Raw genomic sequence first — 57,066 nt, 5'->3', positions numbered from 1 at the left:
TAGGACCAGCGGCAGGGCTGGGCACATTCGCCCCGGTTGGCATCCCGGCCGGTCATGTAGTTGGACAAGAGGCACCGGCCGGAGAAAGACATGCACATCGCCCCATGGACAAAGGCTTCAATCTCCAGCTCCGGCGGGGTGTGGTCCCGGATGTATTTCACGTCCTCGATGGAGAGCTCCCGGGCCAGCACCACCCGCTTTGCCCCCAGGCGGTACAGCTCGGTGGCGGTGAGGTAGTTGACCACCCCTGCCTGGGTGGAAATGTGGATGTCCACCTCCGGCACCGTGCGTTTGGCCTCCATCAGCACCCCCACATCGGCGACGATGAGGGCATCCACCCCCACATCCCTGGCATAGCGCAGGAAGTCTGGAAGCTCCGGGATCTCCCGGTTAAGGGGCAGGGTGTTGCAGGTCAGATAAACTTTTACCCCATGCTTGTGGGCCAGTGCAACCCCATCCCGCAGTTCATCCTGATCAAAATTGGCGGGGTTTGCCCGCATTCCGAATTGCTTGCCCCCCAGGTACACCGCGTCCGCCCCATAGCGGATGGCGGCCGCCAGCCGTTCCGAATCCCCTACAGGGGCAAGAACCTCCGGTTTTTTTATTGGCTCTGTCATCCTAAACTGTCCCCTTTCTAATTCTGGGTGTCGGTTCCATGGACCTCACCGGCCTGGGCGGCAACCCGTTCGTTCTGATAGTGCTGGTCTGCGGTTTTTGCATAATAGAACTTTCCAGTGGCGTCGGTCAGGAAGAAGTAGTAGTCGGTATCCTCCGGGTAAAGAGCTGCCTTAATGGCGTCAATTCCCGGATTGCATACCGGCCCCACCGGCAGTCCGGTGCATTTGTAGGTGTTGTAGGCGTCGTACATCTCCTGGTTATTTACCTGCAAAAAGGGCTTGATATCCCGGTTGACATAGAAGATGGTTACATCCGACTGAAGGCGGGGGTAGGTGACGGAATTATCCAGCCGGTTGTGGAATACCGAGGACACCCTGCCCATCTCCTCATGACCGGAGGATTCCTCCTGAACCATGGAAGCCAGGGTGATGGCCTCATCCAAGGTCAGGTTCTGGTTCTTCATCTGGGCATACATCTCATTGGTGATTTTGGATTCAAAGTTGTCCAGGAACCGGGCGGTGACACGCTCCGGGCTCTCCCCCAAGAAAAAGTCATAGGTATCGGGGAAGAAATACCCCTCAAACCGGCGGAAGCGGTTCCCCCCTTTGGGGATCTTCTCCACAAACTCGTACTTCTCCTCCAAATTGGCGGTCTCCAGATAGCTGTATAAATCCTGTGCCTTGCAAACCCCCTTTTCCTCCAGGAGGTTGGCAATTTCCCGCAGGGTCATCCCCTCGGGGAAGGTGATGCGGATGGTATTCTGCTTCTCGTTGCCTGTTTGCAGGGCCACAATAATTTCATCATAGCTCATGTTGGAGTTAAGCAGGTAAACCCCCGGTTTGAATTTTGAGGTGGAGTTGCGAAGGCCTGCGTACAGCTGGAAGGTCAGCTTCTGAGAGATGACCCCTTCGTCCTTGAGCAGGTTGATAATCTGCCTGGAGGACATGCCGCTCTCCACGGTGATTTCAATCTGCTGGTCCTTTTGGTTGAGCCCAAACAGGTCAGAAAAACTCTGCAAGGCAAAGACCGCCAAAAAGATGGACACCCCCACCACGGCGGCGATGGTAAGTAAGCGGCGGCTCACCTTGCTGGGCTTACGGCTGGGCCGGCGGCGCCTATCCTGGGGATTTTGGTTGTTTCTATCCATAACATTCCTCCTGCGGTACCATTTCCCGGCTATTCGACCGGATTCGATTTTATGTTGGTATCATACCGCATTTTTTCATGAGAATCAATTGCCGGATTGCGTAGGCAGTAGTATGTAGCCCGTACCTGCCTCTCACTCCCGAGGGGAACCTCTGCGCAGGGCGGGGCTTTTCAAAAAGTTGACATACCGTTCGGTGACCAAGGCGCTGACCGGCACGTCATACCGCCCGTGGAGAATCCGCCTGCGGATGCACTTCACATAGGTCACCCCCACTTTATACCCCGGGTAATGGGCTAAAAAGCGGTCGTAGTAGCCGCCGCCATACCCGATGCGGTAACCGGACAGATCGTAGAGGAGGGCGGGCACCACGCAGATGCTCTTGGAAAAATCGGTGATGAGGGTGCAGCGTTCCGGCACCGGCTCCAGCACCCCGAAGGTGCGTTTTTCCAGGTCGTCCAGCGAGCCGATCTCGTAAAACTCCATCAGCCGGGTGCCGTCGATGCACCGGGGGACCCCCACCCGCTTGCCGTCTGCCAGTGCCTGGCGGATCAGCTCCCGGGTGTCCACCTCAATGGCAGTGGACACATAGGTCAGCACCAAAGAAGCCTGCTGATACTGCCGCAGCGCCAGCAGCCGGCGCAGGATGGCGCTGTCTTTTTTGGCCTTGGCCTCGGCGGGAAGGGATTGCCGGTACGCCTTGGATTCCCGGCGCAAGGCCCCTTTGTATTCCCGTAAGTCTATGTTTTTCATCCTGTTTTACCTCTCTGTCGGGGCCGCTTAATCCAAGGTCAGTCCCAGATAGGAGGCGCGGCCCTCTACGTCTTCCAGCTTCTTCTGTCGTTTTTCTTTGATCCAGTGGGCCATGGCATAGGGGGCCAGCTCCCCGGCGGGGATGTCCTCCCATAGCCGGTACTGGTACTCCTTGGCCCCATAGCGCCGGTGGACGGCTTTGGCCACTTCATAAAAATCCATATCCTTGGGCAGCACCAGCTCTTTGACCAGCACCTTGTCCCCATCGGGGAGGCAGTAGGCGTATCCCCCGGGGAAGGAGAGGACTTCTCCCCCTGTGTACCCGGCCTCAATATCCTGGTAGGAAAGAGCCCTGGTATCCCACCGGCCGAACATGTGGCACCGATTGAAATACCGGTTGCGCAGGGCCGCCTCCCCTGCAAAGGAACTTTCAGCGAGAGGTACCCCTTCCCCTGGGGGGATCTCGCCGGCAGGAAGGGCCATGCGGCGGCAGTTAAACTCGATGGCGTAACCCCGGTGCTCATAGAACTGGAACAGCTCTTTGGTGGCCGGCACCAGGATGGAGAGGATGACATCCTCCTTTTCCATCTCCCGGTGGGCCCGGTGGAGCAGCCGGGTGCTGATCCCCCGGCCCCGGAAATCCGGATGGGTGGCCACCCCGTAGATGTACCGGGCATCCATCTCGCCCAGGGGGGTGATGACTGTGATGGGCAATAGGAACAGCATTCCCGCTACCCTCTCCCCTTCTACATCCACCAGGCATTCCTTATCCCGGAAGCGGTGTTCAAAAAACAGATCGATGTAACCCTCGGGGTCGCCGAAGGAGAGTTTCCACAGCTCCTTGAGGGCGGGTACCATCGACCGGTCGGCAAATGCGATCATGGCGTCGTCTCCTTTCGGGCGCGTTTATCCCCGCCAGACGGCGTGGAATTTGCGCAGCAGGATGTCAGGGTAATAGGATTGTTTGGCCTTGCGAAGGCCCTCATCTCCGGTGTCGTCCTCCCGGTTGACGTAGGTAAACCCCTCGCAGGCATACCGGACGAACTGCTGATTGATCATGGGGTAAGCGCCGGGCACATCCCAGAACGCCTTCTCAATGTGGACGATGAAGGTGTCCTCGGTCAAGGGGCTTCCCATGGTGTAGGCCACCGGGCGGCCATCAGCGATGAGCAGGCCCCCCTTGAGCCCCAGGTCGGTGAAGTGGTCAAAGGCGCTCTTCACCGCCTCCCCCTCTTGATCCAGGCTCTGGTTGTCCTCCCCTTCCTGTGCGATGATCTGTTTCCACTGCTGGTTCATCTCAAAGGCGTAGGGCAGATTGTCCAGGGTGAGGGGTTCAAACCGCCAGTCGTAGGTCTCCAAAAACCGGTTGATATGGTTGCGCTTGCCGTGGAGCTTCTTGCCCGAGAGGCTGGAGAGCTTGTCCACCGAATAAATGTAGTCAAACTGGTCCCTGCGCTCGCTAAATTCAAACGCGTCGGGGAAGTTCTCCTCCAGACAGTCCCGCATCTCATCGGTGACCCCGTTGAGGCGGAAGGGCAGGCCGTCTTTGTCCGCATCCGCTTTCATGGCGAGGATAGCCTCTTTTAAATCGCCGTCGCCGGCTGGATACAGGTAATTTCGGCCATGCCCCCCATCGGAGCGGATCAGCGCCCGGTTCCCCAGGCGGGTGCATTCAATTTGATAGGCCTTGCGCCAGTTGTAGCTGTTAGAAAAACAATATTCGCTCCCCCGGTATTGGGAGAGGCGGAACAGCTCCCCGATCCATGTGCGGTCGGAAAGCTGGATTGGATGGAACTCTACCATAATATCACCTTATTTTAAAATTTCTACCGACATTCTGCGAACAGATTCCGCAATTTTCTCAATAGGCAGGGGGGATATGCCGTCGCAGCAGCGGACCGTCCTCCACCCCAGGCGCTGGGCAGCGTACAACGCAGCTTCCCGGCAGCGCAGCAGGTACTGAAAATTGGCCTCATGGATGTCTTTTTTGGATTCATCCCCCTGGTACCGGCCCTCGATCAGCCTTCGGGAGGTCTCCGGCTCCATATCCAGATAGATGACCCCGTCCGGCCAAGGGATGCCCAGGAGGTTATACTCATACTCTTCCAGCCAGGAGAGGAACCCGTCCCATTGTTCCTTGGGGAGTTTCACCATCTGGTGGGCGGCGTTGCTGGTGGTGTAGCGGTCTGCGATGATCAGCTTCCCTCCCAAGTAATCGTCTTTCCACTGGGTTTGGTAGCTGACATACCGGTCCACTGCGTAAAAACTGGAGGCCGCATAGGCATTGACCTCCTCTAAGCTGCCGATCTCCCCCGAGAGGTACATTTTCACCAAGGTGGAGGAGGGCTGCCCATAATCGGGGAAGGAGATTTTGCGGACCGGATCGCCCACTTCCAGAAGCGATTGATACAACAGCTCGCTTTGGGTCGCTTTGCCGCTGCCATCCAGCCCTTCAATTACAATCAGTTTTCCCTTGTGCGTGTTCAATATGCCACTTCCCTTGTTTCTTTGGCAAGTTTTGGCCCAAATAGAAAAGCCTAGCCAATTCATACAGAAATATTATACTATATAAGTCCAAAAAAAACCACCAGGGAACAAAAAACTCTCTTTTTCGTTTTGTGCGTTTCTCCCCCTTGCTTTCCCCTGAAAAAAATAGAAGCCCGCACAAGGCCATGGCCGGCGCGGACCTAAAAAGGGGAGCCTGCCCTTTCCTGGGTAAATCCATCCCCCTTCCACCGTTTCACTCCCCTTGGCCCCGCAAAACAGCCGCGGCATGGCATCTCTCTGGCCTGCCGCGGCTGTTTCACCCTTTGGGGGATGGGGAAAGGACAGTTAAAATCCCGATTTATAGCGCGAGTACAAAAGCAAAGCGCACCCACAAAAGCGAGTGCGCCAATTGCCCGCGGCGGCTCGCCGCTATTTTTCCTGTGGGGGACTACTCCTCGCAGGTGAGGTCGCTGAGCTTGGGCGGGAAAAATTCATCGGTGGGGAATTTGATCCGTTTGAAAAGCTCGCAGGGGTCGTCGGTAGTGCAGACGCTCTCCTTATCCGGCACGCAGTAGTCGTAGGCGGGGATCATCATCTGGACACAGCGCTCGATCTGCACGATGGTGAACAGGCCCAGGCTGATATACACCACCCGGCTGGGGGTGACGCCCTGGAACACCCCGTCAAACTGGGCTGTGATGCAATCGGGCAGGACGCCTAAGGGCTCGCAGTTATACTGGGGGCATTCGCAGATGCGGCAGGAGAGGCAGATGGGGTCAACCACCTGTGTTTTTGCCCCTCCATCGCCGCCGTCACAGCTGTTTGAGGTGTACTGTCACCCTGTTTTGATCTGCGTCGATCCGCTCCACCAGCCGGTGGAGCTCCGGCCGGGTGAGATGGGAAAACCGCTCCCCGGCAGAGAAAACCGGGCGGTTAATCCCCTCCCATTTTTGCAGCTCTTCCCCCATCTTCTCCAGCTGGGCGAGTCGCTCTTTGAGTTCCTCCAGGGAGATGATCCCCGCCTGGAACAGGGTCTTCACCCGTTCTTCCCGTTGGTGCAGTGCCGCGGAGGCGGACTCTCCCCGGTTGGGACGGGGCGTCTCCCCCGGAAGGCGGGCCGCAAAATACATTCCCAAGGCCCGGTTCAGCTCCTCCTCCCCCACCGAAGGGTGGCCGGGGCAGCCGGGAGTAGGGCAGAGCCACCGGGCCCCCGCCTTGCGCTTGCGGCGGACAAGAGGCTCCCCGCAGGAGGCACAGCAGAGGAGTCCGCTGAGAGGGTACCTCCCCTTGGGGGATCCCGCCTTGGGGACAGCCCGGCTTTCCAGTATCCTCTGGGCGGCGTCAAACTCCTTCCGGGTCACCAGGGCCAGTTCCGGTCTTGGGTGGCGGAGCCACTCCCCTTGGGGGCGGGTCCCCGTCTTCCCCGAGAGGAAGTCCACCGTCTCAAACCGGTTGTTGACCAGTTCCCCTGCGTAAACCGGGTTGCCCAAAATCCGCCGCACCCCTTTGGCATTCCAATCGCCGCCCCGTTTTGCGGGGATGCCCAGGGCAGTGAGCCGCAGGGCGATGGCCCGGCAGCCGATGCCCTCCCCGGTGTACCAATGGAAGATCCGCTTCACCGTCTCCCCCTCCGCCGGGTTGATCCGCAGGGTGAAGGCGTCCACCCGGTCATAGCCGTAGAGTTCCGGCGGGACCCTGCCCCGCTTTGCCCCTTCCTGCTTGCCGAACTTCACCCGGCGGGAAAGGTTGGCGCTCTCCTCCTGGGCCAGCGCCCCAAAAATGGTGAGGACAAACTCAGAGTCCCCCAAAAGCCCCTGGCTCCCCGAGAGGAACCACACGGCAACCCCCAGGGATTTGAGCCGCCGGAAAGCGTTTAAAAAGTCCACGGTGTTGCGGGAAAACCGGCTGATATCCTTGACGGTCACCAGGTCAAAGGCCCCTTCCTGTGCATCCCGCAGCATCTGCAAAAACTGCTCCCGGCCCTTCATCTGCCGGCCGGATATCCCCTCATCCGCATAGATTTTCACCAGTTGGTGGCCTTGTTTTTCTGCAAAATCCTCAAAGAACCGCTTTTGGTTTTCCAAGGATTCCAGCTGGGCTTCCCGGTCGGTGGAGACCCGGCAATAGGCGGCCATCCTCATAGCTCCTCCCCCCGCAGAAGTTTGCGCAGCAGCTGTTCCAGCCTGCCGGGCGGGTTGGGGTCCTCAAAGCGGATTTCCAACGTCTTTTCTTTCTTTGTTTCCACAAGGATTCCCCCTTTCAAGCGATATAAAAGGAAAAAGCGCATACCTCCCCACAGGGGGTATACGCTTTACTTGTATGGAAAAAAGGGAGAAAAGATTCTGGCTTCCCTACAGCAGCATGGCCGCAACCGGGGCGAGGAACACCGTCACCACGCCAGCCACCACAATAGCCAGGCTGCTCATGGCGCCTTCCACCTCGCCCATCTGCATAGCGCGGCTGGTGCCGATGGCGTGGGAACATGTGCCGATGGCAAGGCCGATGGCCACCTTGTTCTTCAGATGGAGGAGCTTGACCATTCCGGAGGCGATGGCCGCCCCAAGAAGGCCGGTGAGCACCACCAGCGCCACCGTCAGCGCCGAGATGCCGCCAATCTCCTCCGACACGCTGACCGCGATGGAAGAGGTGATGGATTTGGGGATCAGGGAGTAGTAGATCACCGGAGAGAGGCCCAGCAGCTTGCAGCAGGCAAAGACGCTGGCCACCGAGGCCAAGCACCCGGAGACGATGCCGGTCATGATGACGGCGAAGTTCTTTTTAAGCACATCCAGCTGTTTGTACAGCGGCACAGCGAAGGCCACTGTCACCGGCCCCAACAGGAAGGAGAACTGGGAAGCGCCTAGGTTATAATCCTCATAGGGGATGTCAAAGGCCAATAACACCCCAATTACTATGGCAATGGCGATTAAAAGGGGGTTTAAAAAAGTGATCTTCAGCTTTTTGCAGAGGAAGTCCGCCAGGAAGAACGCCCCAAAGGTGAGGGCAAGTCCAAAATAAGGGTTGGTGGTTAGATAGGCAAACAGGTTATTCATGGGCGGTTTCCCCCTTGGATTTCTCTTTGGCACGGCTCAAAAACTCCACCACCAGGCCGGTGACGGTAAAGGTGGCCACCGTGGTGACCACCAAGGTCAGCACAATGCCCAGCAGGTCGTTTTGAATGTGGTGGAAGTTGGTGAGGATACCCGCCCCCAATGGGATGAACATCACCGACATAATGCTCATCAGATACTCGGCGGTGTCCTCCACTGCATCCAGCTTCACCAAGCCGGTGAGCAGCAGGAAAAAGAGCATCAGCATCCCGATGATGTTGCCGGGGATGGGCAGGCCGGTGGCCTCTTTGACCAGATCCCCGCACAGGGCGATGGCGCAGATGAGTCCAAACTGTTTCAGATATTTCAACTTCAAATCCCTCCAAATTGCGGGGAAAATCCTCTCCCCAAACTGATATTTCCAAGGGAAAACGGCGGTTTGTGGGCACACACCTGTACACTTGCCTTAGGCATGTTGTTGACGCGGCAGTCGTCGCTGCGGGTCAGATCTGAGGTGTATACCTTCACATTGCCCTCGCTGCCGTACAGGATAACCTTCTTGGAGAAGGTAGCCAAACCTTCTACTGGTACCGACGGGGAGAGGGGTGAGGTGTAGCAGGATAAGCTGACCCCAAAAAAGAAGGTCATATCCACCGAATAGAACCCTTTGTTAAAGGGGACCGGCTCCACTGCTAAGTATACGTTGAGAACCTCCACCTTCCGCGCTTTTACCGAGATGGCCTGGTCGACAATGGGCTGCTGGGCCGTTGTAAAAAAGACCTGCAAATCCTCCAAACAGTCCTTGTCGCTGCAAGAGTCATAGATCCGCTTGGTATCGATGCAGACCGCTTCTTTAAAGCAACCGGAGCCCGCGCTCTGTGCCTGGTATTCATTTGAAACAGCCATAGAAATCCTCCTACTCATAGATTTGAGTTTTGCTCAATATCATTGTATGAATGTAGGGGGATTTTGTGACAGCTTCTGGAAAAAAGCCCGCTGGAAGGGCCCAGGCAGCCAGCGTTCGGCCGGAAATAGGGGATTTTCCCCACACAGGTCAGGACAGCTTGGTCAGCTTGGCAAAGTTGCTCATGATCTTTTTGGTGCCCACCTTTTCAAAGGCAATCTCCACCAGATGGTCGTTGCCCATGGGGGTGACCGAGAGGATCATCCCCTCCCCGAAGACCTTGTGCTTTACCCGGTCCCCCGGGGAAAGAGCGATAGTGGTCCCGGTGTGCTGGGCGGCCACGCCGATGTTGTTTTGGGCGTGCTGGGGCCGCTTGGGGGCCACCTTGTTGCTGCCGGTCAACTTGCGGGCCAGAAGGGTCTGGTCGTGGACGTCGCACAGCTCTTGGGGCACCTCTTTTAAGAAGCGGCTTGGCCGGTTGCGGGCGGTCTGCCCAAAGATCAGCCGCTGGGAGGAGTTGCACAGGTAGAGCCGCTTTTTGGCCCGGGTGATGCCCACATAGGCAAGGCGCCGCTCCTCCTCCACTTCGGCGGGGTGGTGCATGGCCTGGATACCGGGGAAGATCCCCTCCTCCATCCCCACAATAAAGACGTTGGGAAACTCCAGCCCTTTTGCAGAGTGGAGGGTCATCATCACCACCGCGTCAGTGTCGGCGTTATAGCTGTCCAAATCGGTGTAAAGGGCGATCTCCTCCAGGAAGCCGGAGAGGGTGGCGTCCTCGTTCTCCTCCATGTATTTGACCATGTTGGATTTTAATTCTTCGATGTTTTCGATCCGGCCCTGACCCTCAAACCCCTGCTGCCGCAGCATGGTGAGGTAGCCGGTCTTCTCCAGCAGGCCGTCCAGGGTCTCCACCAGGGAAACCTCATCCACCTGGGCCATCAGGTCCTGCATCATCCGGGCAAATTCCAACAGCGGCCGGGATTTCTTGGAGAGGGGGGCGTACTGGTCGCTTTCCGCCATCACTTCAAAGAGGCCCATGTCCAGCTGGGCGGCAATCTCCTCACAGGTGGCCAAGGTGGCGTCGCCGATGCCCCGCTTGGGCTCGTTGACGATCCGTTTCAGCCGCAGGGTATCCCGGGGGTTGTTGATGACGCTCAAATAGGCGATGACGTCTTTGATCTCCTTGCGCTCATAGAACTTCACCCCGCCGATGATCCGGTAGGGGATGGCGGATTTGACAAAGGCCCGCTCAATGGCATTGGACTGGGCGTTCATCCGGTAAAGGATGGCGTTGTCGGAGAATTTGCCGCCCTCGTTCACCCCAGCCATGATGGTCTCCGCCACGAACTTGGATTCCTCCAGCTCGTCATTGGCCCGGTAGACGGTGACCTTCTCCCCGGCCCCATTGTCGGTCCACAGGGTTTTGCCCTTGCGCTCGGTGTTGTTTTCAATCACCGCGTTGGCCGCGTCCAGGATGGTCTGGGTACAGCGGTAATTCTGCTCCAGGCGGATGACCTTGGCCCCGGGGAACTGCTTCTCAAAGCTCATGATATTCTCAATGGTCGCCCCGCGGAACTTGTATATGCTTTGGTCGTCATCCCCCACCACGCAAATATTGTGGTGGCGCTGGGCCAATAGACTAACCAGCATATACTGGGCGTGGTTGGTGTCCTGGTACTCGTCCACCATGATGTAACGGTACCGGTTCTGATAGTGTTCCAGCACCTCTGGGTTCTCCAAAAACAGGCGGACCGTCAAGGTGATGATATCGTCAAAATCCAGGGCATTGGCGGCTTTCAGCTGCTTTTGGTACCCGTCGTAAACCTTGGCCATGACTTCGTTGCGATAGTCCCCGCCGGCGGCACTTAGCATCTCCTCCGGGGTAGTCATCCGGTCCTTGGCCTGGCCGATAAAGGAGAGGATCGACCGGGGGCTGAAGGATTTTTCATCCACCCGCAGCGCTTTGAGCTGCTCTTTGATCACCCGGATGGAGTCATCGGTATCATAGATGGTAAAGCTCCGTCCATACCCCAGGTGCTCAATCTCCCGGCGCAGGATCCGCACGCAGGCAGAGTGGAAGGTGGACGCCTGGATGTCCGCCGCATCCTCCCCCAGCATGGCAAAAAGCCGCTCTTTCAGCTCCCCGGCGGCCTTGTTGGTGAAGGTGATGGCCAAAATCTGCCAAGGCTTAGCTGGGCGGCAGGCGATCAGCTCCCGCAGGCGGCCGTCGTCCTCCTCAGAGCCGTCTGCCACACGCTCCAGGAAGTCCATGTCCTCTTCGGTGATATAGGGGGGGACGTCCTCCTCCCAATAGGCGTTGCCGAACTCCACCAGATTGGCGATCCGGTTGACCAAAACAGTGGTTTTGCCGCTGCCCGCACCCGCTAGGATGAGCAGCGGCCCCTCCACCTGGAACACCGCCTGACACTGCATATCGTTCATCCGGGCAAAGCGCTGGGTCAGGATTTTCTGCTTATACAATTGAAAACGATTGGAACATTCTGTGATCATAGATGGAACTCCCTTGCTGCGGCTGCATGGGCAGCCAAGTCCTATGGCTTCCTGGCTCAAAAAAAGAGATGCAGCGGAACTTCTCCCCGCATCCCGGTTCAGGGGCCCTCCCTCTTTTCTGCATTGGGCTGCGCCTGCCCCCAAAGGGCAGAGCGGGAGGTCCGGCAAATGGTCCCCATGCCTCCTTCGCCTCGATTGTGGGGTAAAAGGCAGGCCGGCGAACCTAGAAAAGGCATACGAATTGCCATTGCCGTTATTATAACACAAAACAGGGCAAATTGAAAGAGCGCAGCCCTCATTCCAGCAGGAGTTTTGCCAATCCACACTCTTTTTTGCCGGACCGCCGCCCGGATTTTTTCCCGGTGGGCCGTTGCTTTTTGCAAAGAAAATCGTTATACTAAAAATCGGCAAGAACTTCTAATATTTTACAATGAGGTGAAATTATGTCTTCCTTCGCATGGAATGTAACGGGGGCCACTTTAGGGGCCATGCTTCTCCCCTTCCTTTTCAGCCTTTTAAAGGCCGTTGTGGTATTCGCCATTGGCTGGGCGCTGATCAAATCGGCCATCTCTTTTGTGCAGAACCTGCTGCGCCGCTCCAAGATCGACGTCACACTGCATGCCTTCATCTTGTCGATTGTCCGCATCTCACTGATTGTACTGTTGGCTTTGACCTGTTTGCAGATTCTAGGGTTTGAGATCACCACCCTGCTCACCGCTTTGGGCGCAGTCGGCTTAGCCATCTCCCTGGCGGTCAAGGACAGCCTTTCCAATCTGGCGGGCGGCATCCAAGTATTGCTGACCAAGCCCTTTGCCGTGGGGGATTACATCGCCGCCGACGGGTTTGACGGCACCGTCAAGGAGATCGGCATCACCCACACCATCTTGACCACAGTGGACAACAAACGGGTCTACCTGCCCAATGGGGATGTGGCCAAGGCGAAGATCACCAACTTTTCCAGCGAACCCACCCGCCGGCTGGATCTGACCTTTTCCATCGGGTATGGGGATGACTTCAAGCAGGCGGAAGCGATTATTGCCCAGCAGGTGGAGAAGAGCGGCCTGGCTCTCACCGACCCCGCTCCTTTTATCCGGGTTTCCAAACACGGGGAAAACAGCATCGATCTCACCTGCCGTGTGTGGGTCAACAGCGCGGATTACTGGACCCTCCACTTCTTCCTGCTGGAGGAGGTCAAACTGGCCTTTGACGCTGCTGGGATCAATATCCCCTACCCGCAAATGGATGTGCACATCAAAAATAATGAAACGAAATAAAGGCAAAATAAAAGGGATGGGCGTCTGCCCATCCCTTTTATTTTGCCTTTATTCCCTAAAACTAGAGGGTCATCCCCTGGAATTTCTGTTTTGCCTGGTTGACCTTGTTTTGGTCAGCGGGTTCGGTGGCGTACCAGCCCCGTTTCTGCATCTCGGCAAACACGTCGTGCTGGATTTGATGCTCCTCATCCAGGAGGTTCATAAACTCGGCAAGCAAAGCGGGGGTGGCGCACTCGTTGGCAAAGGCGTTGTACCCATCGGTAATAAACTTCTGGGAAGAAAGGGCGTCATCCATCATTTCACGGTCGGAAAAATTGCAGTTGTTCGGCATTTGGTTTCCCTCCTAGTTCAAGTGGCTCAGCAGGCGAGAGAAGTGGCTCTGGTGTTTGGAGGCGATCTCCTCACACTTGGTGCGGATCTGGGGATCGGTGCACTGCTGTGCATACAACTTGTATTTCTTAACCAGGTTTTGCTCCACCGACAGCTGATCTTCAAGGGCGGAGAGTTCTTTGGAAGTCAGGTTGGCCATATCGGTCCCTCCCAATTTTTTGGAATTGCGCCGCCTTGCCGCCGAAAACACTCAGTTGCGGGAACGGTCTTCCCTGGCAGTCGATTCGGCCGCACAGCGCCGCTTTGTTAGATTTCCCCTTGAAAGCGCAGCTAGCCGAGACAAAAAATTCCCCTTCCTCCGCCCTTTGGAGGATTTGCCAGATCTTTGCAAAGGCTTTGCCAATCCCGCTGGAACCAGCCGTGAATCTGGTGGGATTCCCCTCCCCTTCCAGCATCTGACATGAGTTTTGGTTAAGGCCTTCCAAGGGATTGGGCCAAGATTTCCCTTACCAAAACTTAACTTTGAAAATTCCTTTTTTGGACGGTATAATGGCAACAAACCTAGGAAAGTGAGGGAAAAAAATGAAACCAATTTCAAAAAAACTGCTCCTGCTGGCCTGTGCGGCTCTGGCAACCTCCTCTATGGCGGTCACCGCATTTGCACAGCCTCAGGTGGCCGACTTCCGATGGGGTACGACCATTTTTTCTAATTCCACCCAGACCTACCAAGGCAGTGGGTACAATACATCCTCCCTACAGGATCTTTTGAAAAACTGCCGTCCCCAACTAGGCGGGTTCGGCTGGGTTCAGAACATCATTGGAAGCGGCTGCACTGGGAATTCCAATTGCAGCGGCAACCACTGGGGTTCCTGCCGGCCAAGCTATCCGGGCTGTGGCCAGCTTCCCGGCGATGATGACATCATCGGCGGCGATCGGCCAGAGGTTCCCGATGTGCCGAACAAGCCGGAGACACCGGAAACACCGGATAAACCCAATGTCCCCGACGATGGCGACACCTTGGCGGCCTATGCCAAACAGGTGGCGGACCTTGTAAACCAGGAGCGGGCCAAGGCCGGCCTCTCCCCGCTGAAGGTGGATGTCACTGTACAATCTGCGGCTCAGGTCCGCGCCAAGGAGATCGTCTCCTCCTTCTCCCACACCCGCCCCAACGGCAGCAGCTTTTCTTCTGCCCTGACAGAGGCTGGTGTCAGCTTCCGCGGCGCCGGTGAGAACATCGCCTATGGCCAGTCCTCCCCCGAAAAAGTGATGGAGGGCTGGATGAATTCCTCCGGCCACCGCGCCAACATCCTAAACAGCAGCTACACCTCCATCGGCGTTGGCTGTTACCAGGGCGCTGGTGGCACCCTCTATTGGACCCAGCTGTTCACCTACTAACTTTGGATACCTCCCTGTAGTGAAAGAGCCCCCTTCCGGCTGGAAGGGGGCTCTTGCCTTCGATCATCCAAACGCCAAAACAGCCCCAAGGGAATTCCCCCAGGGCTGCCGCAATCAGTGTTTGTGGGTGGAGGAGGTGACAAAACCGTCGAAAAAATCCCCCAGGTATTGGAAGGCCTTTCCGGTGCCGATGGCCACACAGTCCACCGGGTCCTCCGCCAGGAAAGCGTTTACCTTTGTGTAATGGGAGATCAGCCGGTCCAAGCCATGGAGCATTGATCCGCCGCCGGTCATCACCAAGCCGTTCACCGAAATATCCGCTGCCAGCTCCGGCGGGGTCTTCTCCAAAATCTGCTGGACGGCCACTACAATGTTCATCGCCTGTTCCAGCAGCACTTCCTTCAGCTCCGACCGGGTGATGGTCAGCTTCTGGGGCAGGCCGGTGCGCAGGTTGCGGCCTTTGATGTCGGTGGAGATATCCTCGTCCTCGTTAAAGAAAACGCTGCCGATCTCCATTTTCAGCCGTTCGGCCATCTTTTCCCCGATGAGCACGTCATAGGTGGAGCGGACATACCGGACAATGGCCTGGTCGAACTTGTCCCCTGCCACCTTGAGGGAGGTTTTGCACACCACCCCGTTGAGGGAGAGGACGGCGATGTCGGTGGTTCCTCCGCCGATGTCCACAATGATGTGTCCGTTGGGCTTGGAGATGTCGATCCCCGCGCCGAGGGCAGCTGCCACCGGCTCCTCAATCAAATAGACCTTCCGGGCGCCGGCGGCCACAGCGGCATCCACCACAGCCCGGGATTCCACTTCGGTGATGCCGGAGGGGACGCAGATGGCCACCCGGGGCCGGATGATCTGGTTTCCCCCCACCTTGCGCAGGAAGGACTGAATCATCTTCTCGGTGCTGTTGAAATCGCTGATGACCCCATCCTGCAAGGGGCGGACTGCCCGAATCTTATCCGGAGTGCGGCCCAACATCCGGTACGCTTCTTCCCCTACACTGAGTACCTCGTCGGTTTTGGTGTTGATGGCCACCACCGAAGGCTCTTTGAGCACAATGCCCTGGGTGCTGTCATAGACCACGACAGTCGCGGTGCCAAGGTCAATTCCCAGATCTACAGAAGCCATATCTATCATCCTTTCCACCTAGCGGCGCTTGTTCCCTGCAAAGAAGGCCCTGGGCAATCCACGGCTTTCTTTGCCGCCAGCCCAGCTTGTATAAACAACCTATTCACAAAAGATCATTATACCGGTTTTTGTCCAGTTTTTCAACTGGATTTCCCGTTTTCTTTAAGGTTGCCGCCAAGGTGAGGGCCACCACCCTCTGGGCGCCCATCTCTTTCAGGGCCAGGGCACAGGCGTGGAGAGTGGCCCCAGTGGTGGCCACGTCGTCAATCAAAAGCACCGAACCCTCCAATTTCCCCTCTCCGGATCGGTAGCTGCTCACCGCGTTGAGCCGCCGCCCCAGGGCGGAGAGATGGTGCTGGGTCCGGGTCTCCTCCAGCCGCAGGAGAGCGTGGGGCAGGTTTGGAATTCCCAGCGCCTCCGCCACCCGGCGGGAGAGAAGCTCGGTTTGGTTGAATCCCCGCTTCATCAGCTTTTCCATGGTGGTGGGCACCGGCACCGCGGCGGTGAACGCCTCTTCTGGGTAAGCCCTTTTTAAGGCATCCACCATCAGGCTGGCAAAACAGTCCGCCTCCCAATCACGGCCGGTGTCTTTAAACCCGAGGATGGCCCGCTGCACCCTTCCCTCATAATAAAATGGGGCGCAGAAGCCGTCAAAGGCCTGGTATCTGGCGTTGTCCCACTCCCCTTCGCCCAGCCAAGGCAGATAGGGACGGCATCGGGGGCAGGAGGGCTCTTCCCGGGTGGTCAAGCGGCCGCAGAACACACACCGGGGCGGGAACAGGGCATCGAGAAAGCGGGACCACAGCCCGCGCCGGTTATCCTTCCCCATGGCCAGCCGCCTGGATCAAATAGGTCTTTAAATTGGTGTAGCGCAGAGTCTTTTTGTCGTTCTGGACCATCCGTGCCACAGTAGATGCCTGTCCCAGAAGGATCAGCCTCTTTTTGGCCCGGGTGACCCCAGTGTAGAGCAGATTCCGGTAGTGGAGCTTGCTGTGGTAGCCCATCAGCGGCATCACCACCGATTCAAACTCGCTGCCCTGGCTCTTGTGGACGGTGATGGCGTAGGCCAGGTCCAGCTCGTCGGCCATGTCGAAGACATACTGGGCCATCCGGTCGTCGTACCGCACCAAAATGGACTGGGAAGGCCGGTCGATCATCTCGATTACCCCGATGTCCCCATTGAACACCCCCATGCCCTCATCGCCGTCATCCCGGCTCCAGACGATGTCATAGTTGTTGCGGATCTGCATCACCTTGTCCCCCTCCCGGAAGATGGAGGAACCGAACTTAAACTCGGTCTTTTGCGGGGAGGGCGGATTTAACACCTGCTGGAGCTGGCGGTTCAGTTCCACAGTCCCCAGGGCGCCCACCCGGCTGGGGGAGATCACCTGGATATCCCACATGGGGGAGCACCCGTAGGCCTTGGGGAGACGGACGCTGCACAGGGACAGCACTGTGGCCATCGCCCGGTCAGAAGAGGGCTGGGGGAGGAAGAAGAAATCGTTGTCCTTGTGGGAGAGGTCGGGTAGTTCCCCGCTTACAATGGCGTGGGCGTTGGTGACGATCAGGCTCTCAGCCGCCTGGCGGAACACCTCGCTGAGGTGGACCACAGCGATGACGTCCGAGTCGATCAAATCCTTGAGGACGTTGCCTGCCCCCACCGAGGGGAGCTGATCTGGGTCCCCCACCAGGATCAGCTTGCTGCCCAGGCGCAGGGCCTTGATCAGCGATTCAAACAGCTGGATGTCCACCATGGACATCTCATCCACCACCACTGCGTCAAAGGGGAGGGGGTTCTTCTGGTTGCGCTTAAATTTATTTTTTCCGCTCTCATCCTGGAAGTCCACCTCCAACAGCCGGTGGATGGTCTTGGCCTCCCGGCCGGTGACCTCGCTCATCCGCTTGGCGGCCCGGCCGGTGGGGGCGGCCAAGGCCACCTTGAACCCCCGCTGCTCCAATAGGGTGATGATCCCGTTTAAGGTGGTGGTCTTGCCGGTGCCGGGGCCGCCGGTGAGGATCAAAACGTCCTGGAAAAAGGCGGTCTCAATGGCCTTGCGCTGCAGCTTGGCATAGGCGATGCCCAGCTTTTTCTCCAAGGCGTCGATGTCTTTGTTCAAATCCTCCGGGGGGTTCATGGTCAGCTGCTCCATCATGGCAAGGCGACCGGCCACGTAGGTCTCCGCCTGGTAAAACTGGGGAAGGTACAAAAACCGCTGGCCCTCCACCGTGTCGCTGACCAGGCTCTTCTCCTCCACGAGCTCGTCCACCAGGGAATCCAGCTCCAATTCCTCATCTCCCAAGAGGGAGCGGGTGGCCCGCAGCAGCTTGTTCTGAGGCAGGCAGCAGTGGCCCCCGCTGAAGGTGTTGTGGCGCAGCACATACAAAATGGCCCCTGCCATCCGGCAGCGGCTGTCCATAGGCAAGCCCAGTTGGGTGCTGATGGCATCGGCCTCCTCAAATTTGAGTCCGATCTCCTCGCAGCAGAGGGCGTAAGGGTTCTCGGAGATGATGTCGGTGGCCAGGGTGCCCCACAGCTTCCACACCCGGATGGAGGCGGCGGGGTCGATGCGGAAGCGGGAGAGGAAGAGCATCACCGCCCGGATGCCGAAGATCCGCTTGTACTCCTCCTCGATCTCCTCTGCCTTTTTGGGGGAGATGCCCCGGATTTCGGTGAGGCGGCGGGGCTGTTTTTCAATTACCTCCAGGGTCTGGTCCCCAAAGGCGTCCACCAGGCGGCGGGCGATGGCCGGGCCAATCCCCTTGATCGCCCCGGAGGAGAGGTACTTTAAAATCGCCCCAGAGGTGGCGGGCAGGGTGCGCTCTACAATGGCGGCCTTGAACTGGCTGCCATAGGTGGGGTGGGTGACAAACTGGCCGGTGACCTTTAAAGTCTCCCCGATGTCCACCTGGACCAGTTCCCCCACCACCGTCAGCAGCTCTTCATCGGTGGCCAGCTCCAACACAGTAAAGCCGGTGTCTTCACTGTGGAAGACAACCTCCTCCACGCTGCCCTCAATTGTTGTAATTTTGCTCTCTGCCATCCCGCTTTTTCCCCTTTATTCCGTTTGCTCTTTCCCTAGTATAGTATACTTCGGAAGGTTTTGCAAACCTCTGTTCCCTCCATCAGCTCCAACAGCTGCTGGGGTGTCAGGATGCGGGCCCCGCTCTCCTGGGTGCAGAACGCCCGGCAAATCGCCAGGGTTTCCTCATCCGCCCCCATGTCCAGGATGAGCAGCCAGTTGGCATTGGCCCAATAATCCCACCGCATAGTGGAAAAGGCCCACCGCAGCACCTGCTCCGCATCCTCCATGTGGCCGCTGACCGGGATCATGGTGTAAAACCGGTGCATCCCTTTGGGGCGAAGCATCCACTGGCACACATAGCCGATCACCTGCACCAGGCCCAGGCAGAAGAGGATGCCCACTGTCAGCCAAAAAATGAGTTCGGTCATACCGTTTCCTCCATTCTCGGGGAAAAAATCCCCTGTGGTGCATCTTATGAGGGGGCATCCCCTTTGGTGAAAAAGGCTGTTTTTGAAAAATCCACCGTTTTGCGGAAAAACACCACCCTATCTTGGGAAAATGCCTTTTTCTTTGGGCTATGGCCATTGGTCTAAATCTCCTACAGAAGGCCCTTCTTTTTGGGAAATTCGCCGGGAAGCAATCGGTCTATTTTTGCCCACCATATAAGAAACTACCCCTTTCCACCAAAGTAGGGGGGAAACCTTTCTCATAAAAAGGAGGAATTTTTGTGAAACGTTTTATCACTACACTGATTGCCGCAGCTATTTTAACCATGGGCCTTGCCGCTTGTTCCAACCCCAGCGGGGGGAATTCATCCAGCTCCCTGCCCCAGTCCAGCGAGGCCGATGTCTCCTCCGGCAGCAGCCAACAACCGCAAGAGGATGGCAAGTCCGATTCCTCGGATCTCACCTATTCCAGCGATGACCTAGGCATCGCCTTCAGCCTTCCGGAAATACTGCGCGGCCATTCCAAAATCCTGACGAGCCAACGGGAAGCCTATGGGGAAACGGTGGATGTTGTTTCCCTTTACTACATGGAAGGGCCGAACCTCCCGGAATCGGATGTCCACATCCTAACCATCGAAATCATGAGCCAGCAGTGCTGGGAAAAAACAAAAGCAGAAGGCGGCCCCTTGGGCACCGAACTGACCACCTCCGAGGATGGGCGGGTAGCGGTTATGACCACCCTCCAATCCAATCCGTTCAGCGAGTCGGAGGAAGCGTATGACCTCTTTAACCAGCTACCTAAAGAATTGGCGGCGGTGTCGGAAAGTTTCCGCTTCCTGACCAGGTAGTCCCCCACCTTCCCAAAACTATCCCTTTCTAGTAAAATGAAAGGGAATCAAACAAAGGGAGGCGATGGCCGTGAAACAGCTCATCCTCATAAACGGGACTATGGGCGCGGGGAAAAGCGCCGTATCCAATCAGCTTCTGCGCTTGCTGGCCCCTTCGGTTTACCTGGATGGGGACTGGTGCTGGAATATGAACCCCTTTGTGGCAAATGGGGAAAATAAGGCGATGGTGCTTGACAACATCGCCTATTTACTGCGGTCCTTTTTGTCCAATTCCGGGTACCAATATGTCATCTTCTGCTGGGTGATCCACCAGGAGGAAATATTTGAGGAGATCTTCTCCCGCCTGGAGGGGATGGAATACCAGCCGGTGAAAATCACCCTGGATGTCTCCCCCGGCGCCCTGTGTCAGCGCCTCCTGGGGGATGTACGGGCCGGGGTGCGGCAGGAGGACGTCATTGAGCGGAGCCTCGCCCGCCTGCCCCTCTATGAGAAGATGGACACCGTCCACCTGGATGTGAGCCGGCGCACCCCTGAGGAAGCTGCCCAATGGATCGCTTCCTTTGTTCAGGAAGGGGATGGCACCTGTGGGTAGGATGCTGTTCTGCCAGATCTCCCCCCTCACCTATCAGATCTCGGTACAGAAGGGGATTTTCCTTCGCAACCTCAAGGACTTGTTTTCCCACGTCCATTTTGCTAAAAACTATTCCCTGCGGCCCCTCCCCTACTGCTGCTACAGCCACCGGTCGCTGATCCGGCGGCGGCTGCAAAACGTGGATTTACAGCTTCAGGAGAACAAGGCGGTAAATCTCTCCCTGGCGGCACCCAAGGTGAACGGCATCCTTATCCGCCCGGGGGAGACCCTCTCCTTCTGGCATCTGGTGGGGAGCCTGACCGCCAAAAAAGGCTACCGGGAAGGGCTGACCATCGAAAGCGGCGTCCCCTCCCAAGGGATCGGCGGCGGGATGTGCCAGTTTACCAACCTTATCCACTGGATGGCCCTCCACAGCCCTTTGGAGGTGGCGGAACACCATCACCACAACGGGATCGACCTCTTCCCCGACTTTGGGCGGCAGCTGCCTTTTGGGGTGGGCACCAGCATTTTTTACAACTACCTGGATTACCGGCTGTACAACCCCACCGATGCCACCTTCCAACTGTTTGCCTGGGTGGAGGGGGAGTATCTGTGCGGGGAGCTGCGGTGCAGCCTCCCTCTGCCAGTGAAATACCACATCCGGGAGGAGGAAAGCTATTTCACCCGGGAGGCGGATGGGGTCTACCGCCACAACAAGGTCTACCGCAGAGGGGTGGATAAAGCCACCGGCAGCATCTTGTTTGACCAGTTGTTGCTGGAAAACCATTCCCGGGTGCTGTACGACCCAGGGCTTGTTGACCCGGAACGGTTTCTCTCTGTGCAGTAAACCAAAGAGCCCCCTGTTCCCAGCTGGGAACAGGGGGCTTTGTGCTGTCAAATACTATTTGGTCAGGGCGGCAACTGCCTCTTTCAGGGCGTCCACCTTGTCCCGGTTTTCCCAGGCAACACCCAGATCCTCCCGGCCCATGTGGCCGTAGGCCGCCAGTTTGCGGTAAATGGGTTTGCGCAGGTCCAAGTCCTTGATGATGGCCGCTGGGCGCAGGTCGAACACCTGGGCGACTGCCTTTTCCAAGATCTCATCGGATACGGCGCCGGTGCCGAAGGTGTTGACATTGATGGAAACGGGATGGGCAACGCCGATGGCATATGCCAGCTGGATCTCACACTTATGGGCAAAGCCGGCCGCCACAATGTTCTTGGCTACATAACGGGCGGCGTAGGCAGCGGAGCGGTCCACCTTGGTGGGGTCCTTTCCGGAGAAGGCACCGCCGCCGTGGCGGCCGTATCCGCCGTAAGTGTCTACAATAATCTTCCGGCCGGTGAGGCCGCTGTCCCCCTGAGGCCCGCCGATGACAAACCGGCCGGTGGGGTTGATGTAGTACTTGGTCTCCCCATCCAGGAGTTCTGCGGGGATAATGGGTCGGATCACTTCCCTGAGGATGTCCTCCCGGATCTGTTCCAGGGTGACCTCGGGGGAATGCTGGTTGGAGATGACAATGGTGTCAATCCGCACCGGGCGGTCATCTTCATACTCCACGGTGACCTGGGTCTTGCCATCGGGCCGCAGGTAGGAGAGGGTGCCGTCTTTGCGGACTTTTGCAAGCTGTTTGGCCAGTTTGTGGGCCAAGCTGATGGCCATGGGCATCAATTCCGGGGTCTCATCGCAGGCATAACCGAACATCATCCCCTGGTCGCCGGCTCCAGTGACCAGGTCGTCCTGAATCTGGGCGTTTTTCGCCTCCAGGGCATTGTCCACACCCAAGGCGATGTCAGTGGACTGCTCATCGATGGTGGTGATCACCGCGCAGGTGTCGCAATCAAAGCCGTATTTGGCGCGGTCATAGCCGATCTCCTTGACAATTTCCCGGGCCAGCTTGGGGATGTCCACATAACAGCTGGTGGAGATCTCGCCCATGATGGAGACAAGGCCGGTGGTGCAGGTGGTCTCGCAGGCCACCCGGGCGTAAGGGTCCTTTTCCAGCATGGCATCCAGGATGCCATCGGAGATTTGGTCGCAGATTTTATCGGGGTGGCCTTCGGTCACCGATTCGGATGTAAATAGATATTTTGCCATGGGGTCCTCCTTTTTGGTTTAAAAAGCCTGTGAAATTGCCTCCTGTTTCCCCGGGCAAAAGAAAATGCCCGGCAAAAACCGAGCATCTATCAGAATCCTCATCTCTCGGTTTTATCCGCAGGATTTAGCACCTTTGCACACTGTGCAGGTTGCCGGGTATCATAGGGCCTGTTCCCTCCACCACTCTTGATAAGGGGCAATATTCAATTTACAAGACAATATTCTACAAGATTTTATGGCATTTGTCAAGGGAAAACTTTTCCTCTTCTTCTCCCTAAAGGGAACGGGTTCCCCCAAAAAATGGGAAGGAACCCGCTCTATTTTAATCCCCATGGGCGATAATGCCGGAAATCTTCTTGTACACCAGCATGGTGATCCCTGCATTGGCCCCCGCCTTTATCAAATTGAAGGGGATGATAACCGGCACCAGAATCTCCAAGACCCCCTCCCGGGGCATACCGGTGAAGATGGGGGTGAAGATCAAATTCCAAACCACCATCATCCCTGTCATGGTCAGCACCCCGGCCACCAGCGCCAGGACCGCTGTCCGCTTGCTCTTGCCATGGCGGTAGATGTTGCCGGCCACAAGGGTGAAGGAACCGGTGGCAAAGATGTGCATCAAAATCCCAATCCATCCGCTGGCGGCGCTGACTGTCACCCCCTGAATGGTGCTCGCCAGCACGGTCAGCAGGAAACCGGCCCCCGGCCCATACAAAAAGGTGCAGATGAAAATCGGGATGTCTGCCGGGTCATATTCCAGGTAAGGGGCGACGGGAAAGATGGGAAAATGGACGAGGTAAACCAGCACCACCGAAATGGCGGCCATCATTCCCATAGTGGTCAGCCTGCGGATGGGGTTGGAGGTGTGTTTCTGTGTAGTCCGGTCCATATAAATCCCCTCCTATTGTCCTTTGATGATGGGTGAAATCTTTTTGTAGATGCAGAAGGTAATGGCCACACTGCACATCCCTTTTAGAAAGGTAAACGGCATGTTAAACCATAGAAGAGCCTGCCACAGGTTCTCCACATGGGGATTGATGGCCCGGTACATCCCCAGAATGGCCTCCATGGGCATGAAGGCGGTGTAGATGGGGTAGACCACATAATAGTTGGAAAAGACGCTGCACACCGCCATAGCCGCCGCCCCGATGAGGGAGCCCACCAGCGCCCCTTTGCGGCCCTTGATTTTGCGGTAGACAATCCCGGCGGGCGCCACGAACAGCGAACCCAGCAGGAAATTGGACAGTTCCCCCACCCCGCCGGTGGTGGTGAAAAAGAGGTTGACCAGGTTTTTCACCAGGCAGACGGCCACCCCGGAGACAGGGCCCAGGGCAAAGGAGGCGATCAGAGCCGGCAATTCGGAGAAGTCCATCTTGATGAAGCCGGGCATCAGCGGCACATTGAAGCTGAAAAACATCAGCACCGACGAGACAGCCGCCAGCATAGCAGTCATCACCATCTTGCGGGTTTTCCGGGTCCTTGAGGAGTAAACGGTGTTTGTCATTTGGTTAAAACCCCTTTCTGATAAGAGGTCTGCTCGGGGGAATGAAATGCGCCTGGAAACCCAAAAGTTCCCAGGCGCCATGGATGCAAAAATGCACCTGTTTCTTTCATCCGGACTGTACCGTCGGTTTCGGAATCGCACCGAATCCTGCTAAAAAGCTCGCGGACTTGTGGCCATCGGCCCATCACCGCCGGTGGGGAATCGCACCCCGCCCTGAAACAGACAATATATGTATTTCGGCTATCAGTATAGCCTTTTCCCGCCTTGTTGTCAACAGGTATTTCCCCCGCCGCTGGAAATTTTTCTGGTGCGTCTTCTTCTATTCTGCCTCTCTCGCCATATGCGGAGGTGGGGCAATCCCCCGCCCCGTGACACTCTTCCGCCCTTTCTTTACATCCAAAGATACAGCCGCGAACAAAGAAAACAGGCGCCCCAAATGGGACGCCTGTTTGAAAATCCAAAGACTATTCGTTGATCTTGATGACAACGCCGGAGCCTACGGTGCGGCCACCCTCACGGATAGCGAAACGCAGACCTTCCTCAATAGCGATGGGGGTGATCAGCTCAACATCCATCTCCACGTTATCGCCAGGCATGCACATCTCAACGCCCTCGGGCAGAGCGACAACGCCGGTAACGTCAGTGGTTCTGAAGTAGAACTGAGGTCTGTAGTTGTTGAAGAAAGGGGTATGACGGCCGCCCTCTTCTTTTTTCAGGATGTAAACCTGGCCACGGAATTTGGTGTGGGGATGAATGGAGCCGGGTTTGCACAGAACCTGACCTCTCTGGATCTCGGTTCTCTGAACGCCGCGGAGCAGGGCACCAATGTTGTCGCCAGCCTCAGCGTAATCCAGGATCTTGCGGAACATCTCGATGCCGGTAACGACAACTTTTCTCTTCTCATCGGTCAGACCAACGATCTCAACCTCATCGGAAGTTTTCAGCTGGCCTCTCTCCACTCTACCGGTGGCGACGGTGCCGCGGCCGGTGATGGTGAAGATGTCCTCGATGGGCATCAGGAAGGGCAGGTCGGCTTTGCGCTCAGGGGTGGGGATGTAAGCGTCGACAGCGTCCATGAGCTCCAGGATCGGTTTGTAAGCAGGATCGCTCAGATCGTTGGGAGCTTCCAGAGCCTGCAGAGCGGAACCTTTGATGATCGGGATATCGTCGCCGGGGAAGTCGTAGGAGGACAGCAGCTCGCGGATCTCCATCTCAACCAGCTCCAGCAGCTCGGGATCGTCAACCTGGTCGGCTTTGTTCATGAATACGACGATGTAGGGAACACCTACCTGACGGGACAGCAGGATGTGCTCACGGGTCTGAGGCATGGGGCCATCAGCCGCAGAAACAACCAGGATAGCGCCGTCCATCTGAGCAGCACCGGTGATCATGTTCTTGACGTAGTCAGCATGTCCGGGGCAGTCAACGTGAGCATAGTGACGTTTGTCAGTCTCGTACTCAACGTGAGAAGTGTTAATTGTGATGCCGCGCTCTCTCTCTTCGGGAGCTTTATCGATGTTCGCATAGTCAACGAACTCCGCTTTGCCCTGCAGACCAAGGGTCTTGGTGATAGCAGCGGTCAGAGTGGTTTTGCCGTGGTCAACGTGGCCAATGGTACCAATGTTGACATGAGGCTTGTTTCTTTCAAAATGTGCCTTTGCCATGAATGTTTCCTCCCTTATATCAGGTAAAAAATAGCTTCCGTTTCAGGATTGCACTACAATTTGTATTGTAGCAAGTATGCGCTAAAAAAGCAAGCCCAAAACACAGAATTAGTCTTTTTTGGTGCGGGTGCTGATGATTTTCTCTGCGATGGATTTGGGCACTTCAATGTAGTGAGAAGGCTCCATGACATACTGGCCGCGGCCCTGGGTCTTGGAACGCAGGTCATTGGAGTAGCCAAACATCTCAGACAGAGGAACGAACGCACGGATCTCCTGGGCGCCAAACACGGCTTCCATGCCCTGGATCTGGCCGCGGCGGGAGTTGAGATCGCCGATGACGTCGCCCATGTAATCCTCGGGGACGTTGACCGTCACCTTCATGATGGGCTCTAGGATGCAGGGGTCAGCCTTGCGGCAAGCCTCTTTAAAGGCCATGGACGCACAGATCTTAAACGCCATCTCAGAGGAGTCGACCTCATGATAAGAGCCGTCGTACAGGGTGACTTTGACATCAACCACCGGGTAGCCAGCCAAAACACCGGCCTGCATAGCGCCCTGGATACCTTGGTCAATGGGGCCAATGTACTCTTTGGGGATAGCACCGCCCACGATGGCGTTGACGAACTCGTAGCCCTTGCCGGACTCGTTGGGCTCGACTTTGATTTTTACATGGCCGTACTGGCCTTTACCACCGGACTGACGGGCGTATTTGTGATCCACGTCGGCCAGTTTGCGGATGGTTTCTTTGTAGGCAACCTGGGGTTTACCCACATTGGCTTCCACCTTGAACTCGCGGAGCAGACGGTCCACGATAACTTCCAGATGTAGTTCGCCCATACCGGCGATGATGGTTTGTCCAGTCTCCTGGTCGGTGTAGGTCCGGAAGGTGGGATCTTCCTCAGCCAGTTTGGCCAGGCCGATGGCCATCTTCTCCTGGCCGGCTTTGGTCTTGGGCTCGATAGCCAGGTCAATAACCGGCTCGGGGAACTCCATGGACTCCAGGATGATGGGGTATTTGGGATCGCAGAGGGTGTCGCCGGTGGTGGTGTTTTTCAGGCCAACTGCGGCATAAATATCCCCTGCGTAGCAAACCTCAATATCCTTCCGGTGGTTTGCATGCATCTGCAGAATACGGCCCATTCTCTCAGGATTCTGCTTGGTGGAGTTGTACACGCTGCCGCCGGCGTTGATGGTGCCGGAGTAGACACGGAAGAAGCACAGCTTGCCCACATAGGGGTCGGTTGCGATCTTAAACGCCAGAGCGGAGAAGGGCTCTTTGTCGGAAGCGTGGCGCTCTTCCTCTTCACCGGTTTCGGGGTTCACGCCCTTGATGGCGGGAATGTCGGTGGGAGAAGGCATGTAGTCGATAATGGCATCCAGCAGTTTCTGAACGCCCTTGTTGCGGTAAGAAGTGCCGCAGCAAACGGGGACCATGGTGTTGGCCAGGGTGCCTTTGCGGATACAGGCTTTGATCTCCTCGACGGTGAGTTCCTCACCCTCCAGGTATTTCATCATGCACTCTTCATCCTGCTCAGCAGCGGCTTCGATCATAGCAGCGCGGTACTCGTTGGCCTGCTCCAGCATATCCTCGGGGATCTCTTCCACACGGATATCCTTGCCCAGGTCATCGTAGTACACATAGGCTTTCATCTCCACCAGGTCGATGATGCCTTTGAAGAACTGCTCCGAGCCGATGGGCAGCTGGATCGGGACAGCGTTGCATTTCAGCCGGGCCTTCATCATTTTAATTACGTTGTAAAAATCAGCGCCCATAATGTCCATCTTGTTGACATAGGCCATTCTGGGAACCTGATATTTATCTGCCTGACGCCATACGGTTTCAGACTGGGGCTCAACGCCACCCTTGGCACAGAAAACTGTTACAGAACCATCGAGTACTCGAAGAGAACGCTCAACCTCTACGGTAAAGTCAACGTGACCGGGGGTGTCGATGATATTAATGCGGTGGCCATTCCAGTAGGCGGTGGTAGCAGCGGAAGTGATGGTAATACCTCTCTCCTGCTCCTGAACCATCCAGTCCATGGTCGCGCTGCCGTCGTGGGTCTCACCAATCTTGTGATTGATGCCTGTGTAATACAGGATGCGCTCAGTGGTGGTGGTTTTACCAGCGTCAATGTGGGCCATTATGCCGATGTTACGTGTCATTTCCAAAGAGACATCTCTTGGCATATAGTCCTCCTTAAAATCTCGACTCAATTTTACGATATGCTGCCCCATGGGTCCATGAGGCAGCATACCATAAAGCAATTGCTATTAGCGGGATACGACTACCATCTGTAGTGAGCAAAAGCCTTGTTGGCCTCAGCCATCTTGTGGGTGTCGTCACGCTTCTTGCAGGCGCCGCCCGCTCCGTTCAGAGCGTCCATAATCTCGCCGGCAAGTCTTTCTCTCATGGTTCTCTCAGAACGGCTTCTGGAGTAGGTGGTGAGCCAGCGCAGACCCAGGGTCTGTCTTCTCTCAGGACGCACCTCCATGGGAACCTGGTAGGTGGCGCCGCCGACACGGCGGGCTTTTACCTCCAGCACGGGCATGATGTTTTCAAGAGCCTGCTCGAAAGCTTCCAGGGGCTCTTTTCCTGTTTTTTCACGGACAATGTCGAATGCACCGTATACAATCTTCTGGGCGACGCCTTTTTTGCCATCATACATGATGTTGTTGATCAGGCGGGTCACCATTTTGGAATTGTACAGTGGATCTGGCAAAACATCACGTTTTGCTGTTTGACCTCTTCTTGGCACTTCGCTTCCCTCCTTCATAGAATGATATCATAGGTACTCGAAAGCGACAAAACTCCCGTTGCACCGCAAAAAGGCCATTTTATATTCATAAAATGCCTTGCGGCAGATGACTTTATTCATCTAATACGAGGTTTTATTACTTCTTGGCACCAGCCTTTGGACGTTTGGCGCCGTATTTGGATCTGGCCTGCATTCTCTTGGCTACGCCCTGCGCATCCAGAGTACCACGGATGATGTGGTAACGCACACCGGGAAGGTCCTTTACACGGCCGCCACGGATCAGCACCACGCTGTGTTCCTGCAGGTTGTGGCCGATACCAGGAATGTAAGCGGTAGCCTCGATGCCGTTGGTCAGTTTAACTCTTGCAACTTTACGAAGAGCGGAGTTGGGCTTCTTAGGTGTCTGTGTTCTGATTGCTGTACAAACGCCTCTCTTTTGAGGAGAATTCTGCTCAATGGCAACTCTCTTTTTGGAGTTCCATCCTCTCAGAAGAGCGGGAGCGGTGGATTTCTTCTCGATAACCTCTCTGCCTTTGCGGACCAATTGGTTAAAGGTTGGCATATTTGCACCTCCTTGCATCTGTAATATATATCAAAAGCGGCCATGGACAGATTGCCCATGGCCGCGCTTGACCAGATATGAGCACTCTCACCCTGCTATTCTACCATTGTGCAGCAGTGCTTGTCAACAGGGAATCGCCCTATCTTTTGGTTAAAATACTGATTTTCTTTGGTAAATTTCGCCTATTCGCCGATTAAAGAGGCCACGGGATCGTTTTGCGTCTTGATATAGACATCCTCTTCGTCCACAAGTCCGGTACCGGCGGGGATCAGCTTACCAATGATGACGTTCTCTTTGAGGCCCATCAGCGGGTCGACCTTGCCCTTGATGGCGGCTTCGGTCAGCACGCGGGTGGTCTCCTGGAAGGAGGCCGCAGACATGAAGGACTCGGTGGCCAAGGAGGCCTTGGTGATACCAAGCAGAACAGGGGTGCTGGTGGCCTTCTGGCGGTTGCCGCCGTCCTGGGCGTTGAGCTGGTCGATTTCCTGGTTGATGCGCAGGAACTCGGATTTCTCCACCTGGCTGCCGGCGATCAGGCTGGTGTCGCCGCCGTCGTCGATGCGGACTTTGCGCATCATCTGGCGGACGATGACCTCGATGTGCTTGTCGTTGATGTCAACACCCTGGGTGCGGTAGACGCGCTGGACTTCCTTGATCAGGTAATCCTGCACCGCCAAATCGCCCATAACCGAGAGGATCTCGTTGGGCTCGATGGAGCCTTCGGTGATCTGGTCGCCCTTCTTGACACGGTCGCCCTCTTTCACCCGCAGGGTGGAGCCGTAGACAACCTGACGCTCAAAGACGTCGCCGGTCTCAGGGTTGGTGACATAGACAAAATCGTTGCCCTTGGGGTCCTTCTCAAAGGAAACCACGCCGTCCAAATGGCTGATGATGGCGGAAGTCTTGGGCTTTCTCGCCTCGAACAGCTCCTCAACGCGGGGCAGACCTTGGGTAATATCCGCAGCGGATGCAATACCGCCGGTGTGGAAGGTACGCATGGTCAGCTGGGTACCGGGTTCACCGATAGATTGGGCGGCGATGATGCCCACTGCCTCGCCGATGGCCACCGGCTGGCCGTTGGCCAGGTTGGAGCCGTAGCACTTGGCACAGACGCCGTTTTTCGCCTCGCAGTTGAGGATGGAGCGGATCTTCACCTCGGTGATGCCGGCGGCTACAATCCGTTTGGCGTCGTTTTCATCCATCATCTTATCCCGGGTGACCAGCACTTCGCCGGTTTTGGGATCCACCACGTCATCAGCCACATAGCGGCCCAGGAGACGCTCGGACAGCTCCTCAATGGGACGGCCGCTGTCGATGATATCCACGGCGACAATGCCCTCATGGGTGCCGCAGTCGTGCTCCCGGATGATGACATCCTGGGAGACGTCTACCAGGCGGCGGGTCAGGTAACCGGAGTCTGCGGTACGCAGAGCGGTATCAGCCAAGCCTTTGCGGGCGCCTCGAGAGGACTGGAAGTATTCCAAAATGTTCAGGCCTTCCCGGTAGTTGGATCGAATGGGGATCTCGATGGCCCGGCCGGAGGTGTTGGCGATCAGGCCGCGCATACCGGCCAGCTGGCGGATCTGGTCCATAGAACCACGGGCACCGGAGTCGGCCATCATGTAGATGGGGTTATCCTCGCCGAAGTATTTGCCCAGCTCGTCTTTGACCTTGGCGGTGGTGTCGTTCCAGGTCTTGACGACCCGTTCATACCGCACATCGTCGGAGATGAAGCCGCGCTCGTACTGGCGGCGGATGCTGTCCACCTGCTTCTCCGCCTGCTCCAAAAGATCCTTCTTGGTGGGCGGGATGATGGCGTCGCAGACCGCGACGGTCAGGGCGCTGCGGGTGGAGTATTTGAAGCCCTGGGCTTTCACCCGGTCCAACACCTCGCTGGTGCGGCTGGTGCCATGGACCCGGATGCAGCGGTCGATGATCTTACCCAGCTCCTTTTTGCGGACCAGGAAAGCGATCTCCAGGTTAAACTGCTTGTCGGAATCGGTGCGGTCCACATAGCCCAGGTCCTGGGGGATGGGATCGTTGAAGATGATCCGGCCCACGGTGGCGTCGATGATCTTGGTCACCTTGGTGCCGCCGATCTCCCGGGAGACGCGGACTTTGATGGGGGCATGCAATCCCACCACACCGGACTGGTAAGCCATCAACGCCTCGTTGAAGTCGCGGAACACCTTGCCGGCGCCCTTCTCGTTCTCCCGGACCATGGTCAGGTAGTAAGAACCCAGCACCATATCCTGAGAGGGCACTGCCACCGGGCGGCCGTCGGAGGGTTTGAGCAGGTTGTTGGCGGCCAGCATCAGGAAGCGGGCCTCGGCCTGGGCCTCAGCGGACAGGGGCACGTGGACGGCCATCTGGTCACCGTCAAAGTCGGCGTTGTAAGCGGTACACACCAGAGGGTGCAGCTTCAGGGCGCGGCCCTCGACCAAGATGGGCTCAAAGGCCTGGATACCCAGGCGGTGCAGCGTTGGGGCGCGGTTCATCAGGACGGGATGGTCCTTGATGACCACTTCCAGCGCATCCCACACATCCTTGACGGTGGCCCGCTCCACCATCTTGCGGGCGTTTTTGATGTTGGTGGCCACCTTCTGATCCACCAGGCGCTTCATGACAAAGGGTTTGAACAGCTCCAGGGCCATCTCCTTGGGCAGGCCGCACTGATACATTTTCAGCTCGGGGCCGACCACGATAACCGAACGGCCGGAGTAGTCGACACGCTTACCCAGCAGGTTCTGGCGGAAGCGGCCCTGCTTACCTTTGAGCATGTCGGAGAGGGATTTCAGGGGACGATTGTTGGGGCCGGTGACCGGGCGGCCGCGGCGGCCGTTGTCGATCAGGGCGTCCACCGCCTCCTGGAGCATCCGCTTCTCATTGCGGACAATGATATCGGGTGCGCTCAGTTCCAGCAGCTTTTTGAGGCGGTTGTTCCGGTTGATCACCCGGCGGTACAGGTCGTTGAGGTCGCTGGTGGCAAAGCGCCCGCCGTCCAGCTGAACCATGGGGCGGATGTCTGGGGGGATGACCGGGACCACATCCAGGATCATCCACTCGGGCTTGTTGCCAGAGGTGCGGAAGGCCTCTACCACCTCCAGCCGTTTGAGGAGCTTCGCCCTCTTCTGGCCGGCGGCGGTTTTCAGCTCCAGCTGCAGATCCTCGCTCAGCTTGTCGAGGTCCAGATCCTCCAGCAGGCGTTTGACCGCCTCGGCGCCCATGCCCGCTTCAAAGTCATCCTCATAGGCTTCCCGCATGTCGCGGTATTCCTTTTCGGTGAGGAGGGTGTATTTTTTCAGGTTGGTGGTGCCGGGGTCGATCACCACGTAGGAGGCGAAGTACAGCACCTTTTCCAAAAGGCGGGGAGACATGTTGAGCAGGAGGCCCATCCGGGAAGAGGTTCCCTTAAAGTACCAGATGTGGGAAACCGGTGCGGCCAGTTCGATGTGGCCCATCCGCTCCCGGCGCACCTTGGAACGGGTGACCTCAACGCCGCAGCGCTCACAGATCTTGCCCTTGTACCGGATGCGTTTGTACTTGCCGCAATAGCACTCCCAGTCCTTGGTGGGGCCAAAGATGCGCTCGCAGAACAGGCCGTCCCGCTCCGGCTTTAAGGTGCGGTAATTTATGGTCTCGGGTTTTTTGACCTCGCCATAGGACCACTCCCGGATTTTTTCCGGCGAAGCCAAACCGATTTTAATTGAGTCAAACACGTTAAATTCCATATACACGACCCCTCCTTTTAGAATTTATCATCAGACAGATCGTCATCCAGCCCAAGATCGTCGTCAAAGCCCTCGAACAGGTCGGGGTCCAGGGTCTCCGGCTCTTCCAGATCATCCAGATCCGGGGTTTCAATGGCAAAGCCTTCGTTGAGCTCGCCCTCTACCTCCACGTTGGTAGATTCAAACAAATCCTCGTCGCCGTGGGGCAGGCCCATATCCTCATCCTCATCAAAGTTCTGGCGCAGGTCGATCTCCTCGCCCTCCTTATCCAGGACCTTGACGTCCAAGGCCAGGGACTGGAGCTCGCTGATCAGCACCTTGAAGGATTCGGGGATGCCGGGCTTGGGCACGTTGCGGCCTTTGACAATGGATTCAAAGGTCTTGACGCGGCCCACCACGTCATCCGACTTGACGGTCATGATCTCCTGAAGGGTATAAGCGGCGCCGTAGGCCTCCAGGGCCCAGACCTCCATCTCACCGAATCTCTGGCCGCCGAACTGGGCTTTACCACCCAGAGGCTGCTGGGTGACCAAAGAGTAGGGGCCGGTGGAACGGGCGTGGATCTTATCGTCAACCAGGTGATGGAGTTTCAGGTAGTACATGTAGCCCACGGTAACCGGGTTGTCAAAGGGCTCGCCGGTGCGGCCATCGTACAGGACAGTCTTGCCGTCCTCCCTCAGGCCAGCTTCCCGCAGGGCATCGCGGATATCTTCCTCATGGGCGCCGTCGAACACCGGAGTCATGATCTTCCAGCCAAGAGCGGCGGCGGCGCGGCCCAGATGGACCTCCAGCACCTGGCCGATGTTCATACGAGAAGGTACGCCCAGGGGGTTCAGGACGATGTCAAGAGGACGTCCATCGGGCAGATAAGGCATATCCTCCTGGGGCAGAATCCGGGAGACAACACCCTTGTTGCCGTGGCGGCCTGCCATCTTGTCACCCACCGAGATCTTTCTCTTCTGGGCGATATAGCAGCGGACCACCATATTGACGCCGGGAGAGAGCTCATCGCTGTTTTCCCGGGTAAAGACTTTGACATCCACAATGATGCCGTATTCGCCGTGAGGGACACGCAGGGAGGTGTCGCGGACTTCCCTGGCCTTCTCACCAAAGATGGCCCGCAGGAGGCGCTCCTCAGCGTTGAGCTCGGTCTCGCCCTTGGGGGTCACCTTGCCCACCAGGATGTCGCCGGCACGGACCTCGGCGCCCACCCGGATAATGCCTCGCTCATCCAGCTCTTTGAGGACATCCTCGCCCACGTTGGGAATGTCGCGGGTGATCTCCTCCGGCCCAAGCTTGGTGTCACGGGCTTCAATTTCATACTCCTCAATGTGGATGGAGGTGTACACATCATCCCGGACCATCCGCTCGTTGAGCAGGACGGCGTCCTCGTAGTTGTAGCCTTCCCAGGTCATGAAACCGATGAGGGCGTTTTTGCCCAGTGCGATCTCACCGTTGGAGGTGGCGGGGCCGTCGGCGATGACCATCCCCTTGGTCACCCGCTCCCCTTTTTCCACGATGGGGCGCTGGTTGACGCACGTTCCCTGGTTGGAGCGCATAAATTTAATCAAGTGGTAGGTCTCCACAAACCCGTCGTCCTGGCGGACCACAATGTCGGTGGCGGAAACCCGCTCCACCACACCGTCGGCTTTGGCCAGCACGCAGACGCCGGAGTCAACGGCGGCCTTGTACTCCATGCCGGTGCCCACGATGGGGGATTCGGTGACCAGCAGCGGCACAGCCTGCCGCTGCATGTTGGCGCCCATCAGGGCGCGGTTGGCGTCGTCGTTTTCCAGGAAGGGGATCATGGCCGTAGCCACCGAAACCACCATCTTGGGGGAGACGTCCATAAAATCAACTTTGTTGTTCTCAATCTCGATGACCGCGTCGCGGAAGCGGGCGGTGACCTTAGGCCGGGCAAACTTCATATCCTCGGTGAGGGGTTCGTTTGCCTGGGCCACGATGTATTCATCCTCCACGTCGGCGGTCATGTAGACCACCTCGTCCAGGACAACGCCGGTCTCTTTGTCAACACGGCGGTAAGGGGCCTCGATGAACCCGTACTCATTGATCCGGGCAAAGGAAGCCAGGTAGGAGATCAAGCCGATGTTGGGGCCCTCAGGGGTCTCGATGGGGCACATGCGGCCGTAGTGGCTGTAGTGGACGTCACGGACCTCAAATCCGGCGCGGTCACGGGACAGACCGCCGGGGCCCAGGGCGGAAAGGCGCCGTTTATGGGTCAACTCAGCCAGGGGGTTGTTCTGGTCCATGAACTGGGACAGGGGCGAGGAGCCAAAGAACTCCTTGATGGCGGCCACCACCGGGCGGATGTTGATCAGCGCCTGAGGGGTGATGGATTCCATATCCTGGGACTGGGTGGCCATCCGCTCCCGGACGACCCGCTCCATGCGGGAGAAGCCGATGCGGAACTGGTTTTGCAGCAGCTCGCCCACCGAACGGATGCGGCGGTTGCCCAGGTGGTCGATATCGTCTTTGGTGCCCACCTCAAAATTCAGGTTGAGCAGGTAGTTGATGGTGGCAAAGATGTCGTCTTTGATGATGTGTTTGGGGATCAGGTCGTCCATCCGCTGGCGGATGGCTTCCTTCTGGGACTCCTCGTCCTCATTCTCCTCCAGGATCTGGCAGAGCACCGAGAAGCGGACTTTCTCATTAATGCCCAGCTCGGCACAATCAAAATCCACAAAATCCCGAATATCCACCATGCCGTTGGAAATAACCTTAACGACACTGTCCCGCACCTGCAGGTAGACGGTGTCCACGCCGGCGCGCTCGATCTCGTGGGCTTTTTCCCGGGTGAGGATTTCCCCTTTGTCCGCCATCAGCTCCCCGGTCAGGGGGTTGGCGACTGGCTCGGCCAGTTCCCTGCCGCTGATGCGCAGGCTGATGGCCAATTTTTTGTTGTATTTGTACCGGCCCACCCGGGAGAGGTCATACCGGCGCGCATCAAAGAAGAGGGCATCCAGATGGGACTGGGCGCTCTCCACCGTTGGGGGTTCGCCGGGGCGAAGCTTGCGGTAGACCTCCAGAAGGGCTTCCTCGGTGTTCTTGGTGCTGTCCTTGTCCAGGGTGGCGCGGAGCATGGCGTCCTCGCCGAAGAAGTTGACAATCTCGTCGTTGGTGCCAAGGCCCAGGGCGCGGATAAAGGTGGTCACCGGCAGTTTGCGGTTCTTATCGATGCGCACATAGAACACATCGTTGGAATCGGTCTCATATTCCAGCCACGCGCCGCGGTTGGGGATGACGGTGGCGGCAAACAGCTCTTTGCCCGCCTTATCTCTGGTGGAGGAGTAGTAAACGCCAGGGGAACGGACCAACTGGGAGACGATGACCCGCTCGGCGCCGTTGATGATAAAGGTGCCGCTGTCGGTCATCAGGGGGAAATCCCCCATAAAAATATCCTGCTCTTTGACCTCGCCGGTCTCTTTATTCAAGAGGCTGGCGCGGACCCGCAAGGGGGCGGCATAGGTGGTATCCCGCTCCTTGCACTCGGCGATGGAATACTTAGGGGTATCGTCCAGGCGGTAGTCAATAAAGTCAAGAACCAGGTTGCCTTGGTAGTCGGTGATCGCAGAGACATCGTGGAAGACTTCCTTCAATCCCTCTTCCAGGAACCATTTGTAGGAATTCTTCTGCACCTCGATCAGGTTTGGCATGTCCAGGACTTCGTTGATCCGAGCGAAACTCATCCGGACATTTTTACCCAGCTGTACAGGCTTGACATTTACCATAGGCTCACTCACTCCATTCTATCTCTATGCGCTTGTGCAATTGCAACAAGCGAATTGCGATTCGCTTCGTTGAATCTGCAAAAACCTATTGCCATCTTGATTTCCATGTGCTATAATACTTCTCAAAAGAGGTATAAATAGCCATTTTGATACAGTATAATATTATATAACACTAAAGTGCATCTGTCAACTACTTTTTTGTAGGAAACGGTGTATTTTTTTTCGCATTTTTGTGCATCTAACTGAAATTTCCATTTCCCGTTGCATTTTTGTAGGGTTGCCCAAACACCCGCACGGGGAATTCCCCCATTGCCCGGCCCGCTTCCCTCCCCCTTTTGGGAGGTTCCCCATTCCCTTCTCCCATGCGAAACGCCTTGAGTATCCTTGAAATGGCGCCTTTTTATGTAATTTCGGCGGACAAAACTGGCCGGGGATTCCCTTTGCTGGAGACAATCAGTTATCATCTGAAACGGAGGCTTCGGCCTCCGTTTTTTTTGTACCGGAAAAGACGGAGGCTCCCCCCTATGCTAAGGATGGGACAAGACCTCCCCATTCATGCGCACCTTGACAGCCAAATATTTCAGTTTTTACCGCAGCCCAGCAAAAAAGCGCCGGGAATACAACATCCCAGCGCTTTTTATCGGGTTTATAAGCTGATGTAGGCCAGAAACGCCCGGTAGGTTTCATACACATCGGTTTTGGCCACCAGTTCAAAGGGGGCGTGCATCGACAGCATGGGGACGCCCACATCCACCACTTCCACATTCATATGGGCCACATATTGGGCCACGGTGCCGCCGCCGCCCTGGTCCACCTTGCCCAGCTCGCCGGTCTGCCAGACCACTCCGGCGTCATCCAAAGCCTTGCGGACCTCCGCCATAAACTCGGCGGGGGCTTCACTGGTGCCGGATTTTCCGCCAGCGCCAGTGTATTTGGTGATTACCACCCCGTGGTTCATGTAAGCGATGTTGTTCTTCTCCACTGCATCGGGGAAGGTGGGGTCAAAGGCCGCATTGACATCGGCGGAGAGGCATTTGGAGCGGGAGAGCACCGTCCGCCCGGCGATGCCGTGGGGCGCAGCCAAATCCTCGATGAAGAAGCGGACAAAATCGGAGTTGAGGCCGGTGTTGCCCATGGAGCCGATCTCCTCCCGGTCGGCGAAGACGGTGACCACTGTGTAAGCGGGGTCTTGGACCTCCAGGGCCGCCCGCATAGAGGTGTAGGCGCAAACCTTGTCATCGTGGCCATATGCGCCAATCATGCTGCGGTCAAAGCCGATATCACGGGCGCGGAAAGAGGGGACCATAGTCAGGTCGGCGGAGAGGAAGTCCTCCTCCACAATGCCGTACTTCTCATGGAGCAGATTGAGGATGTTCAACTTCACCTTCTGGCTGACCTTGTCGTCTTTGAAAGGCAGGGAGCCCACCAGCACGTTGAGCTCCTCCCCTTTGATGCCGTCTTTGAGGGGGCGGGAGTTCTGGTCCTTGCTCAGATGGGGAAGCAGGTCGGTGACACAGAACACCGGCTCCTCCTCGTTGTCGCCGATCTTCACTATGATAGTCTCCCCATTTTTTAGGGCGATCACCCCGTGGAGGGCCAGGGGGATAGCGGTCCACTGGTATTTTTTGATGCCGCCGTAGTAATGGGTTTTAAAGAGGGCGATCTCCTTGTCCTCATAGAGGGGGTTGGGTTTTAAATCCAGGCGGGGGGAGTCGATGTGGCTCACCAGGATCTTGACCCCTTCGGCCAAGGGCTTGCGGCCCATGGTGGCAAAAATCAGGGCTTTGCCCCGGTTGTTGTAATAGAGTTTCTCCCCCGCCTCATACTTGCGGCTGGGGTCAAAGGGGGTGTACCCCTCTTTTTCCAGGATGGCGACGGCAGAGGCCACCGCTTCCCGCTCGGTTTTGCTCTCATCCAAAAAGGTTTTGTAGTCCTCGCAGAACTGGTCGGCCAGCTCCATCTGTTTCTCGGAAAACTGCTCACCGGCGTGTTTTCTCTCCAAAAACAGTTCCTTTTTCAGCAGTTCGCCCCGGGTTTTCTCTTCGCTCATAACAGGGCCCATCCTTTCTATTCAAATTGGTACAGCTCCCGGTAGATGCGGGAGGTCTCATTGACCTTTTTTACATAGCGGGCGGTGTCCCCAAAGGGGATACTTGACAGGTTGACCCCGTCGGAGGAGTGCTCCTCGTCGGCCAGCCACTTTTTGACATTTCCCCAGCCTGCATGGTAGGCGGCCAGAGCGTTGTCCACCGTCCCGAATTCGTCAATCAATAGGCGCAGGATAAAGGCGCCGCATTGGATATTGGCCTCCGGCTCAAACAGCCGGTCATAGGCAACGTCCAAATCCTGGCCGGTCCCCTTGCGGAACTCTGCCCAATCGGCGGTGTCCCGGGTGATCTGCATCAGCCCCCGGGCTCCCACGCTGGATTCCACTTGGGGGTTGAAGCTACTCTCGGTGCGGGTCACCGCGTAGAGGAGTTCCGGCGGCAGGTCGTATTGGGCCGCGGCGGCCTCAATCAGGGCCTGGTACTCCAAGGGATAGGCCATCCGGTGGTAAAAACCCAACGCCTGGGCCATCGCCCCCAACAGGAGAAGGGTGCAAACCGCCAACAGCGCCAGGGACAGCTTCCCCCCTGTACGGTGGTTCATGGGCATTCCTCCGGTTATTCCTCGGCCGGGTGGAGGTCGATGCCATCCACCCGGACATGATCCAGTACATCCAGCGTCTTTTCCCGCAAAGTGTCCAAGTCCCCGTCGTTGACGATGACATACTTGGAGCGGGAGGTGTAAAACGCATCGTTGTGCTGGGCTTTCATCCGCGTTCTGGCCTGGGTGTCGCTGATCCTATCCCGGACGATGATCCGGTTGAGGCGCTCATTCTCCGGCGCGATCACCGAGACCACCAGATCACAGAACCGGTCCGCCCCGCTTTCGAACAGGGTGGGGGCATCCAGTACCACCAAAGGCTCCCCGGCCTCGCGGTATTGTTTTATTGTATCCCCAATCTCCTCGATAATGTAGGGGAAAATAATCGAATTGAGTTTTTTCAGCTTGGCTTTGTCGCCAAACACAAGGTCGGCAAACTTCTGCCGGTTCAAGGTGCCGTCCCCGTTTAATATGTCAATGGTGAAGGCCAAACACAGATCGGCCAGGCACTGCTTGCCGTTATCCACCACATCCCTGGCCACCTGGTCGGCGTCCACAATGGGGATTTTGCGCTCGGAGAAGATGGCGGAGACAGTGCTTTTGCCCGCGCCGGTCTGGCCGGTCAAGCCCAATACCGTAGTCTTGCTCATAGTGTGATCTCCTCAAAGGCCGCCGCCCGCAGCAGCCGGTTGTAAACCGCCAGGCCCACCCCTTCCTTGCGGGGGCAGCGGGCATAGACCAGTTTTGCCCCCCGCTCGTCCAGTTCCCGCAGGGCGGCGAACAGCCGGTGGGCCTGGGTGACGTCTTCATCGTTCTCGCCGTAAACCACGCAGGGCTTGTTTGCCCTCTCCTCCTCGCCGGAGAAGACCAAGCCAAAAATCCCTTCGCCGGTCTGCTCGTTCAAAAACCGAAGGAAGCTCTCGCTGTCCCCATCCACGATGACCACTTTGGCCTTGGGGGCATAGTGTTTGTACTTCATGCCAGGGGAGGATACCCGTTCCCCCGGGTCAATCTGGGAGAGGACCGCTTTGTCCATCTCCACTTCCCCCAAGGCATCCCGCAGCTCTTCTAAGGTGATGGCGCCGGGCCGCAGCAGCCGGGGCTTCTCCCCCGCCAAAGTGATGACGGTGGATTCCACCCCGAACCGGCATTCCCCACCGTCCACGATGGCATCCACCCGGCCGCCCAGGTCGTGGATACAATGCTGGGCGGTGGTAGTGCTGGGGCTGCCAGACAGATTGGCCGACGGCGCTGCCAAGGGGCAGGACCTCCGGATGATCTCCCGGGCGATGGGGTGGGATGGCATCCGGATGGCCACGGTGGGAAGCCCAGCCGAGGTGATATCCGGGATGCTCTCCCCTTTGGGGACGATCATGGTGAGAGGGCCGGGCCAGAACCGCTCGGCCAGAATCTTGGCCGATTCCGGCACCTGGGAGGCCAGGCCGTAGATCTCCTCAAACTCCGCGATGTGGACGATGAGGGGGTTGTCCGCCGGGCGGCCTTTGGCGGCAAAAATCTTCTTCACCGCCTCCGGGTTGAGGGCATCTGCCGCCAGGCCGTAAACCGTTTCGGTGGGGATGGCCACCAGGCCTCCCCTCTTTAAAATATCCGCCGCCTCCTGAAGAAGGGGCGCGTCTTTCTCGATATCCTGTACAACAAAAAGTTTGGTGTCCACCGTGGTACATCTCCTGTCACAATTGTGGTGGAGCGGCAAGGGGATTTAGTAATTCTCCCCCTGTGCCTGCAGTTTTTCCGCCTGGTCAAAGGTGATCAGGGCGTCGGTCAATTCATCCAGGTCGCCGTTGAGCACCTGCTCCAGCTTATACAGAGTCAAGCCGATGCGGTGGTCGGTGACCCGGCTCTGGGGGTAGTTGTAGGTGCGGATCCGCTCGGAGCGGTCGCCGGTTCCCACCTGAAGCTTGCGCTCCGAGGCGATTTTGTCGTTCTGTTCCCGCAGTTTTTCCTCATACAGCCGGGAGCGCAGGATTTTCATGGCCTTGTCCTTGTTTTTGAACTGGCTGCGCTCGTCCTGGCACTCCACCACCAGGCCGGTGGGCAGGTAGGTGATGCGGATGGCGGACTCGGTCTTGTTGACGTGCTGCCCGCCGGCGCCGCTGGCCCGGTAGGTATCGATCTGCAGGTCGCCGGGGTTGATCTCCACCTCCACATCCTCCACTTCGGGGAGCACCGCCACCGTGACGGTGGAGGTGTGGACGCGGCCCTGGGTCTCGGTCTCAGGGACCCGCTGGACCCGGTGGACGCCGCTTTCAAACTTCAGGCGGGAGTAGGCCCCCTCGCCGCTGATGGAGAAGCTGATCTCCTTAAAGCCGCCCAACTCGGTGGGGTTGGCGTTAAGGACCTCGGTCTTCCACCGCTTGGATTCGGCGTACATGGAGTACATCCGATACAGGGAGTTGGCAAACAGGGCGGCCTCATCGCCGCCGGCGCCGCCCCGGATCTCCACAATGACGTTCTTGTCGTCGTTGGGGTCCTTGGGCAGCAGGAGGATTTTCAGCTCTTCGCTGCACCGTTCAATAGACTCCTGGCTGGATTTGTACTGCTCCTCCACCATCTCTTTGAAGTCCTTATCCAGGCCGCCGTCATTCAGCATCTCCTTGGCTTCTTCAAAGTCCTGCTGGTATTTGGCGTACTCCCGGTATTTTTCCACAATGGGGGTCAGGGTTTTATGCTCCTTCATCAAGGATTTAAACCGTTCGTTATCGCTGACCACACTGGGGTCGGCCAACTGCTGGTTAATCTCCTCGTAACGCTCTTCGGTCAACTTTAATTTCTCAAACATACAATTCTCCTTGTGTTGTCCTGGTTCTATTTCAAAAAAGCACTGGTCTGGCTCGCAGCGCGCTAACCGTCCTTGCGGATGATGGATTTGATGTTCTTTTCCGCTTTGGCCCGGGGGACCATAACTTCTCTCCCGCAGCCGGTGCAGCGGATGCGAAAATCCATGCCAGAGCGCAGTACCAAAAATGTGTTCTCACCGCATGGGTGCTGTTTTTTCATCACTAGAATATCCCCAACGCGCACATCCATCCCCATCAGCTCCTTTGTATTCATCCCTTATTCTACCACAGGGTCCACCAGCCTGGCAATCGCTTTTTTGTTTTTATCCTTGGGGCTTTCAGCCCCCGTACTTTTAGGGACGAGGGGCCTTGTGCCGGCCCCTTGAACCTCCGGCCCTTATAAGATTCCATCTTAGAACTGGATTTATGGGGCGCTGCACGCCCCCACACCCCCGTGCAAGGGTTTTTATGTGAAAAACCCTTGACGAAAAGCACATTTAAGGGGGAATAGGCAACCCTCGCGACACGGTGCAAGCCTATTCCCCCTTAAAAATCCCCCTCTACATAGGGCAGCTTAATCTGAAAAACAGTTGGGGGAAATAGCCCCACCCAGGAGCAGTGGGAGTTTTGAGGGGGCATAGTCAGCTGACGCTGACCGCACTGACTTCAACTGCACCGCGAATAGTTCGGCCCCTCTTAAATGCGCTTTCTCCCTCCCCTTTTTCACACAAAAAAAAGGGAGCGCGGGATGCATGGGTGCCAGGCGCCCTGCTAGACCACTTGCAAAATGAAATCTTGAGGAACAAAACCCCAAAAAGAAAAATGCATGAGCCATCCCCCCGGTGAATATACATGGTAACGGTTCCAAAAAAGGCCGAACACCGGCCGAGGATGGTATCCCAAAAGAGGAGGTATTTGAAATGACAACCTATCGGCCGGAGGGTCTTTTGATCGACACGCCGGAAAACTGCGCCTATCTAAAAAGCATATCCGCCCTGGAAGAAGCCATGCGGGAAGGCCGCTGCCTGGAGGGCCGGGCTGTGGTCTGCGATTCCGCCCACAATTTATATGTGGATCTGGGCTGTACCCGGGGCATCATCCCCCGGGAGGAGGGCGCCCTGGGCATTGAGGACGGCTCCACCCGGGACATCGCCATCATCTCCCGGGTGAACAAGCCGGTGGCCTTCCAGGTTATCGCCATCGACCGGCAGGGGGACGGTGCGCCGCGGCCCATCCTCTCCCGCCGCCTGGTGCAGAAAGCCTGTATGGAGGAGTATCTGACCCAGCTGCGCCCTGGGGACATCATCGACGCACGGGTCACCCACCTGGAGCCTTTCGGCTGTTTTGTAGACGTGGGATGCGGCATCAGCTCCCTCATCCCCATCGACGCCATTTCGGTCTCCCGCATCTCCCATCCCCGGGACCGGTTCCATGTGGGGCAGGACATCCAGGCGGTGGTGCGCCAGATGGAGCCCGGGGGGAGGATCTCCCTCTCCCATAAAGAGCTGCTGGGCACCTGGGAGGAGAACGCCGCCCTCTTCTGTGCTGGGGAGACGGTGGCTGGCATCGTCCGCTCGGTGGAGAGTTATGGCATCTTTGTGGAACTCTCCCCCAACTTGGCGGGCCTTGCCGAACCCAAGGAGAACGTCTTTCCCGGCCAGCACGCCAGTGTCTACATAAAAAGCCTGATCCCCGAAAAGATGAAGGTCAAACTCATCATTGTGGATTCCTTTGACGCCGCCTACCGCATCCAGCCCCCGCGGTATTTCATCGAAGGCGGCCACATCAGCCGGTGGCAGTATTCCCCCGATTCCTCAGAACGGCTGTTGGAAAGCCGGTTCGACTAATCCTTTTTCCAATTGACAAGTCCCTCCTGTTTGTGCTACGGTTTAGTTAAGCAGCTTACAGGGGGGATTTTTCTGCGTGTTTTGCGCAGTTTCTCCGGCATTCGGATTCTTGCCGCCCTGGTTCCGCGGCAAACAGGGCTCCCCAAACCGCTCCTTCTTCCGCGCAGTTGGGGCGTGGCAGTTTATCCTAAAATAATACAGCGCGGGAAAAGGAGCGTTTGAACCTCATGTATGACAGCATTGTGACCCGGCCCGCCACCTGGGCAGACCTCCCCGCCTGCTTGGAAGTGGAGCACGCCGCCATGAAGGCAAACCACTACCTGGCCGACGTGGCCGACCTCTACTTCAATGGCACCGTGGGCGACCTGACCGTTGCAGAGGTGGACGGCAAAATTGTAGGCATCGGCAAACTGACCCTTCTGTACGATGGCTCCGCCTGGCTGGAGACCCTGCGGGTCGATCCCGCCTACCAGGGCAACGGGGTGGGCAAAGCCATCTATCGCCGGTACTTGGAGGAAGCAGCGGAACTGAACGCCCCCGCTCTTCGGATGTACACCGGGGTAAAAAACGCAGTGAGCGCCGGCCTTGCCCGGCGGCATGGTTTCACCATCCACTGCACCTGCCGGGAGATGACCCTTCGGCTGGACGACTCCCCGATTTTGGAGACCAGGTTCCACCGGGTGGGCCAGGATACCGCCTGCCGGCTGCTGGCCCCTTTGGCAGACGCCTGGAGAGGGTTCCTCTGCTTCAACCGGACTTTCTACGCCATGAATGAGCCCTTATACCGGGGCCTCGCCTATGAGGGCAAGGTCTACCGGGAGGAAGCTTCCGGCTCCATCCTGGTGGCAGGCACCCGCTTTCAACACAAAAAGGCCCTCCATGTGGCGCTGGTGGAGGGGGATGTGGACCGCTGCATCGCCGCTGCTAAAACCATCGCCAGGGAACGGGGCATTCCCCAGCTGACGGTGATGTTCCCCTATGACAACCAAGTGCTGGAGGAAAAGCTGGCCTCCCTGGGGTTTGAAACTGCCCCCAGCGACTTTATCTCCATGGGGATGTACCGCTAGATCCCATCAAAAACGCCTTTGCAACCAGTTGCAAAGGCGTTTTTTCTTATGTATGGTATTTCCCGGTGCAGGATTCCACCTGGATTTTCACCACAGCAGTGCCCGCTGCTGCCTGGGGAAGGATGGGTGCCTCCCCAAGCTCCGGGGCGTATTTGGCTGTGATGGCCCGCAGGATGTCCTCCTTTTCCCCCGGGTCGTCAACCAGGGAAGCCCTCCCCCGCAACACGGCGCTCTCATAGCCGGAGCCCACTTTGCAGGGGACAGTGACCCCCTCCTTGCGGATGCCCAGCAGTTCATCCACTTCAAAGCAGACCTTGGGGTCCCGGGCGATGTTGCAGAGCTTCTCCCCCTTTGGCAGGCCGTGGAAGTAGACAGCCCCTTCCCGGTACACAAAGTGAACCGCCACCGTATAAGGGTAGCCGTCCGATCCGTTGGTGGAGACCCGCCCTACCATAGCCCTCTCCAACAGCCGGTTCACCCCTTCGGGGGCGAGGGGGTTTTCTCTCATCTTGTGCTGCATAGGCTCCTCCTCTACCGGTCCATCGACCGGATTTTTTGGCGGTAAGCAAGGGCCGCCTGTTCGGTTTTATTGTCTCCAAACCGGTAGTACTCCCGATCCTTGATGGCATCGGGCAGGTACTGCTGCACCACATAGTGGCCCGGGAAGTCATGGGCATACTGGTAGCCGATGGCGTGCCCCATCTTTTTGGCCCCGCCGTAGTGGCCATCCTTCAGGGAATCGGGCACATCGCCGTATTTGCCGTCTTTCACATCCTTTAGGGCGGCGTCAATGGCCAAGATGCCCGAGTTGGACTTGGGCGCGGTGCACAAAAGGATCACCGCGTCCGCCAAGGGGATGCGGGCCTCCGGAAGGCCCAGCTGGAGGGCGCTGTCCACACAAGCCTTCACAATGGGGATGGCCTGGGGATAGGCCAAGCCGATGTCCTCAGCGGCAGTGACCAAAAGCCGGCGGCAGGGGGACAAAAGATCCCCGGCGGTCAGCAGACGGGCCAGGTAATGGAGGGCGGCGTTTTCATCCGACCCGCGGATGGATTTCTGGAACGCCGATAGGATATTATAGTGGACATCCCCATCCCGGTCGTACCGCATGGAGGACCGCTGGGATACCTCCTGGGCCTCCTCTAAAGTGACTACCGGCTCCTCCTTCCCCCGCAAGGCGGAGAGGGAGAGGATTTCCACCGCGTTGATGGCCTTGCGCACATCCCCGCCGCAGGCCAAGGCGATGTGTTTCTCCACCCCTTCTTCCCGCCGGATGCCGGCGCCGTAGATCTCCCCCGCCAGGCGGAAAGCCCGGCCCACCGCTTTTTCCACCTCTTGGGGCTCCACCGGCTGGAATTCAAAGACGGTGGAGCGGCTCAGGATGGCGTTGTACACATAGAAATAAGGGTTCTCAGTGGTGGAGGCAATGAGGGTGATCGACCCGTTTTCGATGAACTCGAGAAGGGTCTGCTGCTGTTTTTTGTTGAGGTACTGGATCTCGTCCAGGTAGAGCACCACCCCGTTGCGGCCGGCGAAGGTGTCCAATTCCTCCACCACCCCTTTGATGTCCGCGGTGGAAGCGGTGGTCCCGTTGAGCTTGTGCAGGCGCTTGCCCGCTTTTTCGGCGATGATTCGGGCGACGGTGGTCTTGCCCACTCCCGAAGGGCCATAAAAGATCATATTGGGCAGGTTGCCACTGTCCACGATGTTGCGCAGCACCCGGCCGGGCGCCAGCAGGTGCCTTTGGCCAACCACTTCATCCAAGGTGGTGGGGCGCAGGCGGTCTGCCAATGGGGATTCCATAGGCCCTCCCCCTTTCCTAGAAAATTCAGGTCTTTGGTATTCCATCAATGTCCCCTACTCCCCCAGGAAGAAGGGGATGGCCCGCTCCACCGACTTGTCCCACAGCGGCCATTCGTGGCCCCCGGGGAACTCCTCATACCGCAGTTCCAGCGGCAGGGCGGACAGGTGATCCCGGAACTTCCGGTTCTGTTCGATGATATAGTCCCCATGGTCGTCGCTGCCGCAGGTGATGTAAGCCCGGGGGCGCAGCTCTTTGGGCAGGGCCGCGGCCTTCTGTGCCAGGGCAAACAGGTCGTCCTGTTCTTTCAGCACCAGATCCATCCCGAAGACGGCCTGCATCTCCGGCAGCATCTGGGGGGCATATTTGGCCCCCTCCTTCAGCATGGCGATGTCCAGCGCCCCGGAAAAAGAACCGAAGGCGGAAAAGACGTCCGGCCGGGCCAGGGCGCATTTTGCCGCCCCATAGCCGCCCATAGAGAGGCCGGCCACAAAGGTGTCCTCCCTTTTGGGGCTCAGGCGGAAGAGCTTTTGGCAGAGCTTTGGGAGTTCTTCCGACACATAGGTGAAATAGGCAAGGCCCATCTCCATATCGGTGTAAAAGCTGCGCTGTACCTCCGGCATCACCACCGCCAGGTTATGCTCCTTGGCATACCGGCCAATGGAACTCATATTCAGCCAGGCGCCGGCGCTTTGTTTCAACCCGTGGAGCAGGTACAGGGTTTTGGCGGGCGGCATCTCCTGGAAGCTGTCATAGGGCAGGATCACCGCCAAACCAGTGTCCATCTCCATGGTGCGGGAGCGGATCTCCCCTCGAAAAATAGCCATTGTTGTATTCCCCCATTTTTCACTCGATCGTTGTATTCAGTATACCTGGTTTTGACAAATAAATCCAGCGGTATCCCATCAATAGGGCAGCGTCCCCGCAAAAAAGCGGAACCCCCACAAGAAAAAAGCCAGCAGGCAGTAGCTCACCCCGCAGAAAATCAGCCAATTTCTCATGGGGCGGCCTGCAATAGATCGCAGGGAAAGGAGCACTATATAAAAGATCAACAGGTAAATCATGGGCTGCAGCCGCCATGCTCCGGCAAAGTCCAGCCGCAAGAGGCACAGGGCCGCCCGGGTCATCCCACAGCCCGGACAGGGCACACCGGTCAAGCGGCGGATGGTGCAGTTATAGTCCCCTGGCAGGAGGATGAGCAGGGCACCCGCTGCAAAAAACAGCCAGCCATGCCGCTGGTCAAACCGATGGGATTGGATGGTGAGCCCCCCTTTCGGATGCTATTTTCTTGTAGTATAGCAATTTTGCCGCCGGCGCGCAAATCGGGCAGTTTACAATTGGAAGGTTTTGCTATAGAATAAGAGTGTTCCGTGCTGATATACCCCTTTGGGATTACAATAGATGAGAATGTGAAATGACGGAGGTTGCGTATGAACGGTTTATTGGTGAAAGGCATGGTAGTCGCCGGCGGCTACGCTGGGGGCGGTTATGTGGGCGGTTCGTCAGGCGGCGGCATGGGCGGTGAGGAAAGCGGAATGATCAGCACCCTGATGTCTACAATGCCCTCGTGGCTTCAGGTGGCGGTGACTGCGGCGGCGGTAATTTTAGGTTCCCTCCTTTTGGGCTGGGTCATCGGCCAGGTGGTGGGGCGGGTCATGTATCCCGATCCCAACAAACCCAGCGTCCTCAACAAAAAGGAGCGGACCATCTACATCGGTGTTTTAGCGGCGGCCATGGTTCTGATCGTAATTTTGGCCCTGCCCAAAAAGGAGAAGCCCGTCGATCCCACCGGCGATCCCTCCATTGGGGTCAACGGGGAAGTGGACAATCCCGATGGGGATGGAACCGAGGACAGCCTGGATGACAGCACATCCGATGAAGGGGATGGGGAGGAATCCACCCCCGAGGGCGATTCCTCTGAAACTGGGGATGAGCCTGCGGAAGGCGATGGCGACGCTGCAAGCTCCGCATCCTCCACGGTTGTCACCAACCCGCCGGCTGCGCAGCCTGAAGTGTATTTCAAAACTGCCAATGGCGGCGTTGCCCTCTTGGGTTAAGAAACGCGATGCAAAACGGGAACTCCTGTGGCGGAGTTCCCGTTTTTTGTCCCAAAATTTCCGGATTCAGCGATGTGTGCAACCCCTCAGATGTGCCGAAAAGCCGCACTACAGCCGGATGGGGACCGGGGCGGTGACCTCCACATGGCTGGGGGCGACGGCACACTCATAACAGAGCAGCTGTACCCCAGCCTCCTGCGCCCGCCGGAGGGCCTCCCCAAACTGGGGATGGGTCTTATCGTTGGGGCAAAACTCCTTTGCCCCGGTGAACTGGATCACCAGCAGGAGGGCAGCCCCGTACCCCTCCCCCACCGCGCGGGATAGCCCCTCCAGGTGTTTGATGCCCCGCTGGGTGGGGGCATCAGGGAATAGAGCCACACCATCTTCCTCCAAGGTTACCCCTTTTACCTCCACAAATGCCCGGCGCTCCCCTTCTTCCAGGTAGAGGTCAAACCTGGAATCCCCGTGGGTGACCTCCCGGCGCAGGGCAAAGGCTCCGGCGTGAAACCCCGGCAGCGCCACCCGGCCGGAGAGGATGGCCTCTTCTGCCAAAGCGTTGGGCGCTTGGGAGTCCATGTTGATGAGCAGATCCCCTTTTTCCACCGCGATAAGGGAATAAGCGGTTTTGCGCTGGGGGTTCTGGGCCTTTTCCAGATAGACGGTGGCGCCGGGCAGCAAAAGTTCCCGGCAGCGGCCGGTGTTCTTCACATGGGCCCGCACCTCCTGGCCGTCCAGCAGGCACCGGGCGATAAACCGGTTGGGCCTCTCCAAAAAGACCGCCGGATAAACCAATTTGTAATGCATGATTGCCCCTTCTTTCTCTGCCCATTGTACCTTTTCCCCGGCAAAAAGGCAACGGGGTTTGACAAATCCCCCCTTCTCCCGGTACAATGAACAACAGTGTCCCTGCGGCTGGATTTCGGGCCGGCGGCCCCCGCTAAGGGGTGGGGCAAGCGCCCAGTTCCCGCTAGGGCCTCGGGCATTGGCCGCCGCCAAATCAACCATTTTTCAAGGAGGTTTCCCCTTTGGATATCCTACTGGTCATGTGCGCCGGCGTCCTTTTGGGCGCCAGATGGTTCCCTCAAAAACTTTACCGTTTCAACGCCAATTTGCAGCTCCTTTGCACCGTGATTTTGATTTTCTCCATGGGGGTATCCCTGGGAGCACGGCCCCAATTTTTTGAGGAGCTCTCCACCCTTGGGGTACAGAGCCTGTTTTTCTGCCTGCTGCCCATTGCCGGGTCGGTGGCACTGGTCTACCCCCTGACCCAGAGGTTCCTGGCCGCCAAGCAGTCAATAGGAGAGGAGGATGGCCATGGTTCTAGCGGCGATTGTTAGCCTTTTTTTGGGGATTGTCTGCGGCCGGTGGATCTTCTCGCCCCAGGTGGTGGCCCTCTTTGCCCAGCTCTCCCCTTATGTGCTCTACCTTTTGATGTTCGCTGTGGGCATCAGCGTGGGGACCAACAAGCTGGTCTTTCAAAAGGTGGGGGAATACCACCTAAAGATACTGCTCATCCCTTTTGGGGTGATCACCGGCTCCATCCTAGGCGGGATGATCGCCTCCCTCCTTCTCTCCTATCCCCTGGGGGAGGGGACGGCCATCGCCTGCGGCATGGGCTGGTACAGCTTAGCGGGAGTGCTGCTCACCGACCTCTCCTCCGCCCAAGCGGGATCGCTGGCTTTCCTCGCCAACTTGATGCGGGAGATTGTCTCCTTTGCCCTCATTCCACCCATCGCCAAACATTTAAACCACTTTACCGCCATCGCCCCGGCGGGCGCCACCAGCGAGGACACCACCCTGCCCATGCTGATCCGCCACACCAGCGAGGAGGTGGTGGTCCTGTCGGTGTTCAACGGGGTGCTGTGTTCCGCGGCGGTGCCCATTGCCATCGACCTGTGCTGGAGGCTGTTGCCCCACTGATCCAACAAGAAAAGCCAGCTTCCCAGGAAGCTGGCTTTTTTCGATAGAGGGCTTTATCTCCCCTGTTTGACTGCGTTGACCCGGTCGGGGAAGTTGGTGATCACCGAATGGACCCCCAGGTCAAACATCCTTTGAATGTCCTCGGTCTCGTTGACCGTCCAGGTGTTGATTTCGATACCGTGGCTGTGGACTTCCGCCACTGTGGCTTCATCCAGGCTGCGGAAGCTGGGGTGATAGCATTCCACCCCGCGGGATTTGGTGTACTCGCCGGGGTTGACCAGCCAGGAGCTGTCCAGGAAGCCGCACTTCAGCTCAGGGGCCAGTTTTTTGCACTTCATAATGGAGTAGTGGTTGAAAGAGGAAAGGACGATCTGCTCCTCTACCCCGTATTCCCGGATCATGGCGATAACCTTCTCCTCCATACCGTCGTACCAGATGATGCTGTTTTTCAGCTCGATGTTGGTCATCAGGTCCATGCCCTTGGTCAGCTCAAAATACTCCCGCAGGGTGGGGATATAGTTGAAGCCATACTGGCCGGCGAACACCGAGGAAGCGTCAAACTGCTTTAGTTCCTCATAGGTGTAATCCTTGACAAAACCGGTGCCGTTGGTGGTGCGGTCGATTTTCTCATCGTGGATGACCACAATCTCGCCGTCTTTGGTCAAATGGGTGTCGAATTCGAAGCCGTCCACCCCCGCTTCCAGCGCCTTTTGGAAGGAGAGCATAGTGTTTTCCGGATACAAGCCGCTAAAGCCTCTGTGCCCAATGTTTAATGTCATACCTGTGCACCTCAATTTTTCAAAATCCCGCAGGACGGGTTGTTACCACCATAGTATCACCCTGTCCACCCGATGTCAATTGCCGGTGGAGGTAAACTGGATGGGCTGGGTGTCCTCGCTCAGAGCGGCGAAGGCATACCCCTGCTCCAGCAGCCGCTGGATGACGATGTCGGTGGCGTCGGGGGTTGTGCGGCAGAGGGGCGCGTCGTGGAACAGCACCACCGGGCTTTTCACCCTCCCGGCGGCTTTCAGCACATTGTCCGCCAGGGTCTGGGCTGGGTAGACGGTGGCGGTGTCATCCCCCGAGACCACATTCCAATCGTAGAACACATAGCCCCGGCGGGTGATCTCCCGGATGATATCCTTGTGGACCTGCTTGGAGGGCACCAGGGAGTTGACGCTTCCCCCGGGGAAGCGGAAGATTTTCGGGTGGACCCCGGTGGTGTTGTAGATCAGGTTTTCCACCTTCTCAAAATCCTCCAGATAGGCGTCTACCGACCGGTAGATCTCGTGGTATTTGTGGGAATAGGTGTGGACCGCAATGGTGTGGCCCTCCTCCACAATCCGCCGGTACAGGGCGAGGGACTCCTCGTCCTCCTTGCCGATAACAAAAAAAGTGGCCTTGACACCGTGCTTTTTCAGCACATCTAAAATGCGCGGCGTGTTTTTGCTGGGGCCATCGTCATAGGTGAGATAAACCGTTTTCTCCGCCATGGTGTTCACCGAGTTGCTGGGTTCTACATACAAGTTTGAGTGGCTCTCCCGCGCCTCGGTTAGCACTGCCTGCCGCTGCCAAGCCAAGCTTCCCCACAATGCGGCGGCAAGGGCGAGGGCTGCTGCGTAGCGAATCCATACTTTCTTTGTAATAACCTTCACCTTCTCCGGTTTTTGTACCAGTCTATGGGGGAGTCCGGGACAATATGACCTGCCAAGAAGCGAAAAAGCACAGGGCCCCCTATGAAAGCCCTGTGCTTTTTCTAGAAACGCAGCACCATGCGGTACCAGTCCCCATCGGAATCGGTTTTAAAACAGCCTTCATTCTCATAGCCATAGCGCTCGTAAAAAGGGATCTTGTCCAAGGAACAGGTGAGCACCAAGCCCGCCTTTCCCCTCTCTTTGGCCAGTTGGATGAAATACCGCATCAGTTGGGAGGCGATTCCCTGACGCCGGAAATCGGGGTCCACCGCCAGGCCAAACACCGTCTGATAAGCGCCTTCTGGCCGGTGGAGGGATTCATCCTGGTACATGGCGTCCAGGATGCGGGGCTGGTCGGTGACGCAGCCGTTGATCATCCCCAGGATCTCCCCATCCTGTTCCGCTACAAAAAAGCTGTCCCCAAAGGCGGCGATCCGGCGGGCGAACACCTCCCGTCCCGGCGCCTCGTGGGGCGGGAAGCACTTGGCTTCCAACCTAGTCACCGCATCCACGTCAGCCGCGGTGACCTGCCGGATGGCACAGTTCATAACGATCCTTCTTTCCGCCGCTTCGCACCGGCACAAATTCCAGAAAAAACTCCGCCCTGCCATGCGAAGTGACAAACGGCAGGTGGAATCCCCCGCCTGGGGGGATCGTCCCTCCAAATGCCCTAGCTCTCCCCTTACAGGTCCTTCTGCCGCACCATGTTTAAAAACCGGATGGTGCGCTCGCTGCGGGGCGATGAAAAAATCTGCTGGGGCGGCCCCTCTTCCACAATCCCCCCGCCATCCATAAAGATCACCCGGTCGGCGACCTGCTGGGCAAATTTCATCTCATGGGTGACGATGAGCATGGTCATGTGGTTCTCCGCCAGGTCCTTGATGACCTTGAGCACCTCCCCCACCAATTCCGGGTCCAGGGCGCTGGTGGGCTCGTCGAACAGCATCAGCTGGGGATGGACCGCCATAGCCCGGGCGATGCCGATCCGCTGCTGCTGGCCGCCGGACAATTTGGAAGGGTATTGGTCCGCCTTGTCCAAAAGGCCAACCTTGGCGATCAGCTCCCGGGCGATGGGCTCCGCCTGGGATTTTTTCATGCCCTTGGCCGCAACCAGAGGCTCCATCACATTTTCCAGGGCGGTTTTGTGCTTGAACAAGTTGTAGCTTTGAAAGACCATGGAAGTTCTTTGGCGCAGCTTTAAAATCTCCTGTTTAGTGGCGGTTTTGGCGTCCACCGACAGATCCCCGATGGTGATCCGCCCCTCCTCCGGCCGCTCCAAGTAGTTGACGCAGCGCAGCAGGGTGGACTTTCCAGTGCCGGAGGGGCCGATGATGGCGATGACCTCGCCTTTCTTCACCTCTAGGCTGACGCCTTTGAGCACCTCCAGGTCGCCGAATTTCTTGTGGATATTCTCAATGGATATCATGTTTGACAGTCCCCCAGTCCATCTGCTTCCCTTTTACCGGTTGCGGGCAAGCCTCTTTTCCAGCACTGCCTGTCCCCGCTCTAGGGCAAGGACAAGCACCCAATATAGGAACATGAGCGCCAGATAGGCGTGAAAATACTTGAAGTTGGCCGAAGCCCGCAGCTTGGCCGCGGCGGTGATGTCGATCACCCCCACGGTAAAGGCCAAAGAAGAGCCCTTGAGGATGTCCACCAGGTTGTTGACCAAGGAGGGGATGGCCACCACCACCGCCTGGGGCAGGATGATCCGCCACATCACCTTCATGTCGCTCATGCCGATGGAATAAGCGGCCTCCAGCTGGCCTTTGTCCACCGAGAGGATCGCTCCCCGGAAGCTCTCCCGCATATAGGCGCCTGCATTAAACCCCAGCCCCAACACCACCGCCTGCATTTTGGTGATCGCCATAAAGACCTGGCAGATGGAAGGGAGGCCAAAGTAGAACAAAAAGAGCTGTGCCACCAGCGGCGTCCCCCGGAAAAAGGAGACATAAAAGTTGCACACCCGCCGCAGCACTGGCACCTGAAAAAAGTCCACAACGGTGACAAACAGGGCGAGGGCCACCGACAGACCAAAGGACAAAAGGCAGATCCACAAGGTTTGGGGCAGGGCCGGAAGCATCTCCCGGAAGACCAGGAGGATGTATTCAATGTTTGGATTCATGGTTTCCTTTACGCTTCTTTGGTGGTGATGTCAATGCCGAAGTGCTTCTCCGAGAGGGCCTTCAAGGTGCCGTCCTCCCGCATCTCAGAGAGGGCCTTGTTGGTCAGCTCCATCAGCTCCTGGCCCTTTTCGGTCTTGGCAAAGGGATAGGCGCAGTCAAAGACCACATCGGTTTTATAGAGGATTTTCAGTTTATCGCTGCCCATCTCTTCGATAACCTGGAGGGCGCCGGTCTCCCCTTTGATCCACATGTCGATCCGGCCCAGCACCACATCCTGGATGGAGAAGCCGTCGTAGTACACCCGGTTGAGGGTGATTCCCAAAGACGCATCCACCGCGTCCACGATTTCCACGTCGGAGGAAGCGGGCTCCACGCCGATGCTCATGCCGTCCAGGTCTTTGGGATCGCTGATTTCCGTATCCGCCCGGGAGAGGAAGGTGATCCTGTCAAAGTAGGCGGGATCGGAGAAGTTGTAGCTCTTCTGCCGCTCCTCAGTCACCGAGATCTCGTTGGCCACGGTGTCCAAACGGCCGTCGTCCAGCAGGCTGAACAGGGAGGAGAACTCCATCCGCTCAAACTGGATCTCATACCCGGTACGCTTGCCGATCTCCTTCCAGATGTCCACATCCAGGCCCACCATTTCCCCGTTTTCATCCAGGGAGGAGAAGCCGGGGGTCTCGCCGTCCATGCCGACTCGAATTACCTTGACCTCCTCCTGGGAGCTGTTGGAAGGGGTTTCGGAAGAACTGCTGGAGGGATTTCCGCCTCCGCCGCAGCCGGACAGCAGGGTAACTGCCACCATAACAGCGGCTAACAATCTCTTTTTCATGTAAGTCAACATCCTTTCTTCAGTCAAATGGCAGCACCAGCCCCACCGGATGCGGGCCGGGAACCACTTAATTCTATAACAGGATACCACGGGTCAAATTTCTTTTCCAATTCATAATCTCAATGCAAACCCCGGATTTATTTGACATTTCTATATGAAATGCAACAAAAAAAGAGGGGAAGCGTATCGCTTCCCCTCTTTGCTAGATTCCTCACCGCTGGATAACGCCGCCGCCCAGCACCCGTTCCCCTTCATAAAAGACGGCGGACTGGCCCACAGTAATTGCCCGCTGGGGTTCCTGGAACTCCACCCGGACGCTGCCATCCGGCAGGGGGTACAGCATCCCAGGCTGGGCCTTGTGGGCCGACCGGATGCGGATTTGGGCCGGGCGCGGGGCCTCCAACCCGGGAATGGCCATCCAGTTAGGGGATTCCACCCACAGTTCCCGCCGGAACAGGGCATCGTTGTCCCCCAGGGTGATCTCCCTGGTCACCGGGTCGATCTTCTCCACAAACATGGGTTTGCCAAAGGTGACCCCCAGCCCTTTGCGCTGGCCGATGGTGTAATTCCAGAGGCCCAGGTGCTCCCCTAAAGGGTTTCCCGCCTGGTCCACAAACCGGCCGATGGGGGCCTTCTTCCCGGTGTAGGCAGCCAAAAATTTGCCGTATTCCCCATCGGGGATAAAGCAGACATCCTGGCTATCCGGCTTTTTGGCCACCGAGAGCTGGTGCTGGGCCGCCATAGCCCGCACTTCCTCTTTGCTGTACTCCCCCAAGGGGAACAGCAGGTGGGCCAGCTGTTCCTGGCTGGCCACATAGAGGAAGTAGCTCTGGTCCTTCTTCTCACAAGCGGCCTTGCGCAGGAAGTACCGGCCCTTTTCCTCGCCGATACGGGCGTAGTGGCCGGTGGCAATGTAGTCAAACCCCCGCTCCTTGGCCCAATTCCAAAAGGCGGAAAATTTGATGGTGCGGTTGCAGATGACGCAGGGGTTGGGGGTGCGGCCCTTTTGATATTCCCCCACAAAATAGTCCACCACCTGGGTTTGGAACTCCTGTGTCCAGTCGATGACGTGGTGGGGAACCCCCAGTTTCCCGCAGAGCTGCCGGGCGCTTTCGATCTCCCGTTCCCCTTGGGCGCGGCTTTCCTCATCCGGCTTCCACAGGCGGAAGGTGGCCCCTTCCACCTGGTATCCCTGCTGCTGCAGCAAAAGCAGGCTGGTGGAGCTGTCCACCCCGCCGCTCATCCCCAGCAATACTCGTTTTTCCATCCATTTCCTCCTTTGGGCAAAACCAAAAGCTGCCCTCTCCGAAACCGGAAAGGGCAAGCAGGCCAATTTTTCTATTTCTTCTAGTTTTTGGGGTGGAGACGCTCGTCGATCTTGCGGCCGGTGGGGGTGACAGCCAAACCGCCCTGGGCGGTCTCCCGCAGCTGGCAGGGCAGCATGCGGCCCACCTTCATCATCGCCTCGACGCACTCGTCAAAGGGGATGTTGCTCTTGATTCCCGCCAGGGACATCTCCGCGGCGGAGATGGCATTGGCCGACTGGGAGGCGTTGCGCTTGGCACAGGGGACCTCCACCAGGCCAGCTACCGGGTCACAAACCAGGCCCAGCACATTTTTTAGGGCGATGGCAGAGGCGTTGAGCGCCTGCTCGTCGCTGCCCCCAGCCATGACCACCGAAGCGGCAGCGGCCATGGCCGCTGCGGAGCCGCACTCCACCTGGCAG

The 57,066-nt window shown here is 57.5% G+C and carries 56 protein-coding genes and 2 riboswitches (1 of these 58 cut by a window edge); of the genes, 10 read left to right on the top strand and 46 right to left on the bottom strand.

Going from position 1 to position 57,066, the window contains the following annotated elements; translation table 11 throughout:
- From BQ5353_RS10440 to BQ5353_RS10385, 12 genes are all read right to left on the bottom strand, one after another.
- Positions 1-617, bottom strand: the 5' portion of a protein-coding gene (locus BQ5353_RS10440) for a peptidase U32 family protein (RefSeq protein WP_071428173.1). Its footprint begins 607 nt before the window's first position; the window shows 617 of its 1,224 coding nt (coding positions 1-617); the start codon lies at positions 615-617; the stop codon falls past the left edge of the window.
- A gap of 17 nt (positions 618-634) precedes the next feature.
- The gene (gene mltG, locus BQ5353_RS10435; RefSeq protein ID WP_071428171.1) at positions 635-1,765 is read right to left on the bottom strand and encodes an endolytic transglycosylase MltG; all 1,131 of its coding nucleotides are present in this window, start codon (positions 1,763-1,765) and stop codon (positions 635-637) included.
- A gap of 132 nt (positions 1,766-1,897) precedes the next feature.
- Entirely contained in the window at positions 1,898-2,515 is a 618-nt protein-coding gene (locus BQ5353_RS10430; protein ID WP_071428169.1) for a 5-formyltetrahydrofolate cyclo-ligase, read from the bottom strand.
- A gap of 27 nt (positions 2,516-2,542) precedes the next feature.
- Complete coding sequence (locus BQ5353_RS10425; protein ID WP_054331645.1) at positions 2,543-3,397, bottom strand: GNAT family N-acetyltransferase; 855 nt, start codon at positions 3,395-3,397, stop codon at positions 2,543-2,545.
- A 24-nt stretch (positions 3,398-3,421) separates the two neighbouring features.
- Positions 3,422-4,318: a DUF2156 domain-containing protein gene (locus tag BQ5353_RS10420; protein ID WP_071428167.1), complete on the bottom strand. Its 897-nt coding sequence runs from the start codon at positions 4,316-4,318 to the stop codon at positions 3,422-3,424.
- A 9-nt stretch (positions 4,319-4,327) separates the two neighbouring features.
- The gene (locus BQ5353_RS10415) at positions 4,328-5,002 is read right to left on the bottom strand and encodes a dTMP kinase (RefSeq protein ID WP_054331642.1); all 675 of its coding nucleotides are present in this window, start codon (positions 5,000-5,002) and stop codon (positions 4,328-4,330) included.
- Between the two features lie 448 nt (positions 5,003-5,450).
- Complete coding sequence (locus tag BQ5353_RS10410; RefSeq protein ID WP_054331641.1) at positions 5,451-5,786, bottom strand: hypothetical protein; 336 nt, start codon at positions 5,784-5,786, stop codon at positions 5,451-5,453.
- Between the two features lie 28 nt (positions 5,787-5,814).
- Complete coding sequence (locus BQ5353_RS10405; protein WP_054331640.1) at positions 5,815-7,137, bottom strand: recombinase family protein; 1,323 nt, start codon at positions 7,135-7,137, stop codon at positions 5,815-5,817.
- Positions 7,138-7,353: 216 nt separating this feature from the next.
- Positions 7,354-8,055, bottom strand: coding sequence for an LrgB family protein (locus tag BQ5353_RS10400; RefSeq protein ID WP_054331639.1), 702 nt, complete (start codon positions 8,053-8,055; stop codon positions 7,354-7,356).
- Positions 8,048-8,422: a CidA/LrgA family protein gene (locus BQ5353_RS10395; RefSeq protein WP_054331638.1), complete on the bottom strand. Its 375-nt coding sequence runs from the start codon at positions 8,420-8,422 to the stop codon at positions 8,048-8,050. The genes BQ5353_RS10400 and BQ5353_RS10395 overlap by 8 nt, the downstream gene beginning before the upstream one ends.
- Before the next feature lie 2 nt (positions 8,423-8,424).
- The gene (locus tag BQ5353_RS10390) at positions 8,425-8,958 is read right to left on the bottom strand and encodes a hypothetical protein (protein WP_071428165.1); all 534 of its coding nucleotides are present in this window, start codon (positions 8,956-8,958) and stop codon (positions 8,425-8,427) included.
- A 148-nt stretch (positions 8,959-9,106) separates the two neighbouring features.
- Entirely contained in the window at positions 9,107-11,470 is a 2,364-nt protein-coding gene (locus BQ5353_RS10385; protein WP_071428163.1) for an ATP-dependent helicase, read from the bottom strand.
- A 443-nt stretch (positions 11,471-11,913) separates the two neighbouring features.
- On the opposite strand from BQ5353_RS10385, the gene BQ5353_RS10380 reads away from it, so the two are divergent.
- Positions 11,914-12,744, top strand: coding sequence for a mechanosensitive ion channel family protein (locus BQ5353_RS10380; protein WP_083386474.1), 831 nt, complete (start codon positions 11,914-11,916; stop codon positions 12,742-12,744).
- Between the two features lie 61 nt (positions 12,745-12,805).
- On the opposite strand, the gene BQ5353_RS10375 is transcribed toward BQ5353_RS10380, so the two are convergent.
- Positions 12,806-13,075, bottom strand: a complete 270-nt coding sequence (locus BQ5353_RS10375) for a spore coat protein (RefSeq protein WP_054331634.1) — start codon at positions 13,073-13,075, stop codon at positions 12,806-12,808.
- Between the two features lie 12 nt (positions 13,076-13,087).
- Positions 13,088-13,273 carry a hypothetical protein gene (locus tag BQ5353_RS10370; protein ID WP_054331633.1) on the bottom strand — a complete coding sequence of 62 codons (186 nt, stop codon included), beginning with the start codon at positions 13,271-13,273 and terminating at the stop codon, positions 13,088-13,090.
- Positions 13,274-13,656: 383 nt separating this feature from the next.
- Here BQ5353_RS10370 and BQ5353_RS10365 point away from each other — a divergent pair, with 383 nt between their 5' ends.
- Complete coding sequence (locus BQ5353_RS10365) at positions 13,657-14,469, top strand: CAP domain-containing protein (RefSeq protein ID WP_071428161.1); 813 nt, start codon at positions 13,657-13,659, stop codon at positions 14,467-14,469.
- A gap of 114 nt (positions 14,470-14,583) precedes the next feature.
- On the opposite strand, the gene mreB is transcribed toward BQ5353_RS10365, so the two are convergent.
- The 4 genes from mreB to BQ5353_RS10345 all read right to left on the bottom strand — a co-directional run bounded on the left by mreB (position 14,584) and on the right by BQ5353_RS10345 (position 19,054).
- Complete coding sequence (gene mreB / locus BQ5353_RS10360) at positions 14,584-15,603, bottom strand: rod shape-determining protein (protein ID WP_152916844.1); 1,020 nt, start codon at positions 15,601-15,603, stop codon at positions 14,584-14,586.
- A gap of 103 nt (positions 15,604-15,706) precedes the next feature.
- Entirely contained in the window at positions 15,707-16,432 is a 726-nt protein-coding gene (locus BQ5353_RS10355; RefSeq protein ID WP_054331630.1) for a ComF family protein, read from the bottom strand.
- Complete coding sequence (gene recD2, locus BQ5353_RS10350; protein ID WP_071428159.1) at positions 16,419-18,644, bottom strand: SF1B family DNA helicase RecD2; 2,226 nt, start codon at positions 18,642-18,644, stop codon at positions 16,419-16,421. The genes BQ5353_RS10355 and recD2 overlap by 14 nt, the downstream gene beginning before the upstream one ends.
- A 35-nt stretch (positions 18,645-18,679) precedes the next feature.
- Entirely contained in the window at positions 18,680-19,054 is a 375-nt protein-coding gene (locus BQ5353_RS10345; RefSeq protein WP_071428157.1) for a hypothetical protein, read from the bottom strand.
- Positions 19,055-19,353: 299 nt separating this feature from the next.
- Between BQ5353_RS10345 and BQ5353_RS10340 the strand changes: the two genes are divergently transcribed.
- From BQ5353_RS10340 to BQ5353_RS10330, 3 genes are all read left to right on the top strand, one after another.
- A complete protein-coding gene (locus BQ5353_RS10340; RefSeq protein WP_054331628.1) occupies positions 19,354-19,920 on the top strand; it encodes a hypothetical protein in 567 nt (188 codons plus the stop codon).
- A 70-nt stretch (positions 19,921-19,990) separates the two neighbouring features.
- Positions 19,991-20,512 carry an AAA family ATPase gene (locus BQ5353_RS10335; protein WP_071428155.1) on the top strand — a complete coding sequence of 174 codons (522 nt, stop codon included), beginning with the start codon at positions 19,991-19,993 and terminating at the stop codon, positions 20,510-20,512.
- A gap of 1 nt (position 20,513) precedes the next feature.
- Positions 20,514-21,338, top strand: a complete 825-nt coding sequence (locus BQ5353_RS10330) for a VanW family protein (RefSeq protein WP_231358629.1) — start codon at positions 20,514-20,516, stop codon at positions 21,336-21,338.
- 54 nt (positions 21,339-21,392) lie between these two features.
- On the opposite strand, the gene metK is transcribed toward BQ5353_RS10330, so the two are convergent.
- The 15 genes from metK to BQ5353_RS10255 form a co-directional block, all read right to left on the bottom strand.
- Complete coding sequence (gene metK / locus BQ5353_RS10325; protein ID WP_071428154.1) at positions 21,393-22,586, bottom strand: methionine adenosyltransferase; 1,194 nt, start codon at positions 22,584-22,586, stop codon at positions 21,393-21,395.
- Between the two features lie 95 nt (positions 22,587-22,681).
- Positions 22,682-22,782: riboswitch (SAM riboswitch) on the bottom strand.
- A 126-nt stretch (positions 22,783-22,908) separates the two neighbouring features.
- Positions 22,909-23,475 carry an ECF transporter S component gene (locus BQ5353_RS10320; RefSeq protein WP_071428153.1) on the bottom strand — a complete coding sequence of 189 codons (567 nt, stop codon included), beginning with the start codon at positions 23,473-23,475 and terminating at the stop codon, positions 22,909-22,911.
- A 12-nt stretch (positions 23,476-23,487) separates the two neighbouring features.
- Positions 23,488-24,090, bottom strand: coding sequence for an ECF transporter S component (locus tag BQ5353_RS10315; RefSeq protein WP_071428151.1), 603 nt, complete (start codon positions 24,088-24,090; stop codon positions 23,488-23,490).
- 94 nt (positions 24,091-24,184) lie between these two features.
- Positions 24,185-24,315, bottom strand: a riboswitch (FMN riboswitch).
- Positions 24,316-24,554: 239 nt separating this feature from the next.
- The gene (gene tuf / locus BQ5353_RS10310) at positions 24,555-25,754 is read right to left on the bottom strand and encodes an elongation factor Tu (protein WP_071428149.1); all 1,200 of its coding nucleotides are present in this window, start codon (positions 25,752-25,754) and stop codon (positions 24,555-24,557) included.
- A 108-nt stretch (positions 25,755-25,862) separates the two neighbouring features.
- Complete coding sequence (fusA, locus tag BQ5353_RS10305) at positions 25,863-27,944, bottom strand: elongation factor G (RefSeq protein WP_054331624.1); 2,082 nt, start codon at positions 27,942-27,944, stop codon at positions 25,863-25,865.
- Positions 27,945-28,042: 98 nt separating this feature from the next.
- A complete protein-coding gene (gene rpsG / locus BQ5353_RS10300; protein WP_054331623.1) occupies positions 28,043-28,513 on the bottom strand; it encodes a 30S ribosomal protein S7 in 471 nt (156 codons plus the stop codon).
- A gap of 136 nt (positions 28,514-28,649) precedes the next feature.
- Positions 28,650-29,075, bottom strand: a complete 426-nt coding sequence (gene rpsL / locus BQ5353_RS10295; RefSeq protein ID WP_054331622.1) for a 30S ribosomal protein S12 — start codon at positions 29,073-29,075, stop codon at positions 28,650-28,652.
- Between the two features lie 182 nt (positions 29,076-29,257).
- Positions 29,258-32,806 (bottom strand): DNA-directed RNA polymerase subunit beta', encoded by a 3,549-nt coding sequence (gene rpoC / locus BQ5353_RS10290; protein WP_071428147.1) that lies wholly within the window; start codon positions 32,804-32,806, stop codon positions 29,258-29,260.
- 17 nt (positions 32,807-32,823) lie between these two features.
- Complete coding sequence (rpoB, locus tag BQ5353_RS10285) at positions 32,824-36,555, bottom strand: DNA-directed RNA polymerase subunit beta (protein ID WP_071428145.1); 3,732 nt, start codon at positions 36,553-36,555, stop codon at positions 32,824-32,826.
- 646 nt (positions 36,556-37,201) lie between these two features.
- On the bottom strand, positions 37,202-38,605 hold the full coding sequence (locus tag BQ5353_RS10280) for an aminopeptidase (RefSeq protein ID WP_071428143.1): 1,404 nt from the start codon (positions 38,603-38,605) through the stop codon (positions 37,202-37,204).
- A 17-nt stretch (positions 38,606-38,622) separates the two neighbouring features.
- Positions 38,623-39,204: a lytic transglycosylase domain-containing protein gene (locus BQ5353_RS10275; RefSeq protein ID WP_054331620.1), complete on the bottom strand. Its 582-nt coding sequence runs from the start codon at positions 39,202-39,204 to the stop codon at positions 38,623-38,625.
- Between the two features lie 14 nt (positions 39,205-39,218).
- Positions 39,219-39,851, bottom strand: coding sequence for a dephospho-CoA kinase (gene coaE / locus BQ5353_RS10270; RefSeq protein WP_071428141.1), 633 nt, complete (start codon positions 39,849-39,851; stop codon positions 39,219-39,221).
- Positions 39,848-40,876: an L-threonylcarbamoyladenylate synthase gene (locus BQ5353_RS10265; RefSeq protein ID WP_054331617.1), complete on the bottom strand. Its 1,029-nt coding sequence runs from the start codon at positions 40,874-40,876 to the stop codon at positions 39,848-39,850. Before BQ5353_RS10265 ends, coaE begins: the two co-directional genes overlap by 4 nt.
- 45 nt (positions 40,877-40,921) lie before the next feature.
- Positions 40,922-42,001, bottom strand: a complete 1,080-nt coding sequence (gene prfA / locus BQ5353_RS10260; protein WP_054331616.1) for a peptide chain release factor 1 — start codon at positions 41,999-42,001, stop codon at positions 40,922-40,924.
- Positions 42,002-42,063: 62 nt separating this feature from the next.
- Positions 42,064-42,249: a DUF951 domain-containing protein gene (locus tag BQ5353_RS10255; RefSeq protein ID WP_054331615.1), complete on the bottom strand. Its 186-nt coding sequence runs from the start codon at positions 42,247-42,249 to the stop codon at positions 42,064-42,066.
- Positions 42,250-42,919: 670 nt separating this feature from the next.
- Between BQ5353_RS10255 and BQ5353_RS10250 the strand changes: the two genes are divergently transcribed.
- Positions 42,920-43,846, top strand: coding sequence for a S1 RNA-binding domain-containing protein (locus BQ5353_RS10250; RefSeq protein WP_071428139.1), 927 nt, complete (start codon positions 42,920-42,922; stop codon positions 43,844-43,846).
- 227 nt (positions 43,847-44,073) lie between these two features.
- Complete coding sequence (locus tag BQ5353_RS10245; RefSeq protein ID WP_054331613.1) at positions 44,074-44,913, top strand: GNAT family N-acetyltransferase; 840 nt, start codon at positions 44,074-44,076, stop codon at positions 44,911-44,913.
- A 46-nt stretch (positions 44,914-44,959) separates the two neighbouring features.
- Here BQ5353_RS10245 and BQ5353_RS10240 read toward each other — a convergent pair whose 3' ends face one another.
- The 4 genes from BQ5353_RS10240 to BQ5353_RS10225 form a co-directional block, all read right to left on the bottom strand.
- Complete coding sequence (locus BQ5353_RS10240) at positions 44,960-45,433, bottom strand: pyridoxamine 5'-phosphate oxidase family protein (protein ID WP_071428136.1); 474 nt, start codon at positions 45,431-45,433, stop codon at positions 44,960-44,962.
- An 11-nt stretch (positions 45,434-45,444) separates the two neighbouring features.
- Complete coding sequence (locus tag BQ5353_RS10235) at positions 45,445-46,716, bottom strand: replication-associated recombination protein A (RefSeq protein ID WP_054331611.1); 1,272 nt, start codon at positions 46,714-46,716, stop codon at positions 45,445-45,447.
- A 54-nt stretch (positions 46,717-46,770) separates the two neighbouring features.
- On the bottom strand, positions 46,771-47,541 hold the full coding sequence (locus tag BQ5353_RS10230; RefSeq protein ID WP_054331610.1) for an alpha/beta hydrolase: 771 nt from the start codon (positions 47,539-47,541) through the stop codon (positions 46,771-46,773).
- Positions 47,542-47,619: 78 nt separating this feature from the next.
- Positions 47,620-47,880: a DUF2752 domain-containing protein gene (locus BQ5353_RS10225; protein ID WP_267888297.1), complete on the bottom strand. Its 261-nt coding sequence runs from the start codon at positions 47,878-47,880 to the stop codon at positions 47,620-47,622.
- A 264-nt stretch (positions 47,881-48,144) separates the two neighbouring features.
- Between BQ5353_RS10225 and BQ5353_RS10220 the strand changes: the two genes are divergently transcribed.
- Positions 48,145-48,771, top strand: a complete 627-nt coding sequence (locus BQ5353_RS10220; RefSeq protein ID WP_054331608.1) for a hypothetical protein — start codon at positions 48,145-48,147, stop codon at positions 48,769-48,771.
- A gap of 108 nt (positions 48,772-48,879) precedes the next feature.
- Here the strand turns inward: BQ5353_RS10220 and sfsA are convergent, their stop codons facing one another.
- On the bottom strand, positions 48,880-49,575 hold the full coding sequence (sfsA, locus tag BQ5353_RS10215; RefSeq protein ID WP_054331703.1) for a DNA/RNA nuclease SfsA: 696 nt from the start codon (positions 49,573-49,575) through the stop codon (positions 48,880-48,882).
- A 221-nt stretch (positions 49,576-49,796) separates the two neighbouring features.
- Between sfsA and BQ5353_RS10210 the strand changes: the two genes are divergently transcribed.
- Together BQ5353_RS10210 and BQ5353_RS10205 are read left to right on the top strand one after the other, a co-directional pair.
- The gene (locus BQ5353_RS10210; RefSeq protein WP_054331607.1) at positions 49,797-50,108 is read left to right on the top strand and encodes a LysO family transporter; all 312 of its coding nucleotides are present in this window, start codon (positions 49,797-49,799) and stop codon (positions 50,106-50,108) included.
- Positions 50,086-50,691 (top strand): LysO family transporter, encoded by a 606-nt coding sequence (locus BQ5353_RS10205; RefSeq protein ID WP_054331606.1) that lies wholly within the window; start codon positions 50,086-50,088, stop codon positions 50,689-50,691. Before BQ5353_RS10210 ends, BQ5353_RS10205 begins: the two co-directional genes overlap by 23 nt.
- Before the next feature lie 53 nt (positions 50,692-50,744).
- Here the strand turns inward: BQ5353_RS10205 and BQ5353_RS10200 are convergent, their stop codons facing one another.
- The 8 genes from BQ5353_RS10200 to BQ5353_RS10165 form a co-directional block, all read right to left on the bottom strand.
- Positions 50,745-51,470 carry a glycerophosphodiester phosphodiesterase gene (locus BQ5353_RS10200; RefSeq protein ID WP_071428134.1) on the bottom strand — a complete coding sequence of 242 codons (726 nt, stop codon included), beginning with the start codon at positions 51,468-51,470 and terminating at the stop codon, positions 50,745-50,747.
- Positions 51,471-51,545: 75 nt separating this feature from the next.
- Positions 51,546-52,346, bottom strand: coding sequence for a polysaccharide deacetylase family protein (locus BQ5353_RS10195; protein WP_143117217.1), 801 nt, complete (start codon positions 52,344-52,346; stop codon positions 51,546-51,548).
- A gap of 101 nt (positions 52,347-52,447) precedes the next feature.
- Positions 52,448-52,933, bottom strand: a complete 486-nt coding sequence (locus BQ5353_RS10190; RefSeq protein WP_054331604.1) for a GNAT family N-acetyltransferase — start codon at positions 52,931-52,933, stop codon at positions 52,448-52,450.
- Between the two features lie 134 nt (positions 52,934-53,067).
- Positions 53,068-53,811, bottom strand: a complete 744-nt coding sequence (locus tag BQ5353_RS10185; protein WP_071428130.1) for an amino acid ABC transporter ATP-binding protein — start codon at positions 53,809-53,811, stop codon at positions 53,068-53,070.
- Between the two features lie 33 nt (positions 53,812-53,844).
- The gene (locus tag BQ5353_RS10180; protein ID WP_054331603.1) at positions 53,845-54,510 is read right to left on the bottom strand and encodes an amino acid ABC transporter permease; all 666 of its coding nucleotides are present in this window, start codon (positions 54,508-54,510) and stop codon (positions 53,845-53,847) included.
- Positions 54,511-54,518: 8 nt separating this feature from the next.
- Complete coding sequence (locus tag BQ5353_RS10175) at positions 54,519-55,340, bottom strand: transporter substrate-binding domain-containing protein (RefSeq protein ID WP_071428129.1); 822 nt, start codon at positions 55,338-55,340, stop codon at positions 54,519-54,521.
- Positions 55,341-55,551: 211 nt separating this feature from the next.
- Positions 55,552-56,607 (bottom strand): tRNA 2-thiouridine(34) synthase MnmA, encoded by a 1,056-nt coding sequence (mnmA, locus tag BQ5353_RS10170; RefSeq protein WP_054331601.1) that lies wholly within the window; start codon positions 56,605-56,607, stop codon positions 55,552-55,554.
- Between the two features lie 80 nt (positions 56,608-56,687).
- Positions 56,688-57,066, bottom strand: a 379-nt coding sequence (locus tag BQ5353_RS10165) for an L-serine ammonia-lyase, iron-sulfur-dependent, subunit alpha (protein ID WP_204211308.1), incomplete at its 5' end; no start/stop codon positions are given.

This window comes from Merdimmobilis hominis, from assembly GCF_900104615.1.
GTDB classification, from domain to species: Bacteria; Bacillota; Clostridia; order Oscillospirales; family Ruminococcaceae; genus Merdimmobilis; species Merdimmobilis hominis.
This window is presented reverse-complemented; position numbering and strand designations above follow the sequence as displayed.

Coding starts and splice junctions, on each gene's coding strand:
- BQ5353_RS10380 (WP_083386474.1), top strand. CDS start 11,914: ATGTCTTCCTTCGCATGGAATGTAACGGGGGCCACTTTAGGGGCCATG.
- BQ5353_RS10175 (WP_071428129.1), bottom strand. CDS start 55,340: ATGAAAAAGAGATTGTTAGCCGCTGTTATGGTGGCAGTTACCCTGCTG.
- BQ5353_RS10235 (WP_054331611.1), bottom strand. CDS start 46,716: ATGGAATCCCCATTGGCAGACCGCCTGCGCCCCACCACCTTGGATGAA.
- fusA (WP_054331624.1), bottom strand. CDS start 27,944: ATGCCAAGAGATGTCTCTTTGGAAATGACACGTAACATCGGCATAATG.
- BQ5353_RS10385 (WP_071428163.1), bottom strand. CDS start 11,470: ATGATCACAGAATGTTCCAATCGTTTTCAATTGTATAAGCAGAAAATC.
- mnmA (WP_054331601.1), bottom strand. CDS start 56,607: ATGGAAAAACGAGTATTGCTGGGGATGAGCGGCGGGGTGGACAGCTCC.
- BQ5353_RS10365 (WP_071428161.1), top strand. CDS start 13,657: ATGAAACCAATTTCAAAAAAACTGCTCCTGCTGGCCTGTGCGGCTCTG.
- BQ5353_RS10370 (WP_054331633.1), bottom strand. CDS start 13,273: ATGGCCAACCTGACTTCCAAAGAACTCTCCGCCCTTGAAGATCAGCTG.
- BQ5353_RS10320 (WP_071428153.1), bottom strand. CDS start 23,475: ATGGACCGGACTACACAGAAACACACCTCCAACCCCATCCGCAGGCTG.
- BQ5353_RS10180 (WP_054331603.1), bottom strand. CDS start 54,510: ATGAATCCAAACATTGAATACATCCTCCTGGTCTTCCGGGAGATGCTT.
- metK (WP_071428154.1), bottom strand. CDS start 22,586: ATGGCAAAATATCTATTTACATCCGAATCGGTGACCGAAGGCCACCCC.
- BQ5353_RS10205 (WP_054331606.1), top strand. CDS start 50,086: ATGGTTCTAGCGGCGATTGTTAGCCTTTTTTTGGGGATTGTCTGCGGC.
- BQ5353_RS10190 (WP_054331604.1), bottom strand. CDS start 52,933: ATGAACTGTGCCATCCGGCAGGTCACCGCGGCTGACGTGGATGCGGTG.
- prfA (WP_054331616.1), bottom strand. CDS start 42,001: ATGTTTGAGAAATTAAAGTTGACCGAAGAGCGTTACGAGGAGATTAAC.
- mltG (WP_071428171.1), bottom strand. CDS start 1,765: ATGGATAGAAACAACCAAAATCCCCAGGATAGGCGCCGCCGGCCCAGC.
- BQ5353_RS10390 (WP_071428165.1), bottom strand. CDS start 8,958: ATGGCTGTTTCAAATGAATACCAGGCACAGAGCGCGGGCTCCGGTTGC.
- BQ5353_RS10280 (WP_071428143.1), bottom strand. CDS start 38,605: ATGAGCGAAGAGAAAACCCGGGGCGAACTGCTGAAAAAGGAACTGTTT.
- BQ5353_RS10400 (WP_054331639.1), bottom strand. CDS start 8,055: ATGAATAACCTGTTTGCCTATCTAACCACCAACCCTTATTTTGGACTT.
- BQ5353_RS10245 (WP_054331613.1), top strand. CDS start 44,074: ATGTATGACAGCATTGTGACCCGGCCCGCCACCTGGGCAGACCTCCCC.
- BQ5353_RS10355 (WP_054331630.1), bottom strand. CDS start 16,432: ATGGGGAAGGATAACCGGCGCGGGCTGTGGTCCCGCTTTCTCGATGCC.
- BQ5353_RS10315 (WP_071428151.1), bottom strand. CDS start 24,090: ATGACAAACACCGTTTACTCCTCAAGGACCCGGAAAACCCGCAAGATG.
- BQ5353_RS10420 (WP_071428167.1), bottom strand. CDS start 4,318: ATGGTAGAGTTCCATCCAATCCAGCTTTCCGACCGCACATGGATCGGG.
- BQ5353_RS10405 (WP_054331640.1), bottom strand. CDS start 7,137: ATGGCCGCCTATTGCCGGGTCTCCACCGACCGGGAAGCCCAGCTGGAA.
- BQ5353_RS10330 (WP_231358629.1), top strand. CDS start 20,514: ATGCTGTTCTGCCAGATCTCCCCCCTCACCTATCAGATCTCGGTACAG.
- tuf (WP_071428149.1), bottom strand. CDS start 25,754: ATGGCAAAGGCACATTTTGAAAGAAACAAGCCTCATGTCAACATTGGT.
- BQ5353_RS10230 (WP_054331610.1), bottom strand. CDS start 47,541: ATGGCTATTTTTCGAGGGGAGATCCGCTCCCGCACCATGGAGATGGAC.
- rpoC (WP_071428147.1), bottom strand. CDS start 32,806: ATGGAATTTAACGTGTTTGACTCAATTAAAATCGGTTTGGCTTCGCCG.
- BQ5353_RS10425 (WP_054331645.1), bottom strand. CDS start 3,397: ATGATCGCATTTGCCGACCGGTCGATGGTACCCGCCCTCAAGGAGCTG.
- BQ5353_RS10220 (WP_054331608.1), top strand. CDS start 48,145: ATGAACGGTTTATTGGTGAAAGGCATGGTAGTCGCCGGCGGCTACGCT.
- sfsA (WP_054331703.1), bottom strand. CDS start 49,575: ATGCATTACAAATTGGTTTATCCGGCGGTCTTTTTGGAGAGGCCCAAC.
- BQ5353_RS10375 (WP_054331634.1), bottom strand. CDS start 13,075: ATGCCGAACAACTGCAATTTTTCCGACCGTGAAATGATGGATGACGCC.
- BQ5353_RS10255 (WP_054331615.1), bottom strand. CDS start 42,249: ATGGATGTGCGCGTTGGGGATATTCTAGTGATGAAAAAACAGCACCCA.
- recD2 (WP_071428159.1), bottom strand. CDS start 18,644: ATGGCAGAGAGCAAAATTACAACAATTGAGGGCAGCGTGGAGGAGGTT.
- BQ5353_RS10345 (WP_071428157.1), bottom strand. CDS start 19,054: ATGACCGAACTCATTTTTTGGCTGACAGTGGGCATCCTCTTCTGCCTG.
- BQ5353_RS10185 (WP_071428130.1), bottom strand. CDS start 53,811: ATGATATCCATTGAGAATATCCACAAGAAATTCGGCGACCTGGAGGTG.
- BQ5353_RS10250 (WP_071428139.1), top strand. CDS start 42,920: ATGACAACCTATCGGCCGGAGGGTCTTTTGATCGACACGCCGGAAAAC.
- mreB (WP_152916844.1), bottom strand. CDS start 15,603: ATGGCTTCTGTAGATCTGGGAATTGACCTTGGCACCGCGACTGTCGTG.
- rpsL (WP_054331622.1), bottom strand. CDS start 29,075: ATGCCAACCTTTAACCAATTGGTCCGCAAAGGCAGAGAGGTTATCGAG.
- rpoB (WP_071428145.1), bottom strand. CDS start 36,555: ATGGTAAATGTCAAGCCTGTACAGCTGGGTAAAAATGTCCGGATGAGT.
- BQ5353_RS10240 (WP_071428136.1), bottom strand. CDS start 45,433: ATGCAGCACAAGATGAGAGAAAACCCCCTCGCCCCCGAAGGGGTGAAC.
- BQ5353_RS10430 (WP_071428169.1), bottom strand. CDS start 2,515: ATGAAAAACATAGACTTACGGGAATACAAAGGGGCCTTGCGCCGGGAA.
- BQ5353_RS10275 (WP_054331620.1), bottom strand. CDS start 39,204: ATGAACCACCGTACAGGGGGGAAGCTGTCCCTGGCGCTGTTGGCGGTT.
- coaE (WP_071428141.1), bottom strand. CDS start 39,851: ATGAGCAAGACTACGGTATTGGGCTTGACCGGCCAGACCGGCGCGGGC.
- BQ5353_RS10200 (WP_071428134.1), bottom strand. CDS start 51,470: ATGACATTAAACATTGGGCACAGAGGCTTTAGCGGCTTGTATCCGGAA.